This window comes from Stenotrophomonas sp., assembly GCF_032066555.1.
GTDB lineage: Bacteria > Pseudomonadota > Gammaproteobacteria > Xanthomonadales > Xanthomonadaceae > Stenotrophomonas.
The window spans coordinates 284,060-335,938 of the sequence record NZ_DAMBKV010000004.1; the positions used below are offsets into that span (position 1 = coordinate 284,060).

At 63.3% G+C, this 51,879-nt stretch carries 43 protein-coding genes; 29 read left to right on the plus strand and 14 right to left on the minus strand.

Annotated features, from left to right (window positions below):
* Positions 1-268: 268 nt before the first annotated feature.
* Positions 269-1,426 (plus strand): metallophosphoesterase, encoded by a 1,158-nt coding sequence (locus RT131_RS07975; RefSeq protein WP_313171834.1) that lies wholly within the window; start codon positions 269-271, stop codon positions 1,424-1,426.
* Between the two features lie 137 nt (positions 1,427-1,563).
* Here the strand turns inward: RT131_RS07975 and RT131_RS07980 are convergent, their stop codons facing one another.
* The 6 genes from RT131_RS07980 to RT131_RS08005 form a co-directional block, all read right to left on the minus strand.
* Positions 1,564-2,073, minus strand: coding sequence for an MgtC/SapB family protein (locus RT131_RS07980; protein ID WP_313171836.1), 510 nt, complete (start codon positions 2,071-2,073; stop codon positions 1,564-1,566).
* Between the two features lie 192 nt (positions 2,074-2,265).
* Positions 2,266-2,964: an acireductone synthase gene (gene mtnC / locus RT131_RS07985; RefSeq protein WP_313171838.1), complete on the minus strand. Its 699-nt coding sequence runs from the start codon at positions 2,962-2,964 to the stop codon at positions 2,266-2,268.
* 148 nt (positions 2,965-3,112) lie between these two features.
* The gene (locus RT131_RS07990) at positions 3,113-3,667 is read right to left on the minus strand and encodes an acireductone dioxygenase (protein WP_293705863.1); all 555 of its coding nucleotides are present in this window, start codon (positions 3,665-3,667) and stop codon (positions 3,113-3,115) included.
* A gap of 28 nt (positions 3,668-3,695) precedes the next feature.
* Entirely contained in the window at positions 3,696-4,343 is a 648-nt protein-coding gene (locus tag RT131_RS07995; RefSeq protein ID WP_293705864.1) for a methylthioribulose 1-phosphate dehydratase, read from the minus strand.
* Positions 4,344-4,774: 431 nt separating this feature from the next.
* A complete protein-coding gene (locus RT131_RS08000) occupies positions 4,775-6,220 on the minus strand; it encodes an amino acid permease (protein WP_313171841.1) in 1,446 nt (481 codons plus the stop codon).
* Between the two features lie 78 nt (positions 6,221-6,298).
* Complete coding sequence (locus RT131_RS08005; protein ID WP_313171843.1) at positions 6,299-7,774, minus strand: amino acid permease; 1,476 nt, start codon at positions 7,772-7,774, stop codon at positions 6,299-6,301.
* 188 nt (positions 7,775-7,962) lie between these two features.
* Between RT131_RS08005 and RT131_RS08010 the strand changes: the two genes are divergently transcribed.
* A complete protein-coding gene (locus tag RT131_RS08010) occupies positions 7,963-8,508 on the plus strand; it encodes an NUDIX hydrolase (RefSeq protein WP_313171845.1) in 546 nt (181 codons plus the stop codon).
* Between the two features lie 280 nt (positions 8,509-8,788).
* Here the strand turns inward: RT131_RS08010 and serA are convergent, their stop codons facing one another.
* Positions 8,789-10,030 (minus strand): phosphoglycerate dehydrogenase, encoded by a 1,242-nt coding sequence (serA, locus tag RT131_RS08015; protein ID WP_313171923.1) that lies wholly within the window; start codon positions 10,028-10,030, stop codon positions 8,789-8,791.
* A 203-nt stretch (positions 10,031-10,233) separates the two neighbouring features.
* Here serA and RT131_RS08020 point away from each other — a divergent pair, with 203 nt between their 5' ends.
* On the plus strand, positions 10,234-11,622 hold the full coding sequence (locus RT131_RS08020; protein WP_313171847.1) for an FAD-binding oxidoreductase: 1,389 nt from the start codon (positions 10,234-10,236) through the stop codon (positions 11,620-11,622).
* Between the two features lie 39 nt (positions 11,623-11,661).
* Here the strand turns inward: RT131_RS08020 and RT131_RS08025 are convergent, their stop codons facing one another.
* Complete coding sequence (locus RT131_RS08025) at positions 11,662-12,729, minus strand: ATP-binding protein (protein ID WP_313171848.1); 1,068 nt, start codon at positions 12,727-12,729, stop codon at positions 11,662-11,664.
* The gene (locus tag RT131_RS08030) at positions 12,729-13,475 is read right to left on the minus strand and encodes a response regulator (RefSeq protein WP_313171850.1); all 747 of its coding nucleotides are present in this window, start codon (positions 13,473-13,475) and stop codon (positions 12,729-12,731) included. Before RT131_RS08030 ends, RT131_RS08025 begins: the two co-directional genes overlap by 1 nt.
* A gap of 176 nt (positions 13,476-13,651) precedes the next feature.
* On the opposite strand from RT131_RS08030, the gene RT131_RS08035 reads away from it, so the two are divergent.
* The 5 genes from RT131_RS08035 (at position 13,652) to RT131_RS08055 (ending at position 21,302) form a co-directional block, all read left to right on the plus strand.
* Positions 13,652-14,749 carry an efflux RND transporter periplasmic adaptor subunit gene (locus RT131_RS08035; protein WP_313171852.1) on the plus strand — a complete coding sequence of 366 codons (1,098 nt, stop codon included), beginning with the start codon at positions 13,652-13,654 and terminating at the stop codon, positions 14,747-14,749.
* Positions 14,750-14,758: 9 nt separating this feature from the next.
* On the plus strand, positions 14,759-17,899 hold the full coding sequence (locus RT131_RS08040) for a multidrug efflux RND transporter permease subunit (protein WP_313171854.1): 3,141 nt from the start codon (positions 14,759-14,761) through the stop codon (positions 17,897-17,899).
* A gap of 81 nt (positions 17,900-17,980) precedes the next feature.
* Positions 17,981-18,280, plus strand: coding sequence for a DUF2388 domain-containing protein (locus RT131_RS08045; RefSeq protein WP_313171856.1), 300 nt, complete (start codon positions 17,981-17,983; stop codon positions 18,278-18,280).
* Entirely contained in the window at positions 18,280-20,160 is a 1,881-nt protein-coding gene (locus RT131_RS08050) for a DUF4105 domain-containing protein (RefSeq protein WP_313171858.1), read from the plus strand. The genes RT131_RS08045 and RT131_RS08050 overlap by 1 nt, the downstream gene beginning before the upstream one ends.
* Complete coding sequence (locus RT131_RS08055) at positions 20,157-21,302, plus strand: ATP-binding protein (RefSeq protein ID WP_313171860.1); 1,146 nt, start codon at positions 20,157-20,159, stop codon at positions 21,300-21,302. The genes RT131_RS08050 and RT131_RS08055 overlap by 4 nt, the downstream gene beginning before the upstream one ends.
* A gap of 151 nt (positions 21,303-21,453) precedes the next feature.
* Here RT131_RS08055 and yeiP read toward each other — a convergent pair whose 3' ends face one another.
* The 5 genes from yeiP to RT131_RS08080 form a co-directional block, all read right to left on the minus strand.
* Complete coding sequence (gene yeiP / locus RT131_RS08060) at positions 21,454-22,020, minus strand: elongation factor P-like protein YeiP (RefSeq protein ID WP_282270790.1); 567 nt, start codon at positions 22,018-22,020, stop codon at positions 21,454-21,456.
* A gap of 118 nt (positions 22,021-22,138) precedes the next feature.
* A complete protein-coding gene (locus RT131_RS08065; RefSeq protein ID WP_313171863.1) occupies positions 22,139-22,909 on the minus strand; it encodes an SDR family NAD(P)-dependent oxidoreductase in 771 nt (256 codons plus the stop codon).
* A gap of 264 nt (positions 22,910-23,173) precedes the next feature.
* Positions 23,174-25,759: an EAL domain-containing protein gene (locus RT131_RS08070; protein ID WP_313171864.1), complete on the minus strand. Its 2,586-nt coding sequence runs from the start codon at positions 25,757-25,759 to the stop codon at positions 23,174-23,176.
* Positions 25,756-26,649, minus strand: a complete 894-nt coding sequence (locus tag RT131_RS08075) for a hydroxymethylglutaryl-CoA lyase (RefSeq protein ID WP_313171867.1) — start codon at positions 26,647-26,649, stop codon at positions 25,756-25,758. The genes RT131_RS08070 and RT131_RS08075 overlap by 4 nt, the downstream gene beginning before the upstream one ends.
* A gap of 48 nt (positions 26,650-26,697) precedes the next feature.
* Positions 26,698-27,486 carry an enoyl-CoA hydratase-related protein gene (locus tag RT131_RS08080; RefSeq protein ID WP_313171869.1) on the minus strand — a complete coding sequence of 263 codons (789 nt, stop codon included), beginning with the start codon at positions 27,484-27,486 and terminating at the stop codon, positions 26,698-26,700.
* Between the two features lie 125 nt (positions 27,487-27,611).
* On the opposite strand from RT131_RS08080, the gene RT131_RS08085 reads away from it, so the two are divergent.
* The 21 genes from RT131_RS08085 (at position 27,612) to RT131_RS08185 (ending at position 51,821) form a co-directional block, all read left to right on the plus strand.
* On the plus strand, positions 27,612-27,860 hold the full coding sequence (locus tag RT131_RS08085; protein ID WP_313171925.1) for a FeoA family protein: 249 nt from the start codon (positions 27,612-27,614) through the stop codon (positions 27,858-27,860).
* Positions 27,857-29,713: a ferrous iron transport protein B gene (gene feoB, locus RT131_RS08090; protein ID WP_313171871.1), complete on the plus strand. Its 1,857-nt coding sequence runs from the start codon at positions 27,857-27,859 to the stop codon at positions 29,711-29,713. Before RT131_RS08085 ends, feoB begins: the two co-directional genes overlap by 4 nt.
* Positions 29,713-29,967, plus strand: a complete 255-nt coding sequence (locus tag RT131_RS08095; RefSeq protein ID WP_313171873.1) for a DUF6587 family protein — start codon at positions 29,713-29,715, stop codon at positions 29,965-29,967. The genes feoB and RT131_RS08095 overlap by 1 nt, the downstream gene beginning before the upstream one ends.
* Positions 29,968-30,312: 345 nt before the next feature.
* Positions 30,313-30,819: a hypothetical protein gene (locus RT131_RS08100; protein ID WP_313171875.1), complete on the plus strand. Its 507-nt coding sequence runs from the start codon at positions 30,313-30,315 to the stop codon at positions 30,817-30,819.
* 51 nt (positions 30,820-30,870) lie between these two features.
* Positions 30,871-31,602: a 4-hydroxy-tetrahydrodipicolinate reductase gene (gene dapB, locus RT131_RS08105; RefSeq protein WP_313171877.1), complete on the plus strand. Its 732-nt coding sequence runs from the start codon at positions 30,871-30,873 to the stop codon at positions 31,600-31,602.
* A gap of 237 nt (positions 31,603-31,839) precedes the next feature.
* Positions 31,840-32,970, plus strand: coding sequence for a glutamine-hydrolyzing carbamoyl-phosphate synthase small subunit (gene carA / locus RT131_RS08110; protein ID WP_313171879.1), 1,131 nt, complete (start codon positions 31,840-31,842; stop codon positions 32,968-32,970).
* A complete protein-coding gene (locus RT131_RS08115; protein WP_313171881.1) occupies positions 32,967-33,527 on the plus strand; it encodes a hypothetical protein in 561 nt (186 codons plus the stop codon). The genes carA and RT131_RS08115 overlap by 4 nt, the downstream gene beginning before the upstream one ends.
* Before the next feature lie 54 nt (positions 33,528-33,581).
* Positions 33,582-36,824 (plus strand): carbamoyl-phosphate synthase large subunit, encoded by a 3,243-nt coding sequence (carB, locus tag RT131_RS08120; protein WP_313171882.1) that lies wholly within the window; start codon positions 33,582-33,584, stop codon positions 36,822-36,824.
* On the plus strand, positions 36,821-37,297 hold the full coding sequence (greA, locus tag RT131_RS08125; RefSeq protein WP_313171883.1) for a transcription elongation factor GreA: 477 nt from the start codon (positions 36,821-36,823) through the stop codon (positions 37,295-37,297). Before carB ends, greA begins: the two co-directional genes overlap by 4 nt.
* 2 nt (positions 37,298-37,299) lie before the next feature.
* The gene (locus RT131_RS08130) at positions 37,300-38,223 is read left to right on the plus strand and encodes a phosphoglycerate mutase (protein ID WP_313171885.1); all 924 of its coding nucleotides are present in this window, start codon (positions 37,300-37,302) and stop codon (positions 38,221-38,223) included.
* A complete protein-coding gene (gene recJ, locus RT131_RS08135) occupies positions 38,216-39,943 on the plus strand; it encodes a single-stranded-DNA-specific exonuclease RecJ (RefSeq protein WP_313171886.1) in 1,728 nt (575 codons plus the stop codon). Before RT131_RS08130 ends, recJ begins: the two co-directional genes overlap by 8 nt.
* A gap of 452 nt (positions 39,944-40,395) precedes the next feature.
* Positions 40,396-42,642, plus strand: coding sequence for a type VI secretion system tip protein TssI/VgrG (tssI, locus tag RT131_RS08140; protein ID WP_313171887.1), 2,247 nt, complete (start codon positions 40,396-40,398; stop codon positions 42,640-42,642).
* A gap of 18 nt (positions 42,643-42,660) precedes the next feature.
* Positions 42,661-44,280 (plus strand): hypothetical protein, encoded by a 1,620-nt coding sequence (locus RT131_RS08145; protein WP_313171888.1) that lies wholly within the window; start codon positions 42,661-42,663, stop codon positions 44,278-44,280.
* Positions 44,277-44,408: a hypothetical protein gene (locus tag RT131_RS08150; RefSeq protein ID WP_275452865.1), complete on the plus strand. Its 132-nt coding sequence runs from the start codon at positions 44,277-44,279 to the stop codon at positions 44,406-44,408. Before RT131_RS08145 ends, RT131_RS08150 begins: the two co-directional genes overlap by 4 nt.
* 18 nt (positions 44,409-44,426) lie before the next feature.
* Positions 44,427-48,920 (plus strand): RHS repeat-associated core domain-containing protein, encoded by a 4,494-nt coding sequence (locus RT131_RS08155; protein ID WP_313171890.1) that lies wholly within the window; start codon positions 44,427-44,429, stop codon positions 48,918-48,920.
* Between the two features lie 38 nt (positions 48,921-48,958).
* Positions 48,959-49,303: a hypothetical protein gene (locus tag RT131_RS08160; RefSeq protein WP_313171892.1), complete on the plus strand. Its 345-nt coding sequence runs from the start codon at positions 48,959-48,961 to the stop codon at positions 49,301-49,303.
* A gap of 94 nt (positions 49,304-49,397) precedes the next feature.
* A complete protein-coding gene (locus RT131_RS08165) occupies positions 49,398-50,063 on the plus strand; it encodes a hypothetical protein (RefSeq protein ID WP_313171894.1) in 666 nt (221 codons plus the stop codon).
* 153 nt (positions 50,064-50,216) lie between these two features.
* On the plus strand, positions 50,217-50,600 hold the full coding sequence (locus RT131_RS08170; RefSeq protein ID WP_313171896.1) for a hypothetical protein: 384 nt from the start codon (positions 50,217-50,219) through the stop codon (positions 50,598-50,600).
* Entirely contained in the window at positions 50,597-50,830 is a 234-nt protein-coding gene (locus RT131_RS08175; protein WP_313171898.1) for a hypothetical protein, read from the plus strand. Before RT131_RS08170 ends, RT131_RS08175 begins: the two co-directional genes overlap by 4 nt.
* A 15-nt stretch (positions 50,831-50,845) precedes the next feature.
* Positions 50,846-51,352 (plus strand): SMI1/KNR4 family protein, encoded by a 507-nt coding sequence (locus RT131_RS08180; RefSeq protein WP_313171900.1) that lies wholly within the window; start codon positions 50,846-50,848, stop codon positions 51,350-51,352.
* Between the two features lie 151 nt (positions 51,353-51,503).
* Positions 51,504-51,821 carry a hypothetical protein gene (locus RT131_RS08185; RefSeq protein WP_313171902.1) on the plus strand — a complete coding sequence of 106 codons (318 nt, stop codon included), beginning with the start codon at positions 51,504-51,506 and terminating at the stop codon, positions 51,819-51,821.
* Positions 51,822-51,879 lie beyond the last annotated feature (58 nt).

Below are 51,879 nucleotides of genomic sequence, written 5' to 3' on the forward strand. Positions count from 1 at the left end.
CCCGGTAGTGCCGAGCCATGCTCGGCAATGGCCTTACCAGCGGTGTCTGCGACCTGTTGCAGGCGGGATTGCCGGTTCTGTCCTGGGTTGACTGGGAAAGCCCCTGCCGAGTATGGCTCGGCACTACATGCAGCAGGTTGGGGTTACGTAGTGTTCCAATGGCAACCCTGCGCCAGGCAGCCCCGGCGTGGCACAGTGCAGGGGAATCTTCCGAGCCTGTTGGCGGTCTGATCGCGGGCCTGCTTCGCTCATCCACCGCGTACCGCTGATGACTCTTATCGTATCGCTGCTCCTGCCGCTGCTGGCCATCCTGTTCTGGTGGCCGGTCAAACCCCTGTCCACCTCCCAGCGCCGTTGGCGCACCGGCATCAGCCTGGCGTTGGCCTTGATCGGCCTGGGCTTTGCCACGCTATGGCGGCTGGACATCTTCAGCTATTCGGTCGAAGCCTGGATCCAGCTGGTATTTGGTTGGGTGCTGGTGATGTTCATGCTGGTGCTGGTGTTCGTGCTGCTGCGCGAAGCCGGTTGGCTGCTGTCACGCCTGCTGCCGCGCGCATCACGCATGGCAACGTTTTGGCACGGCGTCGGCTTCAATCAGGGTGCGGCGCTGGTAATCGTGTTGCTGGCCACGCTGGGCATCTACAACGGTCTCAAGCCACCGCAGGTACACGAACGTGATCTTGTCGTGCCGAGCCTGCCAAAGGAGATGGACGGTCTGCGTGTGGCGGTATTGGCCGACCTGCATATCAGTCCGGTCAAACGCGCATGGCGTACCCAGCGCATCGTCGATGCGACCCTGGCGGTCAAACCTGACATGATCGTATTGCCCGGCGACATGGCCGACGGCGGCCTGGAGGACAGCGGTCGATTTGCCGCGCCGCTGGCGCAGTTGAAGGCGCCTTATGGCGTCTGGTTGGCGCCCGGCAACCATGAGTACTACTACGACTACAGCGCCTGGATGGCGCATTTCCGGCAGATGGGGCTGGGCGTGCTGGAAAACCAGACCGCGCTGCTGAACATCAACGGCCGCAGGCTGGCGGTCTCGGGCATCGGTGATCTGGCGGCGTTGAAGCCGAGCTCGTACATGCACGGTGGGCTGGCACCGGACATGGCAGCCGTGGTCGCCGGTGGTCAAGATAGCGACGTCCATATATTGCTGGCCCACCAGCCGAAGCAGGCGCGTGCAGCTGCCGCAACCGGCGCGATCGACCTGCAGGTATCCGGGCATACCCACGGTGGCCACATGTGGGGCTTCGACCGCTGGGTGGTGGCGCCATTCAACCACGGCTATGTGCGTGGCGAGTACCGGGTGCAGGACATGACCTTGTTCGTCAGCAGCGGCGTCGGCCAGTGGGATGGTTTCACCGCGCGTCTTGGCGTGCCTTCCAGCATCGACGTGCTGGTGCTGCGCAGCCCAGCCAAGTAACCACTCCGTACTGGTGGGAGCAGCGTGAGCCGCGAAACTGGCGTTGCTCAGCCTGTTGGCAGCTTGGCGATCTGATGATTCGCTTGTTTCGCGGCTTATGCCGCTCCCACAAAAAGCAGGGTCCGACGTCAGTTCGCTCAGGTATCGAGGTCAGCGTCGCTGTCTCCAACATTCCTGCGTTTGTCGGGCATCAGTTTCGGTAGCGTGCTCACGACTGCCAAAGCGGCAATCGTGGTGATGAAGGCCACCATTTCCATGCCCATGCCGGCGGCCATGCCGATGGCGGCCGTCATCCAGATACCAGCTGCGGTGGTCAGGCCCTGGATGCGTTCCTCGTTGTCGAGCTTGAGGATGGCGCCTGCGCCGAGAAAGCCGATGCCAGAGACGATGCCCTGCATCACGCGGGTGACATCGGCGCCCGAAATGCCCATCTGCAAGGGTGCCAGTACGAACAGCGCCGAACCTACCGACACCAGGATATGGGTCTTCAAGCCGGCGGCGCGCCCTTTGCGCTCGCGTTCCAGGCCAAGCAGTCCGCCTAGCACGATGGCGGTGGCCAGCCGCGAGACGATGACGGTCAGTGTGCCCACATCGGGAATGGCAAATTCGGCGGCCAGCGCCTGACCGATTTCTTCGGTGATGCTCATGCGTAGGCGTCCTTGGTTGCGGTCGAAGGGCGGGCGATGGTGGTGATCGTGCGCAGGGATTGCTTTACCGGTAGTGATGCCGATGTGCTGCTGGCGTGAAATCTGCGCCGCCCGGATCAGATCCTTCCGGCCGGCACTACATAAAAAGACGGCCCCTTGCGGGGGCCGTCTTTCTGTCTATCGCTCAAACGATCAAAACGTGATCTGGTCGAAGCGCTCGACCCGGGTGTGGCCGTGGGTGGCTTCGCCGGTGCGCGGCTGCGGGTAGTCGCTGAGGCGGTCGACCAGCACGGTCTGCAGGCCGGCTTCACGGGCGGCGTCCAGCTCTTCGACCACGTCGGACAGGAACAGGATCTCGGCCGGGTCGATGTTGATGGTCTTGGCGATATGCGCATAGCTGGGTGCTTCGCGCTTGCCGCCGACTTCGGTGTCGAAGTTGCCGGAAAACAGGCTGTTCAAGTCACCCGCATCGCTGAAGCCGAAGAACAGCTTCTGCGCCGGCACCGAGCCGGAGGAGTACACGTACAGCGGCAGGCCGCTGGCCTGCCAACCACGCAGCACGTCAGCGACTTCCGGGTACAGATGGGCGGTGTAGTCGCCGTTGCGGTAGCCGCTGTCCCACAGCATGCCTTGCAGTGCCTTGAGTGCGGTGTGCTTGCGGTCCTGGTCGATCCAGCCCTGCAGGGTTTCGACGATGACCTCGTCCTGGCAGGCGCTGGCGGAAATCTCGGTGGCCACCGCGTCCAGCCACTGGCGGACCTGCGGCTCTTTGCCATGGGCCTGGACGAAGCCGGGCAGGGCATTGCGGGCATACGGGAACAGCACTTCCTTGACGAAGGAGATGCTGGAGGTGGTGCCTTCGATGTCGGTGAGGATGGCTTTGATGGTCATGCTTTCGGGTCCTGCGCGGCATTCTTGCTCGCGCGTTGTGCGATTGGTTTGAGGCTTGAACAGCGTAGAGCTGCCCTCACCCCAACCCCTCTCCCGCTCTGGCGGGAGAGGGGCTCAAGCAGAGCAGGGGCTCAAGCGAAGCAGCGGCTTATGCCGCGCTGGGCTCGTAGCGCGGGAAGCGCTGGGCGATGTCGGTGCCGGTGAAGTGGCCGACCCAGCCGTCCGGCTCGGTGAAAAAGCGGATGGCGGCAAAGCTGGGTTCCTCACCCATGTCGAACCAGTGGTTGACGCGGTCGGGGACGGCGATCAGGTCGTCCTTGACGCATTCCACCTCATAGACCTTGTCGTCCACGTGCAGGGTAAACAGGCCCGAGCCGGCGACGAAGAAACGCACTTCGTCTTCCTTGTGGTAATGCTCGTCGAGGAACTTCTTGCGGATCTCGGCGCGCGCCGGGTTGTCCGGGGCGATCGAGGCCACGTCCACGCTCTTGAAGCCATGCTCTGCGACCAGGCGATCAATGTCCTCGCGGTAGGCGGTGAACACTTCTTCCTGGCTGGCCCCCGGAGCCACCGGGTGCTTGGCCTGCCAACGTTCAAAGGTGACGCCGATCTTCTTCAGTTCGGCGGCGATGACGGTGCCGTCGCGGCTGTCCAGCAGCGGCGCGTCCGGGGCGGTGTCGTTGAAAATGCGCAGTCGGCTCATGGGGGACTCGACGTAGTAAGGGAGAAGATCAGGCGTGGCCGCGCAGGCGGCGCAGTTCCAGCTCACAATGCAGCAGGAACTCGAAGGCTTCCAGGTGGCGGCGGGCTTCGGCCATGTCGCGGCCCCAGGCATACAGGCCGTGGCCGTCGATCAGGTAGCCCCACATCGGCCCCTTGTCGAGCTCGGCCTCGACCTGGGCGGCCAACACGTCCATGTCCTGGGTGTTCGGGAACACCTTCAGGTCGACCGCGGTTTCGTGGGTGGCGTTGCCGTGCAGGGCCTTGAGCAGTTCATAGCCTTCCAGGCGGATATGGCCGTCGCTGCCATACAGGCGCGAGGCGATGGTCTGCACCGGCGAATGCGTATGCAGCACGCAGCCCACTTCCGGGAAGCGAGCGTAGAGCTGGGTGTGCAGCAGGGTCTCGGCGGATGGGCGCAGCGGGCGGCCCACGGCCTTGCCGTCGAAGTCCACCACCATGATGTCGCTTTCGATCAAGCGGCCCTTGTCCTTGCCGGACACGGTGATGGCCGCATGGTTGTCGTCCAGCCGGTGCGAGAAGTTGCTGCTGGTGGCAGGCGTCCAGCCGGCCTGGGCCAGTTCACGGATGTTGTCGATCAGCAGCTGGGCCAGTTCGCTCAGTCGCTGGGCGTCGTAGGGGACAGTAGGCGCGTTCATGCCGCCATTCTACTAAGAACGCCCCAAGGTTCATGCATGTATCCGGATGGAACTGATGTTGGCATGGAATAAGGAGGAAACTGCCAGCCACGGCCCGTAGCCGCGTAGCCCGGGTAAGCGAAGCGCACCCGGGGCCTTTCGAGCAGGCGCGTCTTGCGAGCGTCGCAGCCCGGCCAAGCGCAGTACGTAGCCCGGGTAAGCGAAAGCGCACCCGGGGCCCTTCGAGCAGGTCCGTCTTGCAAGTGTCGCAGCCCGGCCGAGCGCAGCCCCGTAGCCCGGGTAAGCGAAGCGCACCCGGAGCCGTCCGCGGATGCCTGTCGCCAAGCTCCCGGGTGCGCTTCGCTTACCCGGGCTACGGGGGATGCGGACTACCCGATAACGAAAAAGCCCGGGATCGCTCCCGGGCTTTGGCTTCCTTCACCGCAGGCAACTCAGCCGCGCTTGGCCTTGTTCGCCGCGTTCAGCTTGCTGTGGCGCATGCCATACAGGAAGTAAATGACGAAGCCGGTCACCGTCCAGATACCCATCAGCATCCAGTTGTGCAGGGTCATCGCGGTCAGTAGACCGATGCAGCTCAGCACGCCCAGGCTGCAGATCAGCCAGGCCATCGGGATGCGGAACGGACGCGGCAGGTCCGGCTGGGTGCGGCGCAGGACCAGCACGCCGGCGCAGACCGCGGCAAAGGCGATCAGCGTGCCCATCGAGGTCAGCTCGCCCAGGATGTCCAGCGGGAACAGCGCCGCCAGCAGAGCGATGCCGATGCCGGTGATCACGGTGTTGATATGCGGCGTGCGGTACTTGGGGTGGATCTTGGTGAACACCGGCGGCAGCAGGCCATCGCGGCCCATGATCATGAAGATGCGCGGCTGGCCGATCACCATCACCAGCACCACCGAGGCCAGGCCGATCAGGGCGCCGACCTCGACGATGATGCGCAACCAGTCCAGCTGCGGGTGGGCGGCAACCGCGGTGACTACCGGCTCGGCGGTGCCCAGCAGGCGATAGGGCACCAGGCCGGTCATCACTGCCGCCATGGCGATGTACAGCACAGTGCAGATGACCAGCGACAGCAGCATGCCGATCGGCAGGTCGCGCTGCGGGCGGTGCGACTCCTGGGCCGCCACCGACACCGCCTCGAAGCCGATGTAGGCGAAGAACACCATGGCCGCGCCGCGCAGCACGCCCTCGAAGCCGTACTTGCCGGGGCCTTCGTTGGCGGGGATGAACGGGGTCCAGTTGCTGGTGTCCACGTACTTCCAGCCAGCGACGATCACCAGGATGATCAGGCCGGTCTTCAGCACCACCATGGCCATGTTCATTGCCGAGGACTTGCTGATGCCCACGTAGCACAGCCAGGTCAGCAGCAGCACCAGGATCGCCGCCGGGATGTTGGCGATCGCGCCGGTGGGCTTGAGCTGCGCATCCAGCGGTGCATTGACCAGTGCCGCCGGCAGGTGGATGTCGAAGTGATTGAGGAAACTGAGGAAGTAGCCGGTCCAGCTGACCGCCACCGCCGAGGCCGATACGCCGTATTCCAGCACCAGCATCCAGCCGATGAACCAGGCCGACAGCTCGCCGAAGGTGGCGTAGGTATAGGTGTAGGCGCTGCCGGAAACCGGCACCATCGAGGCGAACTCGGCATAGGCCAGGGCGCAGAAGGCGCAGCATACGGCCGCCAGCACGAAAGACAGCATGATGGCCGGGCCGGCATGGTTGGCCGCGGCCTGGCCGGTGATGACGAAGATGCCGCCACCAATCACCGCGCCGATGCCCAGCGCGGTCAGCCCCCAGGGGCCGAGGGTTCGGCGCAGGCTCAGGCCATTGGCTTCCTCGTGTGCGGCGTGCGGATGTTTGGTGGCCCAGAGTTGCTTGAACATGTTTCGGGTCTTCGCTCATCGGTGCGCGGCAGGCGCGCAAAAGAAAACCGGCGCGCAGGGCGCCGGTCAGGGCGTGGATCAGGCTTGCTTGTTCAGCTTGCTGTTACGGATGCCATAGCCGAAATAAATGAACAGGCCCAGCACGGTCCAGCCAACAAACAGGTGCCAATGCACCACGAAGGCCTGCATGAACAAGGCTAGGCAGGCCAGTGCGCCCAGCGGGCAGATCAGCCATGCGGCGGGGACCTTGAACGGGCGCACGATGTCCGGCTTGGTACGGCGCAGCACCAGCACGCCGATGCAGACCGTGGCGAAGGCCAGCAGGGTGCCCATCGAGACCAGTTCACCCAGCACGTTCAGCGGCACCAGTCCGGCCAGTGCGCCGGCCAGTACGCCGACCACCAAGGTGCTGATGTACGGCGTGCGGAAGCGCGGATGGACCTTGCCGAACATCTTCGGCAACAGGCCGTCGCGGGAGATGGTGTAGGCGATGCGCGACTGCCCCATCATCATCACCAGCACCACCGAGGACAGGCCGGCGATGGCGCCGATCTCGACTGCGGTCTTGAGCCAGGACAGGCTCGGGTAGGCCTCCAGCGCGGTGGCCACCGGCTTGTCGGTGCCCAGCAGGTTGTAGGGCAGCATGCCGGTCAGGACCGCGCAGACCACGATATAGACCAGGGTGCAGACCGCCAGCGAGCCGAGCAGGCCGATCGGCATGTTCTTCTGCGGGTCCTTGGTCTCACCGGCCGCGGTGGAGACCGCATCGAAGCCGATATAGGCAAAGAACACGATGGTGGCTGCGCGGAACACGCCGCTCCAGCCGAACTCGCCAAAAGTGCCGGTGTTCTGCGGGATGAAGGGCTGCCAGTTGGCCGGGTCGATGTATTGGATGCCGAAACCGACGAACAGGCAGATCACGGTGATCTTGATCGCCACGATCACGGCGTTGACGAAGGTGGACTGGGTGACGCCGACATACAGCAGGCCGGTGATGGCCGCCACGATCAATACTGCAGGCAGATTGAACAGTTTGCCGGAGCTGACGAACTCGCTGCCGGTCCAGGCCAGTGGCGCCGCCGACAGCGCGTCGGGGAAGGGCATATGCAGCGTGGTGGTGATGAAGCTGATCAGGTAGGCCGACCAGCCCACTGCCACCGAGGCCGAGGCGAACAGGTATTCCAGCACCAGGCACCAGCCGATGAACCAGGCCATGCCTTCGCCCAGGGTGGCGTAGGAATAGGAGTAGGCGCTGCCGGAGACCGGCATCATCGCGGCGAACTCGGCGTAGCACAGGCCAGCCAGGGCGCAGGCGATGCCGGCGAAGACGAAGGACAGCATCACCGCCGGCCCGGCGTGGTTGGCCGCAGCCTGGCCGGTCAGCACGAAGATGCCGGCGCCGATCACCGCGCCGATACCCAGCAGGATCAGGTGCCGGGCTGTGAGGGTGCGCTTGAGTGTGGCTTCGCCCTGCAGGCTGCCTTCGATCGGTTCGCCGGCATCGACATGTGCGGCCGGTTCGACCGGTTTGACCCTCAACAGTGTTTTAAGCATTCCGCAAATTCCCGAGCTGTGTATTGGCCCGAACGCACGGGGGCGACGGGGCCGTTTGTTTGGCGACGCAAGCTGAACGGTCGGCAACCACCCTACCTTGCCAAAGGTGGAGAAACTCGACAAGCGCAACTGCAACATGGACAGCGATAATGGCCGCCGGATTGAAAAGATGGGATGTGCTTACAGTCATGCTTGCAGAGGATCGGCAATTGCATCAGGCAGTTACGGACTATTCCCAGCGACATCGGGAACATGACGAACTGGCACGGGAATTTCTTACCCTGCTTGAGGAGGGGGGAGTGGATCCATTCACCCGCGAACGGCTGGCTGGACACTTCACCGGCAGCGCCTGGTTGGTCAGTGCCGATGGCGACCGCGCCTTGCTGACCCACCACCGCAAACTGCAGCGTTGGTTGCAACCGGGAGGCCATGCTGACGGTGACCACGATCTTGCGGCGGTGGCGCTGCGTGAGGCCGAGGAGGAGTCGGGCCTGCAGGGGCTGGCGCTGGCGTCAAGGGCGATCTTTGATCTGGACAAGCATTGGATTCCCGAGCGCAGGGAAGTGCCGGGGCATTGGCACTATGACGTGCGCTATGTAGTGATGGCCGGTGGCGACGAGCGGTTCGTGGTCAGCGAGGAATCGCTGGAGTTGGCGTGGCGGTCGGTGGCCGAGATCGCCAATGACCAGGATGAATCCATGCGGCGGATGGCAAGCCGGTGGCTGCAGAGATAGAACGGGCATGTGGGAGCGGCGTCAGCCGCGAAGCAGGCAGCGACCGATCGCCGGCAATGCTCCCACAACCTGGAAATCCATCAGCTTCGCGGCTGACGCCGCTCCCACAATATCCCCGATCCCACAATATCCCCGACGGGACCGGTAGAGCGCCTGCCGAGCAGGGCTCGGCACGACAGCCCCCTCCCTTTCGCGTAGCGAAGGGGAGGGTTGGGGAGGGGTTGGTTTTGACGTTGCCAGGAGAGCCCCTGCCGAGCATGGCTCGGCACTACCGGGGGCGTCAGTACAGGATGCGGGTGCGCAGGGTGCCCTGGATCGCTGCCAGCTCCTCGCGGATGGCCGCGGCCTGTTCCTCGGTGGCGCTGATGTCGATCACCACGTAGCCGACCTTGGGGTCGGTGCGCAGGAACTGGCCGTCGATGTTCAGATTGTGGCGCGAGAAGATCTCGTTGATCTTGGACAGCACGCCCGGCACGTTGCGGTGGATGTGCAGCAGGCGCAGGCTCTGTTCGTGTTCGGGCAGGGTCACTTCCGGGAAGTTGACCGCCGACAGGGTGGAGCCGTTGTCGCTGTAGCGCACCAGCTTGGCGGCCACTTCCACGCCGATGTTTTCCTGCGCTTCCAGGGTGGAGCCGCCCACATGCGGGGTCAGGATCACGTTGTCATGCGCGGCCAGCGGCGATTCGAACAGGTCGCCATTGCCCTTGGGTTCGACCGGGAACACGTCCACGGCGGCGCCGCCCAGATGGCCCGAACGCAGCGCCGCATCCAGTGCGTCGATATCGACGACAGTGCCGCGCGCTGCATTGATCAGGTGCGCGCCCTTCTTCATCTTGCCCAGCTGTTCGGCGCCGATCATCCACTGCGTGGAGCCGTTCTCCGGCACATGCAGGGTGACCACGTCCGAGCGCGCCAGCAGGTCGTCCATGCTGATGGCCGGGTGTGCATTGCCCAACGACAGCTTGGTTTCGATGTCGTGGAAGATCACGTGCATGCCCAGTGCCTCGGCCAGTACGCCGACCTGGGTGCCAATGTGGCCGTAGCCAATGATGCCCAGGGTCTTGCCGCGTACTTCATGGCTGCCCGCGGCCGACTTGGACCAGCCGCCGCGGTGGCATTCGGCGTTCTTCTGCGGGATGCCGCGGGTCAGCATGATCGCCTCGGCAATCACCAGTTCGGCGACCGAACGGGTGTTGGAGTAGGGCGCGTTGAAGACCGGGATGCCGGCAAGCTCGGCGGCTTCAAGGTCGACCTGGTTGGTGCCGATGCAGAAGCAGCCGACCGCGATGAGGCGCTTGGCTTCGGCCAGCACCTCGGCGCTGAGATGGGTGCGTGAGCGGATGCCGACGATGTGGGCTTCGGCGATACGCGCCTTCAACTCCTCTTCCGGCAGTGACTTGCTGTACAGCTCGATCTGCGAGTAACCGGCCGCCTTGAAGACGTCCACGGCGGTCTGGCTGACCCCCTCAAGCAACAAAACGCGGATGTCCTGCTTCGGGAACGAGGTCTTCTTGGGCGACATGTCGTGTACGGCGGCGAAGGTGGGTAGGTCGCCAACTATGCCAGATCGGCGCGCCGATTTGTGCGCTGCGCAACGCGGCAAGGCCTTGATGGTAAAAGGTTTCATATGAAATCCACGGCGCGCGTGAGGCCTCACTACGGACACTGGACGGCACGCGGCCGGGCTGTCACGCTTGGCGGCTTTCACGCCGCCGAAACACCGCCATGACCGATCCGCGCCTGGAAACCCTGTTGCAGTCCTGCCCCGAGCTGCGTCTGAAGACCGACGCTGGCGACCTGGAGCACTACGGCCGCGATTGGACCCGGCGCTGGACGCCGGCGCCGCTGGCCATCGCCCTGCCGGGCAGTGTGGAAGAGGTACAGGCGGTGATGCGCTGGGCCAACGAACACAAGGTGGCCGTGGTGCCCTCCGGTGGCCGCACCGGCCTGTCCGGTGGCGCGGTGGCTGCCAATGGCGAGCTGGTGCTCAGCCTGGAGCGCATGAACAAGGCGCTGGCGTTCGATGCGGTGGACCGCACCCTGGTGGTGCAGGCCGGCATGCCGCTGGAAGCACTGCACAACGCCGCCAAGGAACATGGGCTGATCTATCCGGTGGATTTCGCCGCGCGCGGTTCGTGTTCGATCGGCGGCAACGTCGCCACCAATGCAGGCGGCATCCGGGTGATCCGTTACGGCAACACCCGCGAATGGATCGCCGGGCTCAAGGTGGTTACCGGCAATGGCGAGCTGCTCGAGCTCAACAAGGGCTTGATCAAGAATTCCAGCGGTTACGACTTCCGCCAGCTGATGATCGGTTCGGAAGGCACGTTGGGCATCGTGGTCGAGGCCACCGTGCGCCTGACCGACCCGCCGCCGGCCACCAATGTGATGGTGTTGGCGCTGCCGTCTTTCGAAGTGCTGATGCAGGTGTTTGCCGCCTTCCGCGAGCGGCTGCAGCTGGAGGCCTTCGAGTTTTTCACCGATCTGGCGGTCAAGCACGTCACCGCGCACGGTGCGCAGTATCCGTTCGAGGACATCCACCCTTACTACGTGGTGACCGAATACGCCTCCGCCGACGAGGCTGGCGAAGCCGCCGCGCTGGTGGCGTTCGAGTACTGCATGGAGCAGGGCTGGGTGCTGGATGGTGTGATCAGCACCAGCGAGGCACAGGCACAGCAGCTGTGGCGCCTGCGCGAAGGCATCACCGAGTCGGTGGCGCGCTACAAACCGTACAAGAACGACGTGTCGGTGCGGATCTCGGCGATGCCGGCGTTCCTGGCCGAGACCCAGGCGCTGATCAATGGCGCCTACCCGCATTTCGAGGTGGTCTGGTTTGGCCACATCGGTGACGGCAACCTGCATATCAATGTGCTCAAGCCCGATGACACCAGTGATGCCGAGTTCCTCAGCCAGTGCGAGCACGTGACCAAGCTGCTGGCGCAGGTGTTGCACCGCTTTGATGGCAGCATCTCGGCCGAGCATGGCATCGGTCTGGTCAAGAAGGCCTACCTGGCCAGCACCCGCAGCGACGCGGAAGTCGCGTTGATGCGTGGGGTCAAGCATGCCTTTGATACGAACTGGCTGTTGAACCCGGGCAAGCTGTTCGATCGCTGATCGATCAGCTGCGTCGGTCGGTGCCTCTGAAACGGGCGCTTACTCGCGCGGCAGTTCCAGCACGAAACGGCTGCCGCCCCCAGCGCCGCTGCCGCAGGAAACCTGGCCGCCGTGGGCATCGGCAATTGCTTTGACCACGGCCAGTCCCAACCCACTGCCGCCGCCTTGGCGCGAGCGTGAACCATCGCCGCGCATGAAAGGGTCGAAGACGTGTGGCTGCAAGGCGGCATCGATGCCGGGGCCGTTGTCCTCGATGGCCACCTGCACGTGGTCCTTGCCGTCCAGGATTGAGATCCTCACCCGGCCCGGGCTGGCGTAACGTCGCGCATTCTCCAGCAGGGCGAGCAGTGCCTGGCGCAGACGGGTGGGGTCGCAGTAAGCCGGGTGTTCGTCGCGGTGGGTTTCCAGTTCAAGTACCGAGCCCGCAGTGCGGAAAGCCGGATCGACCAGGGTCATCACCGAGTGCACCTCCTGCACCACGTCGGTACGCGCGCGGCGCACGTCGAGCCGGCCATTGCCGGCCAGTCCCAGTACGCGCAGATCCTCGATCAGCCGCGACAACCCTTCAACCTGCGACAACAGGCTGCGGAACTGTGCTTCGTCCGGTTGGAACACGCCGTCGGCCAGGCCTTGCAGGCGGCCGCGCAGGATGGTCAATGGTGTCCGCAGTTCGTGTGCAATCGCCGCGTGCCAGAGGGCGCGTTCGCGGTCCATATGCTGCAGGCGCGCGGCCATGGTGTTGAAGTCTTCGACCAGCAGGGCGATCTCGTCCAGCGCGTCGTCGCTGGCGCTGGCGCGCGCATCCAGATTACCGTCGGCGAGCGCGCGGACTGATTCCATCAAGGTGTTGAGCGGAGACACGATGCGATGCGTGAGCCGGATCGATGTGGCCAGTGCCAGCGCCAGGCCGATGACAGTGACGATCGCCATCCAGGCCAGTTCCGGACCCGTCGGCAGCCATTCCTGCAATTCCAGCGCGTTGGCCGGATACGACTCGACCAGGATCGCGTACAGCAGGCAGGAGGAGAACGCCATCATCACGATGACGCTGATGACCATCAGCGACATCGACATGATGATGTGTCGATTGAGCCCGGGGCGGCGCATCAGCGATCCGCCATCAGGCGATAGCCCACGCCACGCACGCTGGCCGGCATGTTGGCCACGCCCACGTCGTCGAGTTTCCGGCGCAGCTTGCTGACATGGCTGTCGACGGTGCGCTCCAGCGCCTCGCTCTCGGGCAGGCATTGGTGCATCAGTTCGCTGCGGCTGAAGATGCGGGTCGGGGCCAACGCCATGCAATGCAGCAGCTTGAATTCGGTGAGCGTCAGCAGCAGCTCGTGGCTGTAGCCCTCACCCTCGACATGCACCGAATGGGTCTGTGAGTCGATCAGCAACGGGCCTGCCCGCAGGACCGTGATGGCAGGGCGCGGTGCGGCGTGCAGCGTGCGGCGCAGTACGGCACGTACCCGGGCGGCGACTTCGGCCGGGTTGAACGGCTTGACCACGTAGTCATCGGCACCCATCCGCAGTGCGGTCAGCTTGTCCAGGTCCTGGTCCAAGGCAGTGAGCATGATGATTGGCGTGTCGCTGCCCTGGCGCAGCTGCGACAGCACGCCCCAGCCATCGATACCGGGCAGCTGGACGTCCAGCAGCACCAGGTCCGGGCGGGCACTGCGATGCAGCTCGAGTGCGGTGCGGCCATCTGCTGCACGCACCACGCGCAGTTTTTCCCGCTCCAGGTAGGCGGTGATGATGTCGGCGATCTCGGCTTCGTCCTCGACGATCAGGACAAGTGCATCAGCGGAACGATTCCATTGCGCCATCATGGCGGCGGGTGGCAGTGCGGTCATTACCGGGTCGGGCCGAAAGGTTCTTGCCTCCATGCTATCTCCACATTCCCTCCATCGAAACCCCATCATCGCCCGGCACACTGCGCGCCTGCGTTCCCGCAGGCTTTCCAGTACCACCCCCAGTGATGATCATTCGATGGATTACGGCCGCCTTGTGTGCGGTGCTGCTTGTGGCCATGACGGCCTGTTCCTCACCTGAAACACCTGCGCAGGTGGTGCCCAAGGTCAGCGTGGTGACCGTGGCCGCGCAACGCGTGCAGCGCGACGACGAACTGCAGGGGCGGGTGGCAGCATTGCGCACCGCGCAGATCCGCGCGCAGGTTGGCGGCATCGTGCGCAAGCGCTTGTTCGAGCAGGGAGCCGAGGTGGCTGCAGGGCAGGCGCTGTTCCAGATCGATCCTGCGGCGTTCCGCGCCGACGTCGATTCGGCGCTGGCGGCCCTGCAACGCAGCGAGGCAGCCTTGTCGCGCAGCCGCCTGCAGGCACAACGCCTGCAGGCACTGGCCGCCGCGCAGGCGGTGAGCCAACAGCATCGTGATGATGCGACGTCTGAGTACGAGCAGGCGCGTGCCGCCGTGGCCGAAGCCAGGGCGATCCTGGCCCGCCGTCAGCTGGACCTGCGCTATGCCACTGTCAGCGCACCCATCGCCGGTCGTATCGACCAGGCCATGGTGACCGAAGGCGCATTGGTGAACGTTACCGATGCCGAACCCATGGCGCTGGTGCAGCAGATCGACCAGGTCTACGTCGATGTGCGCCAGCCAGCCTCGCAGTTGCCGGCGATGCGCCGGGATGTCGTCGATGGTGGCGCGATGCCGGTGGCGATCATCGGTGCCAATGGCCAGGTGCACGAGCAGGCCGGGCAGCTGTTGTTCTCCGGTATCAACGTCGATGCGCGTACCGGTGACGTGGTGCTGCGGGTGCTGGTCGACAATCCACGCCGTGATCTGTTGCCGGGGATGTTCGTGCGCGCGCGGGTGCCGCGCGGCAGCGCCAGCGAGCAACCGTTGTTGCCGCAACAGGCAGTGCTGCGCAGCGCCGGTGGACAGGCCTATGCCTGGGTGATCGATGGCGATGGCAAGGCGGTCATCCGCACCCTTGAGCTGGATGGCAGTGTCGACCGGCAATGGATCGTGCGCAGTGGCCTGAAGCCTGGCGAGCAGGTGGTGGTGGAAGGGCAGGAGCGACTGCAGGAGGGGCGGCTGGTCGAAACCCTGCCCTGGCAGCCGGTGTCCGCGCTGGGCAAGGCCGCCGTCGCATCCCGCACCCATTGAAGGTAATCCATGGCACGTTTCTTCATTGATCGCCCGGTATTCGCCTGGGTGCTGGCGATCTTCATCGTGTTGGCCGGTGTCCTGGCCATTCCGCAGTTGGCGGTGGAGCGCTACCCGGCGGTGGCACCCACCAGCGTCAGCATCTATGCCAGCTACCCGGGCGCCAGCCCCCAGACACTGGACGATTCGGTGGTCGGGCTGATCGAGCGCGAGCTGTCCAGCGTCAAGCACCTGCTCTATTTCGAATCCTCGGTGGATACCTCGGGCGAGGCGTCCATCACCGCCACCTTTGCCCCGGGTACCAACCCGGAGATGGCACAGGTGGATGTGCAGAACCGGATCAAGGCGATCGAACCGCGCCTGCCGGCCAGCGTGCGGCAGAGCGGCCTGTTCGTGGAAGCGGCGGACTCCGGCTTCCTGATGCTGGTCGGGCTCAGGTCGCCGGACGGCAGCGTGGACGAAGCCCAACTGGGCGACTTCATGGCCCGCAACATCATCGACGAGCTGCGGCGCATCGACGGTGTTGGCCGGGTGCAGCTGTTCGGTGCCGAGCAGGCCATGCGGATCTGGCTGGATCCTTCGGCGTTGGCTGGCTATGCACTGACGGTGGGTGATGTGGTTGCCGCCATCGAACAGCAGAACCAGAACATCGCACCGGGCCGCATCGGCGATTCGCCCAGCGTAGCGGGTCAACGCATCACCGTCCCGCTGGTTGCCGATGGGCAGCTGAGCACGCCAGCGCAGTTCACGGGCATCGTTCTGCGCGCGCAGGACGATGGCTCGCGGGTGCTGCTGGGCGATGTGGCGCGGGTGGAGATGGGGGCACAGAGTTACGCCTGGGGTACCCGCGAGAGCGGCCAGGTGGCCACTGCTGCCGGCGTCCAGTTGCGTCCCGGTGCCAATGCGGTGAGCACCTCGTCGGCCGTGCGTGCGCGCATCGCCGAGCTGCAATCACTGCTGCCGCCGGGTGTGGAAACCAGCATTCCCTTCGACACCGCGCCGTTCGTGAAGATATCCATCCAGAAGGTCCTGCAGACCTTGCTGGAGGCGATGTTGCTGGTGTTCGCGGTGATGTTCCTGTTCCTGCAGGATTGGCGTTACACCCTGGTGCCGGCTTTGGTAGCACCGATCGCGCTGCTGGGTACCTTCGCGGTGATGTTGGCGCTGGGGTTCTCGATCAACGTGTTGACCATGTTCGGAATGGTGTTGGCCATTGGCATCATCGTCGACGATGCCATCGTGGTGGTTGAAGGCGTTGAGCGGATCATGGCCGAGGAAGGGCTGGCGCCGCGCGAGGCGACGATCAAGGCGATGCGCGAGCTGACCAGTGCCGTGGTCGGCATCACCCTGGTGCTGACCGCCGTCTTCATTCCCATGGCCTTTGCCAGCGGTTCGGTGGGGGCAATCTATCGCCAGTTCACGGTGTCGATGGCGGTCGCGATCCTGATCTCGGCGGTGCTGGCATTGAGCCTGACCCCGGCGCTGTGCGCGACCCTGCTGCGTCCGCTCGCACATGAACGGCGTCAGTGGCGTTTCTTCGATGCATTCAATCTAGGATTCGCCCGCATGAGTGGGCGCTATCATCGGATGGTGGCTGCGGTGTTGCGCCGCGGTGGGCGGGTGATGGCGGTGTTCGCTGCGCTGGTGGTGGCGCTGCTGCTGGGCTTGCAATGGCTCCCCGGTGCCTTCTTGCCGGAAGAAGATCAGGGCTATTTCATCACCTCGATGCAACTGCCGGCCGAGGCCACGGCGGAACGCACCCTTGCCGTGGTACAGGCCTACGAGTCGCATATCGCGTCGCGGCCTGGCATTGCTGGCAACCAGGTCATCACCGGCTACAGCTTTGCCGGCTCGGGGCCGAGCGCGGCCATGGCGTACACGATACTCAAGGACTGGGATGAGCGCGGTGGTGCAACCGCAGCTGGCGAGGTCGCTGCGACCCTGGAGGCGATGGCGGCCATCCGCGAGGGCGAGGTGATCAGTGTGATGCCGCCGGCCATCGACAGTCTGGGTAACTCCTCCGGCTTCAGCCTGGCGCTGCAGGCACGCAGCGGCCAGACCCAGTCGCAATTGCGTGCCGCCCTGAAGCAGCTGCTGACCCTGGCGCAGGCCAGCCCGCTGCTGGCCGAGGTACATGCCGATGGCCTGCCATCGGGCAGCAGCGTGCGGCTGCAGATAGATCGCGCCAAGGCCGAGGCGATGGGCGTTGGATTCACCGACATCAGCACGACCTTGTCGGTGGCCATGGGCTCGCAATATGTAAACGACTTCCCGAACGCGGGCCGCCTGCAGCAGGTCATCCTGCAGGCGGATGCGCGGTTCCGGATGGATATCGAGGACGTGCTCCGCTTGCATGTCCGCAATGCGCACGGTGGCATGGTTGCACTTGCCGAGCTGGTCACGCCGCAATGGGAGGAGTCACCGTTGCAGTTGCAGCGCTACCTTGGGTTTCCCGCGCTGAATGTGTCCGGCGCGCCAGCTGAGGGCGTCTCGACCGGTCAGGCCATGGCCGAGATGGAACGCCTGGCGGGGCAGCTGCCGCCAGGTTTTGCATTGCAATGGACCAGCCAGTCGTTGCAGGAGAAGACATCGGGCGCACAGGCCCCTTGGCTGCTGCTGTTGTCGATGCTGGTGGTATTCCTGGTGCTGGCTGCCCTGTATGAAAGCTGGTCGATCCCGATGGCGGTGATGCTGGTGGTGCCGTTGGGTCTGCTGGGTGCGGTGGCCGCAGTGCTGTTGCGGGGGATGCCCAACGACGTCTTCTTCAAGGTCGGCATGATCACGGTGATTGGCCTGTCGGCGAAGAACGCGATCCTGATTGTCGAGTTCGCGCGCCAGCTGCAGCGGCAGGGCTTTACTGCCGCGCAGGCGGCACTGCGTGCGGCGCGGATGCGTCTGCGGCCGATCCTGATGACATCCACGGCGTTTGCCCTCGGAGTGCTGCCGTTGATGCTGGCGCAGGGAGCATCGCGGGAAACCCAGCAGGCCATCGGTACCGGCGTGTTTGGCGGGATGGTGACGGCGACGGTGTTGGCGGTGTTCTTCGTGCCGGTGTTCTATGTGGTGGTGGATTCCAGCTGGCGCTGGTTGCGGCAGCGACTGCCGGGCAGGCAAGGGCCGGCCACCGCAGCGGATCATGAACGGATCTGATGGGCAGGGTGGTCGCTGGTTCCAACCAGCGGCCACGGTCGGTACTCTTGGCGTCCTTGTTCATCCGACATTGACACGCCAATGATCCGCTCGATCCTGCTCTGCGCCTTGATTGCCCTGCCGATGTCGGCATTCGCCTCCAGTTTTGCGGGCACTTCGGCCGGCTCCGCCTCGGGTGCATCGTCCAACTCTTCGGGCAGCTCTTCCGGGGACGACAAGGTGCTGCTGGATGCGCGGGAGGATGCGGCAGGTTTCGTCGCCAGCAATGGCCAGATCCGTGGCGCATGGCTGGAAGCGGCCTTGATCCAGTTGCGCGAGCGCGACGCTGCAGCGCGCGAGGCCAGCGACATGGCGCTGGCGCGGAAGATTCTGGCCCTGTGATGAATCACCGCTGGCTGCCGCCCACGCGGTGGCTGGCGATGTTGTTGCTGTTATGCGCTGCCGCACCATTGCAGGCAGCGCTGCGCATCGAACTGCGGACGCAGGCGCTGGATCCGGCGCAGCTGCAGGTCAGCCAACAGCTGATTGATGACGTACTGGCGCGCCTGCCTGCCACGATCGAGACCAATACCGCGCTGACACTGCAGTTGCGATGGCGCGCAGACCTGCCCGCGCATGTGCAGGGCAGGGCGCGGGGGCGGGAACTGGGTCTGGACGAACGCCTGTTGCATGGATTGGTGCAGGCCGGTGCCGCCCCCGCCCCCCTGCATTCCGCCCCGGCCTGGCAGCAGGCACGGGCCGCGTTGATCCATGAACTGGCACATGCCTTGGACCGCTCGCAGCATGGCGGCTGGTCGACGCAGTCACGCCTGCTGGACCTGGCCGGTTGGCAGCAGCGGCCGTTATGGCCGGGCCGCGGGCGCAATCACTTCCACCTGCGCAGCCCCGATCCCTATGAGCTGGAAAGTCCGGCCGAGTTCTTCGCGGTAAACCTTGAACACTATCTGCTGGATTCGGATTACCGATGCCGACGTCCGCTGCTGCACGCCTGGTTTGCCGAGAATCTGGGCGAGCCACGACAGCTGGACGGGGCACACTGCGCGCAGACCCTGCCGTTCATGCAGGCCGGTGAGCAGGAAGGGCAGGCCGATCTGCTCGATCTGGATCCGGCGCGGGTCTATGAGATCGACTACCTGCTGGCCGAAGGCAACGAGAAACTGATGAGCCGCTGGGGCCACAGCATGCTGCGGCTGGTGGTGTGCGCGCCGGGACGTGTGCCGGGGCCGGCGTGCCGAATGGACCTGCAACACCATCTGGTGCTGTCGTTCAGGGCGTTCGTGGGCGATGTGCAGATATCCAGCTGGCGTGGTTTGACCGGGGTCTATCCGTCACGCCTGTTCGTGCTGCCACTCAGTCGGGTCATCGAGGAATACACCAAGGTCGAGTTGCGCGGAGTCTCCTCCACACCGTTGCGCCTGCAGCGCGGTGAGATCACCACACTGCTACAGCAGGCGGCGCGTCTGCACTGGGATTATGACGGCCGCTACTACTTCATCAGTAACAACTGCGCGGTAGAGACAGGCAAGCTGCTCGGTGATGGTGTGCCGCGGTTGGGTGCGGCCGATCTGCTGTCGATCACGCCGACAGGGCTGCTGGACGGCCTGCGGTCCAAGGCGCTGGTCGATCCGCCACGCGAGCGGACGATGGCAATGCGTGGCGGCTACTACTTCGAGTCGGCGGCCAATCATTACGCGACGGTGTTCGCGGTCGCGCGCAAGGCGCTGCCGCTGCCCGCCACCGATGTCGGGCAATGGTTGGCGCTGCCGCCTGCGCAGCGCCGGCTATGGATGCGACAGGCCGATGAGCAGGTGCTGGCCGCGATGCTGTTGCTGGAGCAGGCCGCCCGGCGACAGGCCGAGGTCGCCGCTGGCGATGTACTCAAGCGGCGCTTGCTGACACGTGGCAAGCCATTGCCTGAGCAAGACGATTTCAATGCGTTGATGGCACGGGCCGGTGCGTTGCTGGCGCCCGGAAGCCTGCTGGCGCATAGCCCCGGGTACGGCATCCCCGGTCCGGACGAGCTGGCGCAGTTGAAGGCGGATACCGCAGCGGGCACAGGGCAGGCCCAGCAACAGTGGGCCGCGTTGCACGCGGCGGCATTGGCAGCCTTGCCCGAGGCGCAGCGCGCCGACCTGGCCCAGATCGAATCGAACCTGCTGTACCTGCGCGAACGTCTGCGTTTAGGGTACGGTACGCAGACGGGGGAGGCGGCGGCGCGCGAACAGCGGCGGCCGGGTCAGTTTTCAGGAGAACGCGGTTGAGCAGCACAGAACAGCAGCAGGCGGCCGATGCAATGATGTTGGCTGGGGATGTAGTGAAATTGAGTTCCTGCGCCATCCTCCAGCTTGACCAGGACGGCCATGTGCGCAGCTGCAACGCGGGTGCTTCAACCGTCCTGGGATATGCCTGTGAGGAAATCCGCGGACGCCCCTTTTCGGTGTTGTTCAGTGCTGCGGATTCGCAGCGCGGTGCGGCCGAGCAGGCGGTGGCACGCACGCTCGAAGAGGGCATCGATCAGCTGAGCATGGCCATGGTGCGCAAGGATGGCGGGCGGTTCCGGGCATCGGTGATGCTGGAGCGGGTCGCCGATCAGCGCGGCGCACGGGTGCTGGTGCTGATCCGCGACATCACCGAGATTTTCCAGACCCAGAAGCGGGTGCGGGAGGCGCAGGAGGTAGCGTTGCGTGCGCAGCGCCTGGATGCGGTAGGCAAGCTCACCCTGGGCCTGTCGCACGACTTCAACAACCTGTTGTCGGTGATTGGCAACAGCCTGGACATGCTGTCGCTGCGCCGCTCCGGCGACGAGAGCGTGCGGCGCATTCTGGATATCGCCCATCGGGCGGTGGAACGTGGCACCCAGTTGACCCGGCAGATGCTGGCGTTCGGCCGCGGCCAAACGCTGGTGCCCCAGCTGAGCAGGGTGGATGACCTGGTCAATGCCTCGTTGGAGTTGTATCGCCGCGTTTGTGGCGAGACCATCCAGTTGAACGTGAACCTGGCCGAGAAGCTGCCGCCAATCTCGGTGGACGTTGGGCAATTGGAGGCTGCGCTGCTGAACCTGCTCAGCAATAGCCGCGATGCCATGCACGGTGTCGGCAAGGTGATGCTGTCGGCGCGGCTTGAAAGCATCATCGTGCCTTCAGGTAACGGTGAGGCTGGCCAGTTCGTCTGCATCTGCGTCGGTGACAGCGGGCCAGGGATCCAGGCGGAGCTGCAGGAGAGCGTGTTCGAACCATTCTTCACCACCAAGAGTGTCGGTGATGGCAGTGGCCTCGGGTTGAGCCAGGTCTACGGGTTTGCAGCGCAGTCCGGAGGCACGGCGACGATTGGTACCTCAGCGCTGGGCGGGGCCGCGGTGTCGCTGTATTTCCCGGTGGCAACAGACGTTGTGCGAGCGGCGTAGGCCGCGAAACCGGCTATCTGACAGGACGCCGGATCTCCCCGGATCCAGGGATCTGAAGCCTTGCCGGCTTCGCGGCTTACGCCGCTTCCGCAAGATCGTCCATGCAATGCGGCGTGCAGCCCCCTGCCATCTGGCAGGAGGCTGCAGTCAATCAGTCCGCGCGGCCGCCGAACTCACCGGTGGTGGTGTTCACCAGGATGCGTTCGCCGTTGACGATGTACTCCGGCACCATGATTTCCAGACCGGTGCTGAGCTTGGCCGGCTTCGGGCGTTTGGTGGCGGTGCCGCCCTTCAGTTCCGGCGGGGTCTCGATCACTTCCAGGGTCACGTGCTGCGGCATCTGCACGGCGACCGGCTGGTCGTCGATGACCTGCACGTAGATGCCGGTCAGGCCTTCGGTGATGTAGCCGGCGTCGTCGCCGATGACCTCGGCGTCCAGCGTGTACGGGGTGTAGTCCTCGTCATCCATGAACACGAAGGCATCGCCGTCCATGTAGGAGAAGGTGGACTGGCGGCGCAGCAGCTCGACTTCCGGCAGGTTGTCATCGGCATCGAAGCTGGCATCGAGCTTGTTGCCGCCCGGCACGCTGTACATGATGAAGCGGAAGCGGACGTTGCCGCCACGGCCCTGCGGCGAGCTGCGCTCGATGTCGCGGATCTGGTAGACGCCGTTGTTGTACTCGACGACGTTGCCTTTCTTGATGTCGTTGGCTTTCATGGATTGAGCGCTGGTATCAGGGAATCGGGATGGGAGATTCGCAAAACCAGAAGCGGGTCCTGGGGCTGATCGGGTAGCGCTTTCGCGCCGTTCCGAGTCCCCAAGCCCCGCTCCGGAGTCACTTCGGTGCCAAACGTACGGCGCCGTCGAGGCGAATAGTCTCACCGTTGAGGTAGGTATTGCCAATGATGTGGCCGACCAGGCTGGCGAAGTCGGCCGGCTGGCCCAGGCGCGACGGGAACGGGATGGAGGCAGCCAGGGATTCCTGCACGTTCGGCGGCATGCCATCGACCATCGGGGTCCAGAAAACGCCGGGGGCAATGGTCAGCACGCGGATGCCGAAACGCGCCAGTTCGCGCGCCATCGGCAGGGTCATGCCGACCACGCCGCCCTTGGACGCCGAATACGCGGCCTGGCCGATCTGGCCTTCGTAGGCGGCCACCGAGGCGGTATTGATGATCACGCCGCGCTCGCCGTCGGCGTTGGCCTCGTTGTGCTGCATCAGCTCGGCGGCGGCCTTGGCCACGTTGAAGCTGCCGACCAGGTTGACCATCACCGTGGTCTGGAAGTTGGCCAGTGGCATCGCCGCTTCGCGGCCCAGCACGCGCCCGGCACCGAGGATGCCGGCGCAGTTCATCACCACGTTCAGGCCGCCCAGGAACTCACGGGCAGCGGCGAGGTTGGCGGCGACGCCGGCCTCGTCGGTGACATTGGTGGTGAAGTAGCGGGCATTGTCGGCGCCCAGTTCGGCGACCGCGGCGGCGCCCTTTTCATCATTGAGGTCGAACAGGGCGACTTTGCCGCCATTGGCAACCAGGAACTGGGCGACGCCGAGGCCGAGGCCGGAGACGCCGCCGGTGATGACGGCACGAACGGAAGACAGCTGCATTGGAACAATCCTGCTGAGTGATCCGCCGATTCTAGCTGATGCCGATCCGCGGCTAACTGATGCGGGCAGACCTGTGGCACAGGGCCTGATCCAGCGTGACCATGAGGCATTACTTCCTGTCCTCGCCGTCTAGGTAGCCCGGGTAAGCGCAGCGCACCCGGGGAACGGGATACTGGGGGGCCTGAATTTGCTGCCGGGAGCCCTGGGTGCGCTGCGCTTACCCGCGCTACAGGGTCGTTGCCTGTCCCTGTCTGGCTACGGCGGTCAGACGTGAGGTGTGGGGCCTGCCAGCTCAGCCCGGGTCAGTCGTCGGCTGAAGTCAGGCGGCGACAGGCCGGGGGCGAACAGGAAGCCCTGGCCAACCGGCACGCCGAGCCCAAGCAGGAACTGGCGCTGCGCTTCGGATTCGATGCCTTCGGCCACCAGTCCCAGGCCAAGGCTGCGGGCAATGCCGCAGACAGCCTCGCAGACAGCGACATCGGAGGGATTGTCGGGCACGCCACTGATGAACAGCTGGCTGAGCTTGAGGCCGTGGATGGGCAGGGTGCGCAGGTAGTTGAGCGCGCTATAGCCCTCGCCGAAGTCATCGATGGTCAATACCACGCCCATCGCGCGCAGCTCGGCAAAGGTGCGCAGGGTAGCCGGGGCATCCTCGATCAGTACCCGCTCGGTGAACTCCAGCTCCAGCGCGCTGCCGGGCAGGTGATAGTGGTCCAGCACCTCACGCACCTGGCGGGCCAGGCGGTCGCCACTGAACTGGCGGTAGGAGACATTGATTGCCACCCGCATCAGGCCCAGGCCTTCGCGCTGCCATTCGCGGACCTGCCGGCAGGCCTGATGCAGCACCCATTCGCCGATGCGGACGATGTCGCCGGTGTTCTCCGCATGGCTGATGAAGATGTCCGGGCGCAGCTCCCCCAGCTGGCGGTTGCGCCAGCGGATCAGCGCTTCGCAGGCGATGATCTGGCCGCTGCGCAGGTCGACCTGCGGTTGGTAGACCAGCCGGAATTCGTCACGGTCCAGGGCTTTGCGCAGGCGTCGTTCGATCTGCAGGCGGTCGCGCTGGCGACGCGCCAGCTCGGGCGAGAACAGCTGCCAGCCATTGCGATCGCGCCGCTTGCATTCGTACATGGCCAGGTCGGCGTTCTGGATCAGCTGCTGCGGGCGCACGCCGTCCCTGGGCGCGCGGGCGATGCCGATGCTGGTGGTGACCGGGAACTCGTCCTTGCCGAATTGGAAAGGGGGAATGAAGGCGCGGGTGATCGCCTCGGCCAGTTTCTCCGGGCGTCCGGGCAGGTCGCGGGCGTCGCAGGTGACAACGAATTCATCGCCGCCAAAGCGTGCCAGCAAGCCTTCGGTACCAATGGCGTCGGCGATGCGGCGGGTGGCTTCGATCAGCAGCAGGTCGCCGGCGTTGTGGCCAAGCACATCGTTGACGGTCTTGAAGCGGTCCAGGTCGATGTAGAGCACTGCCACTTCGGCGTGCGAGGGATTGCCCAGCCGCGCTTCGAGGTCGGTGAGTGCCGCGTCGCGGTTCATGATGCCGGTCAGGGGATCGGTACGCGCCTGGTTCTTGAGGGTCTGCTCGGCGTGCTTGGGCTCGGTGATGTCCTGCAAGGTACCGGCGATGCGGGTGGAGGCGAGGTCGCCGGGCTCGACCTCGCCGATCATCCGTACCCAGAAGCTGTGGCCACTGGCGCGCTGGCCCTGCAGTTCCAGTTCAAAGCCGGTGTGTTGCTCGACCACCTGTTCCATTGCCTCCTGCAGTTGCAGCCGCGACAGGCTGTTCAGGCAGGCCAGCAGTTGATCCAGATCGGTTGGCGCTGATTGCTGGCCCAGGATGCGCTGCGCTTCGCCGGTGAGGTACAGGTGCTGCTGGCCACGGTCCCACTCCCAGCCACCGATATGGGCCAGCGATTGGGCGCGGTCAAACAAGGCGTGGTCGCGCTTGAGTTCGGTGATGTCACTGAACAGGCAGAACACGTGGTCCGGCAGGTCGCAGCCCGCCGAGAACACCGGTACCGTGGTGATCGATATCCAGATCATCCGCCCGTTGGGGCGGTGGTACAGGCCGATGATGGTGCTGGGAATGATCCGGCCTTCGGCGAAGGCGCGGCTTACCGGCCATTGCTCGGGGCGGAGGCGCCGGCCATGCTCATCGACACTGATCCACTCGTCATTGTTCAGTGGCACCTTGGCCGGGGCAGCGCTGCCCAGGTTGAAGATGCGGTGTGCGGCAGGGTTGGCCGAGATGATGCCGAGGTGGCGATCAAACAACATCACCCCCTTGTCGATGGACTCCAGCAGCAGGCGATAGCGGGTTTCGGCCTGCCAGCGCCGGCTCAGGTCGCGGGCGACGGCAACGATGCAGTGTTCGCCATCGTGTTCGATGGTGGCCGAGTGCACTTCCACCGGGAAACGGCTGCCATCGCCGCGCATGTTGGTGACTTCCACCACGTAGGTTTCGCCACGATTGAGGGTTTCCCAGACCGGCTCCAGGTGGTCGGCAGGCAGGTCCGGATTGAGCAGTTCGATGGGCTGGCCGATGATCGCTTCGCGGGTGCGGCCATAGGCCCGGACCCCGGCGCTGTTGACGTCCAGCACCACGCCGGTGGCGCTGAGGATGCTGACCGGGTCGGGTACCGCGTCGAACAGCGCGGCATAACGGCGTTGGGCAACGCGCCGCTCGGCCATGGCCTCGGTCAAGGCCGAGCGTGCAGCCAGCAGCGCCTGTTGCAGGGCCAGTGGCAGCGGCTGCTGCAATGCATGTTCCAGTCCAGCCAGCGCGTCGACATGCGCGGCGCGATGATCGCCGTCGTCAGATACACCCAGCTGGCTGGTTCCGGTCATGACACTGTCAAAGCCCTGCCTGTCTTGCTGCCTGTCTGCCGGCCCAGTCGTTCTGCGAGCCAGTTCCCCGTAGCGGCCAACGCCGGTAGATCCACGCCGGTACGCATCCCCATGCCGTGCAGCATGTAAATAACATCTTCGCTGGCGACATTACCACTGGCGCCGCGCGCATAGGGGCAGCCGCCGGTGCCGGCCACCGCCGAGTCCACCACCCGCACGCCGTCCTCCAGGCAGCTGGCGATATTGGCCAAGGCTTGGCCATAGGTGTCATGGAAATGCACCGCCAAGGCGGTCACCGGCACTTCGGCAGCCACCGCCTGCAGCATCGCGCGGGCCTTGAGCGGGGTACCGACACCGATGGTGTCGCCCAGTGATATTTCATAGCAGCCCATGGCGTGCAGGCGAGCAGCCACGCGGACCACGTCGGCCAACGGCACTTCGCCCTGGTAGGGGCAGCCCAGTACCGTGGAGACATAGCCGCGCACGCGCACGCCATCAGCCTTGGCACGGGCCAGGATCGGCTCGAAGCGCTGCAGCGACTCGTCGATGCCGGCATTGGTATTGGTGCGGTTGAACTGCTCCGATGCCGCAGTGAACACGGCAACCTCGCTGACGCCTACCGCCAGGGCACGTTCGTAACCCTGTTCGTTCGGCACCAGTACCGGGTAACTGATGCCGGGCTTGCGCTGGATACCGGTAAATACCTCGGCGGCGTCGGCCAGCTGCGGCACCCATTTCGGACTGACGAAGCTGGTGGCTTCGATGCTGCGCAGGCCGGTAGCCGAGAGCCGGTCGATCAATTCGATCTTGTCGGCGGTGGCGACCTGCTGTTTCTCATTCTGCAGGCCGTCACGCGGGCCTACTTCAACGATGCGGACGAAATCATTCATGGAGCGGTCTTTGGCTGGAAGAGGGCGCGGGTTGGGCTGGAGCGCAGATTACTTCGCCACCCAGCGCGGGGGGCGCTTCTCAAGGAAGGCCGACAGCCCTTCGCGGCCCTCATCGGAGGCGCGCAGGGCGGCAATCAGGCCCGCATTGGCGCGGTCCAGTCCGTCGCGGTCACCCCCGGCGGCATGGACCTCGCGGACCAATACCTTGGCTGATGCGGCGGCAATCGGACCGGCCTTGCCCAGCAGGTTGAGCTGGGTCTGCACGGCGGCGTCCAAGGCATCGGCGGCCACTACCTGGTGAACCAGGCCGATCTGCTGTGCGGTAAGGGCGTCGAAATGCTCGCCGGTGGCGAACCAGCGCCGTGCCTGGCGTGGGCCGATTGCCGCAATCACGTAAGGAGAGATGACCGCGGGCAGCAGGCCGAGCCGGCTTTCGGTCAGCCCGAAGCGCGCGCTGTCAGCGGCAATGGCGATGTCGCAGCAGGCCACCAGGCCGACGCCGCCACCGAAGGCGGCGCCCTGTACACGGGCGATGGTCGGCTTGGGCAGTTCGTCGAGGGTGCGCATCAGCCCAGCCAGTGCCAGTGAGTCGATGCGATTCTCCTCCTGGCTGGCGGTGGCCATCGCCCGCATCCACTGCAGGTCGGCGCCGGCGGAGAAGGACGGGCCGGTACTTGCCAGTACCACGGCTCGAACGCCCGGGTCGGCGCCCAGACTGGACAAGGTCTCGGTCAACGACTGGATCAGTGCCGCGTCGAAGGCGTTGTGCAGGTCCGGTCGGTTCATCGAAAGGGTCGCTATCGCGCCCTGCTGCTGCACGAGCAGTGCATCGCTCATTGGTAATGCCTGTTTTAACGGAAATCCGGCGAATCATAGCGGTGCAGGGGTGGGACGCCATGACGCAGCGCGGCGATGCTAGAATTGATAACCATTCTTATCAACTCTACATAGGCGCCCATTCAGTGACGTTGTCAGATTTGCCGCTGCATGCTTCAGCGCGGGTGGAAAGCGTTCAGGACCTGCATGCGAACGATGCCATTGCGCGTCGTCTGCGCGAACTCGGCTTTGTGAACGGGGAGGAGGTCCGCTTGGTCGCACGTGGCCCGGTGGGCGGTGAACCGCTGCTGTTCCAGGTGGGCTTCACCCGTTTTGCGCTGCGTCGTAGCGAGGCCGCACGGGTCCAGGTCAGCGCACAGGGAGCACAGGCATGAGTACCGCGATCGCCCGGCTGGCGCTGGTAGGTAACCCGAACAGCGGCAAGACCGCACTGTTCAACCAGCTCACCGGCAGCCGCCAGAAGGTGGCCAATTACACCGGCGTCACCGTGGAGCGCAAGGAAGGCCGCATGCGCGGACCGTCCGGGCAGGAATACGCGGTGCTGGATCTGCCCGGCGCCTACAGCCTGCATCCGGCCAGCCTGGATGAGGCCATCACCCGCGATCTGTGCCGGGGCTTCTACCCGGGCGAAGCTGCCCCGGATGCGCTGATCTGCGTGATCGACGCCACCAACCTGCGCCTGCACCTGCGCTTCGCGCTGGAAGTGCGCGAGCTCGGCAAGCCGATGGTGGTGGCGCTGAACATGGTCGATGCAGCACGCAAGCGCGGCATCGAGATCGACGTGCCGGCGCTGGAGAAGGCGCTGGGCGTGCCGGTGGTGGAAACCGTCGCGGTGCGCCACAACGGGGCACGCGCGCTGGTCGAGCGCATCGACGCGCTGATGCCGCAGCTGGACGCCATGCCGGTACATGCGGTTGAGCCCGGTACGGACTACCACGTGCAGGTGCGCGATATCCTGGCGTCGGCCGTGCGCATGCCAGCGCCCACCGCCAAGGTGGATGACGCGTTGGACCGCTGGTTGCTGCACCCGATCTACGGCCTGCTGACCCTGGCGGTGGTGATGTTCCTGATCTTCCAGGCGGTGTATGCCTGGGCGACGCCATTGATGGATGGCATCGAGGCAGCCTTTGGCTGGCTGGGGCCGGTGGTGGCGGAGAAGCTGCCGGAAGGGCCGCTGAGCAGCCTGCTGGTGGACGGCATCATTGCCGGTGTCGGCGGCGTGCTGGTGTTCCTGCCGCAGATCCTGATCCTGTTTGCATTCATCCTGGCATTGGAGGAGTCGGGCTATCTGCCGCGCGCTGCCTTCCTGCTGGATCGGATGATGGCCTCGGCCGGTTTGTCCGGGCGCTCGTTCATCCCGCTGCTGTCGAGTTTCGCTTGCGCGGTGCCGGGCATCATGTCCACCCGCTCGATCCAGGATCCGCGGGATCGCCTGGCCACCATCCTGGTGGCGCCGCTGATGACCTGCTCGGCGCGCCTGCCGGTGTATGCGCTGCTGATTGGTGCCTTCATCCCGGCCAAGACCGTGTGGGGCGTGTTCAACCAGCAGGGGCTGGTGTTGTTCGCCCTGTATGTGGCCGGCATCCTCAGTGCACTGGTGATGTCGTGGACGATGAAGAAGTTCCGTCGCGACAAGAGCGAGCACCCCTTGATGCTGGAGCTGCCGTCCTACCGCCTGCCCAATCCGCGCGACCTGCTGGTGGGTCTGTACGAGCGCGCGATGATCTTCCTCAAGCGCGTGGGCGGCATCATCCTGTCGCTGACCATCCTGCTGTGGTTCCTGCTGTCCTACCCGGGTGCGCCGGAGAATGCGACGATGCCGGCCATCGATTACAGCTTCGCCGGCCAGATCGGTCATGCGATGGCGGTGATCTTCGCCCCACTGGGTTTCAACTGGCAGATCTGCATTGCCTTGATTCCGGGCATGGGCGCGCGCGAGGTGGCGGTGTCTTCGCTGGCCACGATCTATGCCTTGTCGGCGGCCGATGACGACGCAGCCATCCAGGCACTGACCCCGGTGATCAGCGATGGCTGGAGCCTGGCGACCGGCTTGTCGCTGATGGTGTGGTTCATCTACGCGCCGATGTGTATCTCCACCTTGGCCACGATCAAGCGTGAGACCAACTCGTGGAAGCAGATGGCGTTTGCCACCGTTTACCTGTTTGGTGCGGCGTATCTGGCGGCATTTGTGACCTACCAGGTCGCCGTGGCCTTGGGGGCGGGCTGATGGACAAGGGGCTGCTGCTTCAGTACCTGATCATCGCTGTGGCGGTGTTGGTCAGTGCCTGGGTGGTGCTGAAGAAGCAGTTCCCGGGCGTATTGCGCAAACTGCGAGGCCTGCTGGCGCTATGGCTGGTCAGGCCGCAGCGTTCGCCGCGGTTGCAGGCCTGGGGGCGCCGATTGGCGCCGCCGGCGACCAATAGCGGCGGTGCGTGTGGTGGCTGCAACAGCTGCGGACCAAGCGAGCCCAAGCAGCATTGAACACATGGACGACGCCGGGGAACCCCGGCGTTGTTGCATTCGCGGACGGGATGATCGGGCGACACGCGGTAGTGAAGGCCGAATTTGACAGTGTCGTGGTCCGGGCGAGCCAAGCGCACCCGGGGCTCTTGGCTGACAGCTGAAAGGTCAGGCGATCCTCGCCCCCCGGTGCGCTGCGCTTATCCGGCTACGATCCTGCGCTTGCCCGGGCTTGAATCCTGTCCGCGCAGTGCCGGGCAATTCCGCCTTGCTGCCTGCCTCGTTGGCAGCGGGGCAGGGCTTGGCTACACGGCGCGTGCGGGCTGTACACTGCGGCGATTGCAGGAAGCAAACAGGGGGAAAGGCATGAGGTCATTGCTTGGCGTTGTGGGGCTGGTGGTGGTGCTGGCCGTGGGCGGATCGATCTATCTGCATGGCGGCAACAAGATCACGGAATCGCAGGTGCGCGCTCTTTACCTGCGCGCCGATCAGGCGCTGGCGGCGGCTGATGACAAGCCGCTGTGCGAGATGCTGTCAAAGGATTACGTGCAGACTACGATCACCAAGACCGAAACCGAGCAGGTCGAACAGCGCTACGACAGGGCGCAGTACTGTGCTTCGCTGGTGGAGAGCATGGGCCAACTGCGCCAGTTCCGGGAAGCCTTTGGCGGTCGCATGCCGCTGCGTTACGAGCAGAAGGTAGACAGCATCAGCATAGCCAGCGATGGTCGTTCGGCTGAGGTCGAGGTTTCGGCCATTGTCGAAATGGCTGGCATTCGCATGGTCAGCCGGGGGCGTGACACCGTGGAGCGCAGTCGTTGGCGCACTTACGTCACTGGCAGTCGCGCCACCACCCACGTCGGCAGGATGTAAACGCGCGCTGTGCGCTTGTGTGTTGGGCATCCGAGGCGTTAGCGTGCGGGCATGAATACGACTCCAACCCGTTTGCTGATCCACGGTGCCTCCGGGCGCATGGGCCAAGCCCTGCTGCGTCTGGCGGCAGAAGACTCCTCGTTGCAGGTGGTGGCCGCAGTAGTGCGCAAACCGCCGGCACAACGCGTGATCGAGGGCATCCCGCATTTCGCTGCCAGCGAGCTGTCCGGGGTGCCGGCCTTTGATGTGGCGATCGATTTCAGTCTGCCCGAAGGTTTCGATCCGATCCTGGCGCTGTGCGTGGAGCGTGGTGTGGGGTTGGTCTCCGGCACAACCGGCATCAGTGATGTGCAGCAGGCGGCGCTGGTCGCAGCCGCGGGCGGCATCCCCCTGGTGTGGGCGACCAATTTCAGCCTGGGTGTCGCCGTGTTGGCCGAACTGGTGGAGCGGGCAGCGGCGGCATTGCCGGGCTGGGACTGCGACATCATCGAGTCCCATCACGTGCACAAGAAGGACGCACCCTCCGGTACTGCGTTGACACTGGGGGAGTCGGCCCAGCACGGCGGCGCGGAACCGCGTTATGCCAGTCTGCGTGCTGGCGACATCATCGGCGAGCATTTCGTCCAGTTCACCGGGCTCGGCGAGCGGGTGGAGCTGGTCCATCGGGCCACCAATCGGGACATTTTTGCGCGTGGGGCCCTGCATGCGGCCAAGCAGCTGCGCCAGCGCAGTCCGGGGCAATACCGGGTGAGGGACTTGGTCGGGACGTCCGAGCAGGCCTGAAATGGCTGAATGCGGAACACATTCCGTCCGGAACGTGGCTTCTGTAACCACTGAACAGCTGAAGGAAAGCGCACGGGGCGCTGGCGTTGGTGCCCCCTTGCCTTTACAATTCCGGCTCGCCGAAACACGTTAGCCGGACCGGTTCCCAGACCGCCGTCCGCGCTTTTTTGCAACCGGTTTTTGACCGTGAACGCAGGCGTGGCTTCGGAGTCCCCCGGTAGCCAAAGTGAGATTCCCGTGACCCAAGCCGCAATTCTCGTGCTCGAAGACGGCACCGTATTCGAGGGCGAATCCGTAGGCGCGCCCGGCCTATCCGTGGGTGAGGTGGTGTTCAACACCGCCATGACCGGTTACCAGGAAATGCTGACCGATCCGTCCTACGCCCGGCAGATGATCACCCTGACGTACCCACATATCGGCAACACCGGTATGAACGACCAGGACGACGAAGCCTCCAAGGTATGGGCATCGGGCCTGATCGTTCGCGATGTGCCGCGTCGCCCGAGCAACTGGCGCAACCAGGTGTCGCTGCAGGATTGGTTGATCCAGCGCGGCGTGGTGGCGATCTCCGGCATCGATACCCGCAAGCTGACCCGCATCCTGCGTGAGCGCGGCGCCCAGAACGGCGCGCTGATGGCTGGCCCCGACATCGATGTCGAGAAGGCGCTGGAAGCCGCCCGCAAGTTCCCCGGCCTGAAGGGCATGGATCTGGCCAAGGTGGTCAGCACCGACAAGTCCTACGGTTGGACCGACGGCCAGCTGGACCTGGACCGCAACGAATTCGTGCGCGCCGAACCGAAGTTCAAGGTTGTGGCCTACGACTTCGGCGTGAAGACCAACATCCTGCGCATGCTGGCCGAGCGTGGCTGCGAGTTGACCGTGGTGCCTGCCCAGACGCCCGCTGCCGAAGTGCTGGCGCTGAAGCCGGACGGCGTGTTCCTGTCCAATGGCCCGGGCGATCCGGAACCCTGCGATTACGCCATCAGCGCGATCAAGACCTTCGTCGAGCAGAAGATCCCGACCTTCGGTATCTGCCTGGGCCACCAGCTGTTGGGCCTGGCCGCAGGCGCCAAGACCATGAAGATGGGCCACGGCCACCACGGTGCCAACCACCCGGTGCAGGACATCGACGACGGTCGGGTGATGATCACCTCGCAGAACCACGGCTTCGCCATCGACGAAAGCGTGCTGCCGGCGAATGTGCGGGTCACCCACCGCTCGCTGTTCGACCAGACCATCCAGGGCATCGCGCTGACAGATGCGCCGGCGTTCTCCTTCCAGGGCCACCCGGAAGCTTCGCCGGGTCCGCGTGACGTGGCACCATTGTTCGACCGCTTCATCACCCTGATGGAAGGGGCCAAGGCGTGAGCAAGGCGCGCTGGCTGATGTTGCCGGCGCTGCTGGCCACCTCGGTGGCCAGCGCGGCGCCAGTGACCGCGCAGGAGATCCGCGATCTGCTGCCGCTGACCGGCTTCGAACGCATGGGCAATGATGCGGCCACGTCGATGCTGGCCAGTGTCGCGCTCTTCCAGCAGTTTCCAGCAGCACAACGCGAATGCATGGCCACGCCGATCGGCGAGGTGCTGAATGAAGCACTGGTGGATCGCCTGGTCGCCAATCTTGGCAACGATGGGCAGCAGCACCTCAAGCGCTGGCAGACGTTCTATTTCAGCCAGGGTGGCAAGCGCATGGTCGCCAGCCAGCGCCAGATGATGTACGGCACGGCGTTGCCTGCCGAGTTCGAAGGCGAGCCCAGTGAGCTGGAGCGCAAGCAGGTAGGTGAGTTCATGGCCAGCGGCTCCTATGAAGCATTGGGCGCCGTGCTTGCGGAGCTGGGCGACATGCCCGATGGCCTGCCGCTGCGCATGAGCGAGCGCATCCAGAGCCAATGCGGTGTCACGATTGATCCAGAAGAGTTTTCCTGATCGACAGCGTGCGATCACTTCCCCCAGACACGCTGTACTGACTTAGAGAAGAAAATGCCAAAGCGCACCGACCTAAAAACCATCCTGATCATCGGCGCCGGCCCGATCGTCATCGGCCAAGCCTGTGAGTTCGACTACTCCGGCGCGCAGGCGTGCAAGGCGCTGCGTGACGAGGGTTACCGCGTGGTGTTGGTGAACTCCAACCCGGCCACGATCATGACCGACCCGGAGATGGCCGACGCCGTCTACATCGAGCCGATCAACTGGCAGACGGTCGAGAAGATCATCGACAAGGAGCGCCCCGACGCGCTGCTGCCGACCATGGGCGGCCAGACCGCGCTGAACTGCGCGCTGGACCTGGCTGACCACGGCGTGCTGGAGAAGTACAACGTCGAGCTGATCGGTGCCAAGCGCGAAGCCATCCGCATGGCCGAAGACCGCGAGCTGTTCCGCGTGGCGATGGGTGAGATCGGTCTGGAATGCCCGACCGCCGCCGTCGCCCACACGCTGGAAGAGGCGCTCGAAATCCAGACCCGCGTTGGCTACCCGACCATCATCCGTCCGTCCTTCACCCTCGGCGGCAGCGGCGGCGGCATCGCCTACAACCGCGAAGAGCTGATCGAGATCGTCGGCCGTGGCCTGGAACTGTCGCCGACCACCGAAGTGCTGGTCGAAGAATCGGTGCTGGGCTGGAAGGAATTCGAGATGGAAGTGGTTCGCGACACCGCGGACAACTGCATCATCGTCTGCTCGATCGAGAACCTCGATCCGATGGGCGTGCACACCGGTGACTCCATCACCGTGGCGCCGGCACAGACCCTGACCGACAAGGAATACCAGCGCCTGCGCGATGCCTCCATCGCCGTGCTGCGCAAGATCGGCGTGGATACCGGCGGTTCGAACGTGCAGTTCGGCATCAGCCCGACCACCGGCCGCGTGGTGGTGATCGAGATGAACCCGCGCGTGTCGCGTTCCTCGGCACTTGCCTCCAAGGCCACCGGCTTCCCGATCGCCAAGGTCGCCGCCAAGCTGGCGGTCGGCTACACCCTGGACGAATTGAAGAACGAAATCACCGGCGGCCTGACCCCGGCCTCGTTCGAGCCGTCCATCGACTACGTCGTCACCAAGATTCCGCGTTTTGCCTTCGAGAAGTTCCCGGCCGCCGACGCGCGCCTGACCACCCAGATGAAGTCGGTGGGCGAGGTGATGGCGATGGGCCGCACCTTCAAGGAGTCGCTGCAGAAGGCGCTGCGTGGCCTGGAAACCGGCAAGGTCGGCCTCGACCCGACTGAGCTGGACCTGGGCAATGCCGACGACGTCGCCACCATGAAGCGCGAGCTCAAGGCCCCGGGCCCGGAGCGTCTGTTCTACGTGGGCGATGCGTTCCGCACCGGCATGAGCGTGGAAGAAATCTACGGCCTGTCGCACATCGACCCGTGGTTCCTCGACCAGATCGAAGAGATCATCGCTGACGAAAAGCAGGTCCATGCCGAAGGCATCGATTCGCTGAACGCAGCGCGCCTGCGCAAGCTCAAGCGCGCCGGTTTCTCCGACGCTCGCCTGGCACAGCTGACCGGCACCAACGAAGCGGCCATCCGTGCGCTGCGTCGCGCCCACAAGGTGCGTCCGGTCTACAAGCGTGTTGACTCCTGCGCCGGCGAGTTCGCCACCGGTACCGCCTACCTGTATTCGACCTATGAGGACGAGTGCGAGGCCGCACCGAGCAACCGTGACAAGATCATGATCCTGGGCGGTGGCCCGAACCGCATCGGCCAGGGCATCGAGTTTGACTACTGCTGCGTGCACGCCGCGCTCGCCCTGCGCGAGGATGGTTTCGAAACCATCATGGTCAACTGCAACCCGGAAACCGTTTCGACCGACTACGACACCTCCGACCGCCTGTACTTCGAGCCGCTGACGCTGGAAGACGTGCTGGAGATCGTCGAGCTGGAGCAGCCCAAGGGCGTGATCGTGCAGTACGGCGGGCAGACCCCGCTGAAGCTGGCACGTGCGCTGGAAGCCAATGGCGTGCCGGTGATCGGCACCTCGCCGGACTCCATCGACCTGGCCGAAGACCGCGAGCGCTTCCAGCAGCTGGTCGAGAAGCTCGGCCTGAAGCAGCCGCCGAACCGCATCGCCCGCAACGACCAGGAAGCCCTGCTGCTGGCCCGCGAGATCGGCTACCCGCTGGTGGTGCGCCCGAGCTACGTGCTTGGCGGCCGTGCGATGGAAATCGTCTACAGCGAAGCCGACCTGGCCCGCTACGTGCGCGACGCGGTCAAGGTGTCCAACGATTCGCCGGTGCTGCTGGACCACTTCCTCGACGCCGCGGTCGAAGCCGACGTCGACATCATCTGCGACAAGGACGGCAAGGTCCTGATCGGCGGCGTGATGGAGCACATCGAAGAAGCCGGCGTGCACTCCGGTGACTCGTCCTGCTCGCTGCCGCCGTACTCGCTGTCGGCTGAAACCCAGGCCGAACTGCGTCGCCAGGTCACCGAGCTGGCCAAGGCACTGCAGGTCGTCGGCCTGATGAACACCCAGTTCGCGATCCAGGCCGATGCCGATGGCAAGGACGTGATCTACCTGCTGGAAGTCAACCCGCGTGCCTCGCGCACCGTGCCGTTCGTGTCCAAGGCGACCGGCATGGCGCTGGCCAAGATCGCCGCCCGCTGCATGGCCGGCAAGACGCTGGCCGAGCAGGGCGCGACCAAGGAAATCGTGCCGGACTACTACTCGGTGAAGGAAGCCATCTTCCCGTTCGCCAAGTTCCAGGGCGTCGATCCGATCCTCGGGCCGGAGATGCGCTCCACCGGTGAAGTGATGGGCGTTGGTCGCACCTTCAGCGCCGCGTTTGCACGTGCGCAGGAAGCCGGCAGCATCAAGACCCCGCCGGTCGGCAAGGTCTTCATCTCGGTACGCGACGCAGACAAGCAGCGCGTGATGCCGGCGGTGCAGGGCCTGGTCGAACGTGGCTACTCGCTGGTCGCCACCCGCGGCACCGCTGCCTGGTTGCAGCAGCACGGTTACACCTGCGACGTGGTCAACAAGGTGGTTGAAGGCCGTCCGCACATCGTGGACAGCATCAAGAACGGCGAGATCGTCTACATCGTCAACACGACCGAAGGTCGTGCAGCGATCAACGACTCGTTCTCGATCCGCCGCGAGGCACTGCAGAACCGCATCACGTACTCCACCACCGTTGCTGGCGCCAAGGCGCTGGTACAGTCGCTGGAGTTCCGTGGCACCGGTCCGGTGTTGTCGTTGCAGGAACTGCACAAGGAGTTGAATGCATGAGAGCCCCCATCACGATGAAGGGCGCCAAGCGCCTGCGTGACGAACTCGATCACCTGAAGTCGGAAAAGCGTCCCAAGGTCATTGCCGCCATCGCCGAAGCACGCGAGCACGGTGACCTGAAGGAAAACGCCGAGTACCACGCCGCACGCGAAGAGCAGGGCTTCATCGAAGGCCGCATCAAGCAGCTGGAAGGCGAGCTGTCGCACTCGGAAGTCATCGACATCAGCAAGCTCAATGCTGGCAGCAAGGTGGTGTTCGGCGCGACGGTGACCCTGGCCGACGTGGAAACCGATGAAGAGAAGCGTTACCAGATCGTCGGTGACCTGGAAGCGGACATCAAGCTGGGCTTGATCGCCATTTCCTCGCCGGTGGCGCGTGCCCTGATCGGCAAGAACGAGGGCGACGCCATCGCCATCGATGCGCCGGCTGGCCAGCGTGAGTACGAAATCGTCAGCGTCGAATACCTCGACTGACGATGGCCAAAGCCACACTGCTGCTGCCCGCGCGCAGCCGTTTTCCGGCAGGCGAACTGCCGGCGCAGGTGGCTACGGCCCTGGGCCGTGCCGAGCGCTCGCTCGGTACAGCCGGTGAACTGGCGCAGCTGCGCCGTCACTTCAGCGTGCAGCCGGCCGACTGGTCGGCTGCCGCCTTGACCCGCCAGGCCGATGCCGGCGACGCCGCCGATGGCTTCTGGCTGCGCGCCGATCCGGCCAACATCGTGCCGGACATGCAAGGCGCGCGGCTGATGGCAGCGGCGGAAACGTTGCGCCTGGAACAGGCCGATGTGGATGCCTTGTTGCCCGCATTGCAGCCCTTGTTCGCCGGTTTCGGCTACCAGTTGGATGCGCCGACGCCGGCGCGTTGGTATCTGCATCTGCCGGACGACACGCCATTGCCTGCGTTCGCCGAACCCGATGTCGTCCTCGGCGATGACCTGTTTGCCCATCTGCCGAGCGGCGAGAACGGGCGCCGCTGGCGAGCGCTGCTCACCGAAGCACAGGTGGTACTACACCAGCACCCCTGGAACGAACAGCGCGTCGCGCAGGGCCAGCGTGCGGTGAACTCCGTGTGGTTCTGGGGGGCGGGAAAGCTGCCACAATCCGTGCAGACCGCACATGCGCAGGTGCGTAGCCGTGATGCCTTGCTGCAAGGCCTGGCTGCAATGGCCGGCGTACGCCTGGGCGGCGAGCAGAGCGTGGATGCATTGGTCGATCTACGCCAGTTGCGTTCACTGCAGCAGCTGACGCGTGACGCCATCGCTCCTTTGCTCGAAGCGCTTGCGCGTGGTGAGCTCAGCGAATTGCAGCTGGATTTCGAGGACGGCACGGGTTATCGCCTGACCCGCAGGCAGCGTTGGCGGCTGTGGAAGAAGCCCATTTCGACGCTGGCCGATGAGTGAGAGCTTGAAGATTGTTCGTCGTGACGCGGTCGTGGCCGACGACTGGAACGATGGGACGCTGCCGTTGCTGCGCCGCATCTATGCCGCACGGGGGGCGACCACGCCCGAGCAGGCGCAGCCACGACTTGCGCAACTGCACGCGCCTGAACTGCTGGGTGGCATGCAGGCGGCGGTAAGCCTGTTGGCCGAGGCCATCGCCAGTGGCAAGCGCATTCTGATCGTGGGTGACTTTGATTGCGATGGCGCTACCGCCTGCGCGGTGGGGGTGCGGGGACTGCGCATGCTTGGCGCACGTGACGTTGTGCATGCGGTGCCGAACCGGATGCTGCATGGCTACGGTTTGTCGCCCTCCCTGGTGGCAGAGCTGGCGGCATTGCAGCCTGATGTATTGGTCACGGTCGATCACGGCATTGCCTGCCATGCTGGCGTGCGTGCGGCAAAGGCGCTGGGTTGGCAGGTGTTGGTCACCGACCATCACCTTCCGGGTGAGCAATTGCCACCGGCCGATGCAATTGTCGATCCGAACGTGGACGGCGACGCATTTCCCAGCAAGGCATTGGCAGGCGTCGGCGTCATTTTCTACGTGCTGATGGCGCTGCGTCGGCATCTGCGCGAACGCGCCGCATTCGCTGCGCAGCCCGAACCTGATCTGCTGACCTTGCTGGATCTGGTGGCGGTCGGCACCGTTGCCGACCTGGTGGCATTGGATGACAACAACCGCGCCCTGGTTTCCGCAGGCCTGCGCCGGCTGCGTGCTGGCAAGGCCTGCGCGGGTTTGCAGGCCTTGATCGAAGCAAGTGGTCGCGATCCGCGTCGACTCAGTGCAGGCGACATCGGCTATGCCGTTGCGCCCCGCCTCAACGCGGCGGGGCGACTGGAAGACATGGCACTGGGCATCGAGCTGTTGCTTACCGAAGACCCGGCGCAGGCGCGGCACATCGCCACCTTGCTGGAGGAGATCAACGCCGAACGCCGCGCGGTGCAGCAGATCATGACCGACGATGCCGAGCGTGCCGTCGCCCGTGCGCTGTTGGATGACGGCATGCAACGTCCGGTCGCCGCCTGCCTGTTCGATGCCGAATGGCATCCGGGAGTGGTCGGCCTGGTCGCCTCCAAGATGAAGGATCGCCTGCATCGCCCGGTGATTGCCTTTGCCCCGGCCGAGCCGGGGGCTGATGCACTGCGTGGTTCGGCGCGCTCGATCAGTGGTTTCCACATCCGTGATGCCCTGGCCGCGATCAATGCCAGCCACCCGGGATTGATGGAGAAGTTCGGCGGTCATGCGATGGCGGCCGGGCTCAGCTTGCCGTTGGCCAATCTGCAGGCTTTCAAGCTTGCCTTCGAACAGCAGGTACAACGCAGCCTGGACCCGGCCTTGCTGCAGCAGCAACTGCTCAGTGATGGCGAGTTGTCTCCCGCAGAGCTGGATTTCCAGCACGCTGAAGCGCTGCGCTTGGCCGGCCCATTTGGACAGGGCTTTGCCGAGCCGCTGTTCGATGGCGTGTTCGAAGTACTTGAATGGCGCGTGCTCAAGGAACGCCATCTGAAGTTCGTATTGCGTCAGACCGGTAGTTCGGTGCGAATCAACGCGATCCATTTCAGCGGCTGGACCGGCACCGCACCCGCGCAGCACGTGCAGCTTGCCTACCGACTGGTGGGCGACGACTACCGCGGCGGCAAAGCCATCCAGCTGATAGTCGAGCACTGCGCAATCGTTTGATCGGGTGCAAGCATCCATTGTAGTGCCGAGCCATGCTCGGCAGGGGCTTCACCGCAGATCCATCACAACGTGTAGCCCCGGTAAGCGGCGCACACCTGGGGCATTTGCGGCCAACTCGAATAATTCTGGTTCCTTGACCCCGGGTGCGCTCTGCTTACCCGGGCTTCGGTACTTGCATAGCCAGTTTTGTGTGATATACATCACCAAAGACGAATCTCGAATGTCCAGACAACAAACGTCGTTTGGAAACCGACGATTGCAGAATCCGCGCAGTTCAACACCTGGCCACGCTTTGATTGCGTGAGGACTGCGTGATGAAGGCCATCCTCCACTAATACATTCCTACGAATTCAGTATTCAAAGGCCCGATACGGGTGTCAGAAAACTGGCGCGTTTCATAAAGCAATGGCAAAGTCGGGTTCTCGATCACGCATGGGACGACGGAACGCCCGATGTTCGCCGAATCACTTTCAGCAGCAGGCGGCTTGCAACGCCTGCATCAGGACCGCCGCCTGGTTCGTGTAGAGACCGCACTCGCACCAGAGACATTCCTGGTCAAACGTTTCGACGGCAACGAGTCGGTCTCCGCGCCTTTCCTCTACCACGTTGAGTTGCTGTCCACCCAATCCCGGCTGGAGTTGAAGCAGCTGGTAGGACAGCCGCTGCGATTGTTGCTCGGCGACGAGTTTGGCGGCCGCAGCGTGCATGGCTATGTGCGCGAGTTCGCCAGCACCGGCCAGCAGGCGCAATTCAACAGCTACCGCGCCGAAGTCGCGCCGTGGTTCGCGTTCCTTGATTACACCAGCAACTGCCGCATCTTCCAGGACAAGAATGTCCTGGAGATCATTGAAGAAGTGTTTGCCGGTTACGAGCAGCTGGCACGCTATCGCTACGATCTCAATGCCGGCAAGCTGCCGCCATTGTCGTACTGCGTGCAGTACAACGAATCGGATTTCGCCTTCGTCAGTCGCCTGCTGGAAGATGCCGGCCTGTACTACAGTTTCGTGCATGATGACGAGGGGCATACGCTGGTCATCAGTGATGACTCCACGCTCAGTGTCGTGCATGGCGAGCCGGGCAGCATTGCCTATGTCTCCGATCAGGGCACGTTGGCGCGTACTGGCCTGCATCGGTGGGGCGCACGACGCAGGGTCGGGCCGAGTGCACAGACCTTGCGCAGCTTCGATTTCAAGCAGCCCAAGCAACAGCTCGATGGCAACCAGGGCAACCAGGTGCCGATGGGCCTGTTGCCACCGCTCGAACAGTACCGTTACGACGGTGCGGCGCGTTTTGCCAACAGTCGTGTCGGCGAGGCATTGGCGGCGGTGCGCAATGAAGAAGTCAGCTGGCCAACCAAGTTGTTCGAGTGCGCAGGCAACGCGGGCGAACTCGCCGCTGGCGCGTGCTTCAGCCTTGATCGCCACCCGGATTTCATTGGACGCGACGAGGTGGATCGTCAGTTCTTCGTGGTGTCGATGCGGCGCGAAGGGCATAACAACTTCGCCAGTGATTTCTCCAGTGCCGAGTTGCCCAGCATGGAAATGCAGGCGCAGGTGTTGCGCCGACGAATTCCCTTCCGTCCTTTGCGACAGACGCCATGGCCGCGTATGCCAGGGCCACAGACTGCTACCGTGGTCGGTCCGCCGGGTGAGGAGCTGCATGCCGATGCCTACGGTCGGGTGAAGGTGCAGTTCCACTGGGACCGCAAGCTGGACCGTCGTGAAAATGCCTCGTGTTGGATACGTAGTGCCAGTCCGTGGGCCGGTGCTGACATGGGCGGCGTGTCGCCGCCGCGCATCGGCCAGGAAGTCATCGTCGACTTCCTCGACGGTGATCCGGATCGTCCGATCATCACGGGTCGGGTCTACAACGAACAGAACATGCCCCCATTCGGCATGGAAGTCAGCGGGCTGAAGTCGAAGACAGTGAAGGGTGCGGGCTGGAACGAAGTGACCATGCACGACGGTGCCGGCGGGGAACTGCTGAACATGCGTGCGCAGCGCGACATGGTCACCACGGTGCTCAATGACCAGACTGCCAGCATCCTCAACAACAAGTCCACCAGCGTAACGGTTGATCACAGCATGACGGTGGGTGGTAACCAGTCCATCGGCGTCACCGGCAACCGCGGGATCACCGTCACCGGTACCGACACCTCCACCGTGACCGGAACGCGCACCACGGACGTCACCGGTGCGGTCGGCGAGACGTATCACACCGGGCAGACCAAGACCATTCTCGCCGCTGGTTACACCGAAACCATCACCGGCCCCTTCACCACAACGCTGACCGGCAACTACATCAGCCAGCGCACCGGTACGTGGCAGCAGACCATCACCTCGACCTCGCTCGAACAGGTGCAGGGAAAGGTGACCGAGCAATATCTTGCCGGGCGCGAGACCAGCATCACCGGCTTGGACAAGCGCGGAGTCACTGGCGCCGTCGAGGATGCCAACAAGGGACCACGCACCATCGGGGTGGAAGGTACATTCGAGCAGGGGGTCACCGAAACCCACTCGCAGTTCTCCACTGGGGAAATGACCCTGTCGTCTGCGGCCAAACTGATCGCAGCCGTCGGCGAATCCTCCGCCATCGAGATCACGGCGGGTGAGATCAAGATCAGCGCCGGCGGTTCGGAAGTGGTGATCAATGCCAGCGGAGTCTCGGTCAACGGCAGCGAGATCAAGCTCAACTGCTAAGCAGAACGGAGATTCAGCATGCAGGACACCCCCATGTTGCGCGGCCTCGCTACCTTGCGCGAGGCGTGGCTGCAGGCAAGTTCCGACCCCTCCCGACGATTGCTGATATGGCGTCTGCCGGCCAATGCCAGTCGTCTGCTGGCGGCCTTCTTCGAGATGCAGCGGCACGATGAAGGGCGCGATACGCCGGACTATTTCCTGCGCATCGATACCCGCTACGAACTGGGTTTCCGCTACAGCAGGCAGATCAAGCAGGATTTGCTGGAGCGCTATCTCGGCAGCCAGGACGAGTTGCGCGAGCAGGGCGTAACGCTGGGCTGGCGCGGCCCCAACGAAACCCATCCGGATTCTGCCGCGGGTGTCGTCGAGGTGCTGGCGAGCTTTGCCGAACATCACGGCGCGCATCTGCGCTTGATGGCAGCCGTACTGGAGCCCGAACGCTACGTGCCAGGTGATGGCTTCGAGCGCTGGGTTTCGGCTGCGCTGAACGCCGGGCCCAGCGCGCAGCTGCGTCTGGTGCTGGTGGATACCGAAGAGGATCCCCGTTGGCAGCCGCTGCTGGACAGGCATGCGGGTGTGGCCGCGCTGATCGGTGGCGACGTCGATATGTTTGGCATCGCCCGCGATACCGCGGCGCAATCCACCGGGCGCGGGCCGGAGGTGTTGTATCGGCAGTTGCTGGCCGACTTGGTGCTGTTGATCGAGCGGGGTAGCCCCGCCCAGGTGGTCAGCCGGGCGGAGCGTGCGCAGGCACTGGCCACGCGCAATGGGTGGCATGACCAGCAGTCGGTGGTACAGATGATGGTGGCCGGTGCCTGGCTCAAGCACGGCGATCACGCCCAGGCGATCAATGCCTACCGCAATGCGCGCACTGCGGCTGAGAGTGCCAGGCTGGGCGGTAACGCCGCAGGTGCCGATCTGGTGACGCAAAGTTGGTTTGGCGAGGCGGGCTGCTGGTTGACGGCCAAGCAGCCTGAGCGCGCCGCGCAGACCTACCTGCAGGCCTCGACCTCGGCGGCGAGCATTCCGCACCCGATGTTCCAGCTGGAAGGGCAACGCATGGCCGGCTGGTGCCAGTTGCAGGCGGGCAACCGGGAGCTCGCGCGCACCCAGCTGCTGGAGGCTATTCGTATTGCCAAACCCTTGCCGCCAGCGGACCGCAAAACCACAACGCTGCCGCAGGCGCTGTGGGATCTGCTGCTGTTGCAGGACGCACGCCGCTGCCAGAAGTTGCAGGACGTCGCGGCCGAGTATGTGCAAGCCAGTGCGCGTGTGTTCGGCGATGCCGAAAACCACGCGATGGCCCTGGGGCCGCGGCCGGCACGGTCCGCACTCGATGCCATCGAGCGGCAATTGGACGTGGTGCTGGAGCAGGGCTTTCATCGTGCCCAGCAGGAACGTGAACGACTGATCCAGGCCGGTGATGAGTTCTTCCGCAAGATCGTCGCCGTGGGCCGGGATTTCCTCGATCCATCCTGGAACGGCATTCCGGCCATCGAACACCCCCTGGACCATGAGATCCCGGTATGGAGCGAGCCGCCGGCAATGCAGCCGTTACCGGATCCGTCGGAATTGTGGCAGGCGGCCGATACCGCGCGTAGCGCAGCACAGACAACAGCAGGAGCAGCACTGGCATGACGCCGAGCAGGAAAACAGCGGTGATGGCGGTGGCCATCGTGATTGGAATCATCGTGGTGGCCTGGATCAGTGCCGACTATCGCGATGAGGTCAAAGCCTTCCTGCGTGCGCTGTTGCGCGCCATCTAAGCGACAAGGAGTGTTGCCATGAGCATCGCTGCCAAGCATCTTGATCCGCAGTTGGGCATCGACATCCATATGTATGCGGTGCCGCCAAGCCCGCTGCCGACGCCGCATATCGGGCTGGTACTGGATCCTTTCGATTACATCCCGTTCATTGGCTCGACGATCAAGGTCAATGGTGTGCATCGCGCCACTGCGGGCACGGGTGGGCTGGACGTACATATTCCCCTGGGGGTGTGGGCACCGCCGTTGGCCGCGCCGATGGGGCCGCAGTTCGATGGCGAGGAAATCTTCATGGGCAGCCGCACGGTGTCGGCTGACGGCGAGCCGTTCTCGCGGCTGGCCATGCCGGTGCTGGATTGCAACCTGGCCGGCATGATCAACCCGTTCCGGATGAAGAAGCCCAAGAAGCCGCTGCGGGCGATGTCCTTGCCGACGGGTTTGAACGTGGCCATCCCCACCAATGTAACGGTAGGTGGTCCGCCGACGATCTCATGGACAGCGATGGCATTTCGCGCAGCCTTCGCCGGGCTTGGCAAGCTGCGCAAGACGAAGTTCTTCCAGGGCAAGATGGATGCCTTCAAGAAGTGGCGTCAAGGCAAGTGGGGCCATCTTCCGCCGGGCACGCTCAAGTGCAAGATCCTGCGCGCCGAGCCGGTGGATACCCGCGATGGCAGTGTGGTGGTCAGTCACCAGGATTTCGAGATTCCCGGTCGCCTGCCGCTGGTCTGGCAGCGCAGCTACAGCTCCGCGCAGATCGACCGTGGCGGCGCCTGTGGTATCGGTTGGCAGACGCCTGCCGACATCATGCTGGAAGTGCTGGCCGATGGTTCGGTATGGATGTGCGGGCCGGGGCAGGTCGCCTTCTTCCCCGAGCTGCCGCCGGTTGACGGTGAAGCCGCCGCGATACTGGATTTCGTCGATGGTGCACGCTTGCTGCGACAACGCGGGCAGTTGCGGGTGCGCTTCAAGGGCGGGTTGCAGTATGTGTTCGGCAGCGAGCTGCCGGCAGGGATCGCGCCGTTGCCGGTACATGGCAGCCTGGCCCTGCAGCGCATCGAAGATGCCAGCGGTAACTACTGGCGCTTCGAGCGCAACGACGGCCACCTGGTACGTATCGTCGAAAGCGGTGTCGATGGCCTGCAAGGGCGCTTCATCGATGTGGATGCGCGGCACGGCCGCATAGAGCGGATGGCCATGCACGACCCGGCCACCGGGCTTGTCCACCCCTTGGTGAGCTATCGCTACAGCAACGAAGGTGATCTTGTTGCTGCGATGGATGCGCTGGGCGCTGCGCGTACGTTTGTCTATGCGCAGCACCGCTTGGTGCAGCATACGGACCGGGTTGGCCTGTCGTTCTATTACACCTTTGATGCGCAGGGACGGGTAGTGCACTCCTGGGGTGACGGCGGCCTGTACGACTACCATTTCGAGTACGACACGCTGCTGCGGGAGACCCGCGTGACCGATTCGCTCGGCCACCTGAGCGTGATCAAGTTCGACGAGAACCAGCTGCCGCTTTGCGAGATTGATCCGCTCGACGGCGTCACCTTCTTTGAGTACGACGACTTCGGCCGCACGGTTGCGGTAACCGATCCGGAAGGCCTGCGTACCGGCTTTGCCTACGATGCACACGGCAACCTGTGCTGCCTGACGCGGGCCGATGGCAGCACGCTGCAGATGGAGTACGACGACAACGACAATATGCTTGCGCTGCGGTCGCCGGATGGCGCCGCGTGGCAGCAGGCTTATGACGCGCGTGGACTGATGGTTGCGCAGACCGATCCATTGGCGGCGACCACACGCTATGACTATGACGCCAGCGGGCAATTGCTCGCGCAGACCAACGCGCGACAGGCCGTCACCCAGCTGCGCTACGACCGGCACGGACTGGTTGCCGCGGTTGTCGATGCGCTCGGGCATGAGAGTCGCTACGAGCAGGATGCGCTGGGCAATCTGCTGCGGCAGGTGGACCCGCTAGGCCAGGTAAGCCGCTATGAATATGACGCCAAAGGCCGGTTGCTGGCGACGATCACGCCCGACGGTGCCGGTGTGCGCTGCGAATACGATGCGGAAGATCAGCTGGTCCGTTACACCGACGAAGCCGGCGCGCAGACCCGGCTGGAGTATGTGGGCATAGGCCAGATCGGCAAGCGGCTTCAGGCCGATGGTCATATCGTGGAATACCGCTATGACAGCGAAGAACAGCTGGTCGCTGTCATCAATCAACGCGGTGAGACCTACCAACTCCTGCGCGACCCGCTCGGCCGCATCGTCGAGGAAGTCGACTATTGGGGCCAGGCACGACGCTACAACTACGACGCAGCGGGAAGGCTCACGACTACCGTCGACGCGCTCGGTCAGAAGATTGCCTTCAACACCGACAAGATGGGGCGGATCACCCGCAAGACCTTGCCGGATATCCGCCATCCCGGGCAGCAGCTGCAGGAGCACTTTGTCTACGACAAGCTCGGTCAGTTGATCGAGCTTCGTAATCCCTCGCGTACGGTCAAGCGCCGCTACGACCCGGTTGGACAGCTGTTGGAAGAGTTGCAGGATGGCTTCCGCGTCGGCTACGGCTACGACGAGGTGGGCAACCGGGTGTCACGAGAGACTTCCGCCGGCAATCACCTTGCCATCGGTTACGATCTGCGTGATCAGGCGGTATCGATCACGATCAATGACGAATCGCCGATCCTGATGCAGCGCGACCCGCTGGGGCGGACCACGCAGGAAACCCTGAGCTCGCATCTGCAGCGCAACTTCAGCTATGACAGCCGCAACCTGCTGACCTCGCAGTCCATCCTCAAGGACGCGGCGCCGCTGTTTGAAACCAACTATGACTACGACCGCAGCGGCAACCTGACCCGGCGCAGTGACAGCGGCCAAGGCGTGGACGAATACCGTTATGACGCCATTGGGCGCTTGCTGCAGCACACCGACCCGAAGGGCAAGATAGAGCGCTTCTTCAACGACCCAGCGGGCGACCGCCTACGCACCGAGATCAAGCAGGTGCAGGCACGCAAGGTGGTGGGCGGCGACAACGATGAGCTGGTCACCTGGACGCGCGAAGGTACCTATCAAGGCGTGCACTACGTCTTTGACCGGGCAGGCGACCTGATACGCAAAGGCGCACCGCACGGCGACGCTCCTGACGATCTGACCCTGATCTGGGATGCCAACCATCGCTTGGCGGAAAGCCGGCGAAATGGGCAAGCCACGCACTACGGCTACGACCCGCTAGGCCGAAGAGTGTTCAAGCGCAACCCGACGCAGACGACGTGGTTCTTCTGGGACGGCGATGCGTTGCTGGGTGAAGTGCAGCAGGCCAATGACGCGGTGGATGCAGCGCCGGTTTGGGTGGGGAATGTCGCTAGCTTGATTGAAGTCAAGGCGCGCCAACAGAGGTTGACGGCGTTGCACGAGCGGGTGCGGGAGTACGTGTATTACCCAGGAACGTTTGTGCCATTGGTCCTTGTTGGGGCGGCCAGTAAGGACATTGTTGAGACAAAAGTGTCGCCCCCGGCAACTACTACTGGCCCCGTTGATGCGAAAAAGTTGAACGACCCCGTCTTTCAGTTGAGATCAGGGGGAGGTTCGGAAAATACATCGATTAATGGTGCATTTATTCTGGGTAGAACCGCAATTCTTTCAGCGGCGAGGGAGGGTGTATCAGCAAATGACTTGAATTGTAATCAATCCGCCTCCGCGCCAAGCAGGGAAGGGGATGTGTTGGCGGGCGAAGCTGGTAGCAGTTCTTTTGGAAACATAAAGTGTTCATATGTTTTCCAGGTTGACCCAAATGGCTGCCCGCTGAGAATATGCGACAGTTTTGGGAGAGTCGTTTGGTCCGCTTCCTGGGGAGGGAGTGGAGTGCGCCATCTGGGTGAAAGTTATTTGGAAAATAACTTGGCGATGCAAGGGCAGTACGTGGATGCAGAGACTGGCCTCAATTATAACAGGTATAGATATTACGATCCGGAGCAGGCGGGCTATATTGGTCAGGATCCCCTGGGCCTGCTTGCAGGGCTAAATGTTTATTCTTACGTTCGAAATACGTTGGGATGGATTGATCCTCTTGGGCTCTCAGCCGGATCGGCGTGGGATTCCATAAGTTTTTTTCGTGACCAAAATGGCCTTCTCTCCGTGGCTGGTGAGGACGCGCTAGCGGCAGGTGGCGCGAAGAACGCCCAGAACACCGTCGCGTTGCTTCGTGTAGGCGACCGGGAATTCATCGGAATGAATAGTAGAATTCAGAACCCGAAGAATCCTTTTACCGCCGGCCCTATCAACAACATTACGAAATTTCATGCAGAAGGGAATGCGGCGCAGCAGGCATTTGACGCAGGAATGGCGGGCAAGCATAAAGTCGCTGAAATGTGGGTTGACCGCGATCTGTGTCATGCTTGTGGGCCATCTAACGGGGTAGGGTCTCTTGCCAAGGCCTTGGGTCTGGATGAGATACTTGTACATTCACCTTCAGGATCAAGGGTTTTCAAAGCACCATGCGCACAATAACTAAAATATCTTCAGAAATTCGTCAAGGTGCTCGCGCGGTGAGTGTTGAGAGTGAAGATGTGACTTTCTTCGGTTGCCTGGAGGCGGTCAGGAATATGAACGGTGATGATCGATCCCTTGTTTGCGTTGAATTGTCGGATGGGTCGATCATGATCGGAGGGGGCGGTGCTTCGTTTATAGTTACAATGGAGTTTGTCGATAAGATCGTCAACGCGGTGGACTTGTCGAAAGATTCTGATGACTTCGTTGAGATGACTGTCGGCGGGCAGGCTGTTGATTATCCTAGCACCTACGTTATTTCTTTTGAGCAGGTCTGCGCTGTCTTGAGTGAACAATTGGATGGTGGCGCAAAAATTGTTGAGTACGAAGTTGTACCGAAGTGATTTTGTCGCCTGCCCATAAACTCGACCCAGGCGTTCTTGGGGGTCTCCCGGTAAACTGGCACCAAGGAGATCGCCAAAGCATGCAGGGGTTGAAGTGATAAAGGTTAATCAAATAAGATCGGCTGCGGAATCCGCCAAGCTTGGCGAAATCGATATGGCAGGGTATGTCTTGTCGCGATGCGGTTCCGCGAATGAATTGGATGTCGAACAATACAAGAATCTAAAGGTTCTACTGAGTTGTGAGCACGCAATCTATCCTTCCGGCGGAGTGGAGGATATCGGGTTCTGTCGAGAGCTGCTTGAAGAATTGAAGCCAAGCTACCTCGAATTCACGGTTGTGGATCCAGAAAAGATAGAGTCAAGTCGCGCGCAGTTGAACGCGTTGGCTGCATTGGATGTTCGAAAAATTGCCAATGGACTTTTCCTACTAAAAGATGACATTTCTCTGCTTGACCGAACTGCGCATATGGACGCGCTAGTGCAGTCGGGCGTGGAGATGTTCCAAATTGAGATCGAATCCTTGGTTGATCCCGAGTCCAAAATATCTTCTAAAGGTCGCGGGAGAATTGCGGAGTTCTTTTTGCGATATCCGACGCTGATTGGAGATTCTTTTGTGGTGAGCACGAGAATCCCTGATGTGCAGCAGCGCGGATTTTATCTGAATCTTTCTCCTGCTGGTGGACGGTCGTACGATTTCTCGCAGCAGCAATACAGCCTCTCTTCGGCAATGAGGATCATTAAAGGGCTGAGGAAGATGTGAATAATTTGCCAAGCGTGTCGCTTGAAATAAGTTTACTCGCCTACACGCTTGGTGAGCCATTGATTTTTGTTCGATGAAACAGAAGTTGGGCCGAAATCTTAGATGTCACGGCGTGGGGGCGGAGTTGTTCAGGCCTTCCCTACAGGGGGGGTAATGCTTGCAAAAGAAGCTCGCCTAAGGTGGAGCGAAGATCAATTAAAGTTGGTTGAGAAGCAGCTCTTTGAAGCGGCGAGGTCATTTAAGCAGGGGCCTATGCCGGACTCGCCCTTCGGCGTTACCGAGCAGAACTTTGCTGACTATCGGGGGGCTGTTCTTTCTGTGCCTGTGCGCTATCTCGGTGTAAGTTGCGTTGATTTCTCTGATGTTATTTTTAGGGACGGGGCGAGCATAAATGAGTCTGATTTGACCGGATGTAGGCTTGATCGTATCGATATGCGTAATGTTTTTGTGCGGCGAAGCTTTAGTGAATGTAGCTTCATTAAGGCAAAGTTATCTGGTGCAAGGGTGGGTCGGGAAGTGATCGTAGGAACTTGGTGACGTTAACCGACGGTACTAATCATCCAGGCATGAGTAAGTTGGAAGGCATTGTTCGCCGGCATGTTGAAAAAGGAAACGCGGTGTTGATGGAGGTTATCCAGAACTATCACGGGGGGAGTTTGGTGCCGCATTCTATTACTATGTTTGCATTTGATGCGAGAGGTAATATTCTTGTCAATCAAACGGTGATGGATGGATTGCGTCAGATAACCCAGTGCTGTAGAGATTAGAGGTTGCATTGTCTTATGGAAATTCAAGTTGTTTCGAAATCGAGTTCTCTTGGTGATGCGCAGGAATTGAATGCCATTAGGATTCTTGGCCATCAGTTGCCTGCTTCCTATCGCAAGTTTTCGGCTGCGTTCGGATACGGTCGACTTGGCGGGCTGGTTATTATCTATTCGGGAGATCCAATACATCCTGATTCTGTGATAATTCAGGGTGGTCGCGTAAAAAGTTTCATTGATGAATCGATTTCTGAGGATTATTTTGAATTTCGGCCCGCTTCCGATGAGCGGCGAATTGGAAATTTGTATCCGTTTGCAGCTAGTGAGAATGGTGAGTACTTTGCGTGGGATCTGAATTCTGGCGAAGAAGGCGAGTATTTAATTTACTGTATCGGGGCTCGAATGGCTGGTTTGAGGTATGCAGCGAGATCGCTTGATGAGCTTTTTGATAAGCTTTGTGGCGATTCAATAAGGGGGGTTATGGGGCCTGGTTACAAGCCGTTGCCCAGAACTTTCGAGGGTTTGTGAACAATTTGTTTTACTGAGGTGCCACAGATTACGGTTGGTTGTGCCTTGACGAGAGTACTCCTGGGGTGATGGCGGGCTGTACGACTATCATTTCGAGTACGACGCACTGCTACGCGAGACCCGCGTTATCGACTCGCTTGGCCACCTGAGCGTGATCAAGTTTGATGGGAACCAGTTGCCGCTTTGCGAGATTGATCCGCTCGACGGTGTCACCTTCTTTGAGTACGACGACTTCGGTCGCACCGTTGCGGTAACCGATCCGGGAGGCCTGCGTACCGGCTTTGCCTACGATGCACACGGCAACCTGTGCTGCCTGACGCGGGCCGATGGCAGCACGCTGCAGATGGAGTACGACGACAACGACAATATGCTTGCGCTGCGGTCGCCGGATGGCGCCGCGTGGCAGCAGGCTTATGATTCGCGTGGACTGATGGTTGCGCAGACCGATCCATTTGTCGCCTGCCCGTAAACTTTGTCGCCTGCCCGTAAACTTGATCCAGGCATTCTTAGAGGTCTCCGGGCAAACT

What these genes read in the sequence shown, in the direction of transcription:
- RT131_RS07975 (WP_313171834.1), top strand. Translation starts at nt 269, where the DNA reads ATGACTCTTATCGTATCGCTGCTCCTGCCGCTGCTGGCCATCCTGTTC.
- RT131_RS07980 (WP_313171836.1), bottom strand. Translation starts at nt 2,073, where the DNA reads ATGAGCATCACCGAAGAAATCGGTCAGGCGCTGGCCGCCGAATTTGCC.
- mtnC (WP_313171838.1), bottom strand. Translation starts at nt 2,964, where the DNA reads ATGACCATCAAAGCCATCCTCACCGACATCGAAGGCACCACCTCCAGC.
- RT131_RS07990 (WP_293705863.1), bottom strand. Translation starts at nt 3,667, where the DNA reads ATGAGCCGACTGCGCATTTTCAACGACACCGCCCCGGACGCGCCGCTG.
- RT131_RS07995 (WP_293705864.1), bottom strand. Translation starts at nt 4,343, where the DNA reads ATGAACGCGCCTACTGTCCCCTACGACGCCCAGCGACTGAGCGAACTG.
- RT131_RS08000 (WP_313171841.1), bottom strand. Translation starts at nt 6,220, where the DNA reads ATGTTCAAGCAACTCTGGGCCACCAAACATCCGCACGCCGCACACGAG.
- RT131_RS08005 (WP_313171843.1), bottom strand. Translation starts at nt 7,774, where the DNA reads ATGCTTAAAACACTGTTGAGGGTCAAACCGGTCGAACCGGCCGCACAT.
- RT131_RS08010 (WP_313171845.1), top strand. Translation starts at nt 7,963, where the DNA reads ATGCTTGCAGAGGATCGGCAATTGCATCAGGCAGTTACGGACTATTCC.
- serA (WP_313171923.1), bottom strand. Translation starts at nt 10,030, where the DNA reads ATGTCGCCCAAGAAGACCTCGTTCCCGAAGCAGGACATCCGCGTTTTG.
- RT131_RS08020 (WP_313171847.1), top strand. Translation starts at nt 10,234, where the DNA reads ATGACCGATCCGCGCCTGGAAACCCTGTTGCAGTCCTGCCCCGAGCTG.
- RT131_RS08025 (WP_313171848.1), bottom strand. Translation starts at nt 12,729, where the DNA reads ATGCGCCGCCCCGGGCTCAATCGACACATCATCATGTCGATGTCGCTG.
- RT131_RS08030 (WP_313171850.1), bottom strand. Translation starts at nt 13,475, where the DNA reads ATGACCGCACTGCCACCCGCCGCCATGATGGCGCAATGGAATCGTTCC.
- RT131_RS08035 (WP_313171852.1), top strand. Translation starts at nt 13,652, where the DNA reads ATGACGGCCTGTTCCTCACCTGAAACACCTGCGCAGGTGGTGCCCAAG.
- RT131_RS08040 (WP_313171854.1), top strand. Translation starts at nt 14,759, where the DNA reads ATGGCACGTTTCTTCATTGATCGCCCGGTATTCGCCTGGGTGCTGGCG.
- RT131_RS08045 (WP_313171856.1), top strand. Translation starts at nt 17,981, where the DNA reads ATGATCCGCTCGATCCTGCTCTGCGCCTTGATTGCCCTGCCGATGTCG.
- RT131_RS08050 (WP_313171858.1), top strand. Translation starts at nt 18,280, where the DNA reads ATGAATCACCGCTGGCTGCCGCCCACGCGGTGGCTGGCGATGTTGTTG.
- yeiP (WP_282270790.1), bottom strand. Translation starts at nt 22,020, where the DNA reads ATGAAAGCCAACGACATCAAGAAAGGCAACGTCGTCGAGTACAACAAC.
- RT131_RS08065 (WP_313171863.1), bottom strand. Translation starts at nt 22,909, where the DNA reads ATGCAGCTGTCTTCCGTTCGTGCCGTCATCACCGGCGGCGTCTCCGGC.
- RT131_RS08070 (WP_313171864.1), bottom strand. Translation starts at nt 25,759, where the DNA reads ATGACCGGAACCAGCCAGCTGGGTGTATCTGACGACGGCGATCATCGC.
- RT131_RS08075 (WP_313171867.1), bottom strand. Translation starts at nt 26,649, where the DNA reads ATGAATGATTTCGTCCGCATCGTTGAAGTAGGCCCGCGTGACGGCCTG.
- RT131_RS08080 (WP_313171869.1), bottom strand. Translation starts at nt 27,486, where the DNA reads ATGAGCGATGCACTGCTCGTGCAGCAGCAGGGCGCGATAGCGACCCTT.
- feoB (WP_313171871.1), top strand. Translation starts at nt 27,857, where the DNA reads ATGAGTACCGCGATCGCCCGGCTGGCGCTGGTAGGTAACCCGAACAGC.
- RT131_RS08095 (WP_313171873.1), top strand. Translation starts at nt 29,713, where the DNA reads ATGGACAAGGGGCTGCTGCTTCAGTACCTGATCATCGCTGTGGCGGTG.
- RT131_RS08100 (WP_313171875.1), top strand. Translation starts at nt 30,313, where the DNA reads ATGAGGTCATTGCTTGGCGTTGTGGGGCTGGTGGTGGTGCTGGCCGTG.
- dapB (WP_313171877.1), top strand. Translation starts at nt 30,871, where the DNA reads ATGAATACGACTCCAACCCGTTTGCTGATCCACGGTGCCTCCGGGCGC.
- carB (WP_313171882.1), top strand. Translation starts at nt 33,582, where the DNA reads ATGCCAAAGCGCACCGACCTAAAAACCATCCTGATCATCGGCGCCGGC.
- greA (WP_313171883.1), top strand. Translation starts at nt 36,821, where the DNA reads ATGAGAGCCCCCATCACGATGAAGGGCGCCAAGCGCCTGCGTGACGAA.
- RT131_RS08130 (WP_313171885.1), top strand. Translation starts at nt 37,300, where the DNA reads ATGGCCAAAGCCACACTGCTGCTGCCCGCGCGCAGCCGTTTTCCGGCA.
- recJ (WP_313171886.1), top strand. Translation starts at nt 38,216, where the DNA reads ATGAGTGAGAGCTTGAAGATTGTTCGTCGTGACGCGGTCGTGGCCGAC.
- tssI (WP_313171887.1), top strand. Translation starts at nt 40,396, where the DNA reads ATGTTCGCCGAATCACTTTCAGCAGCAGGCGGCTTGCAACGCCTGCAT.
- RT131_RS08145 (WP_313171888.1), top strand. Translation starts at nt 42,661, where the DNA reads ATGCAGGACACCCCCATGTTGCGCGGCCTCGCTACCTTGCGCGAGGCG.
- RT131_RS08150 (WP_275452865.1), top strand. Translation starts at nt 44,277, where the DNA reads ATGACGCCGAGCAGGAAAACAGCGGTGATGGCGGTGGCCATCGTGATT.
- RT131_RS08155 (WP_313171890.1), top strand. Translation starts at nt 44,427, where the DNA reads ATGAGCATCGCTGCCAAGCATCTTGATCCGCAGTTGGGCATCGACATC.
- RT131_RS08170 (WP_313171896.1), top strand. Translation starts at nt 50,217, where the DNA reads ATGCTTGCAAAAGAAGCTCGCCTAAGGTGGAGCGAAGATCAATTAAAG.
- RT131_RS08180 (WP_313171900.1), top strand. Translation starts at nt 50,846, where the DNA reads ATGGAAATTCAAGTTGTTTCGAAATCGAGTTCTCTTGGTGATGCGCAG.